Source organism: Nocardia sp. NPDC003482 (assembly GCF_053588115.1).
Genome location: NZ_JBSFPI010000029.1, coordinates 1 through 54867, shown reverse-complemented (window position 1 = coordinate 54867; position 54867 = coordinate 1). Strand labels below are relative to the sequence as shown.

At 69.5% G+C, this 54867-nt stretch carries 58 protein-coding genes and 1 tRNA gene (1 of these 59 only partly in view); 28 read left to right on the top strand and 31 right to left on the bottom strand.

Annotated features, from left to right (window positions below; genetic code table 11):
• The 3 genes from ACWDSJ_RS33130 to ACWDSJ_RS33120 all read left to right on the top strand — a co-directional run.
• Nucleotides 1-489, top strand: partial view of a Ppx/GppA phosphatase family protein gene (locus ACWDSJ_RS33130; protein WP_387363121.1) — the 3' portion only. 459 nt of this gene lie to the left of the window's left edge; the window shows 489 of its 948 coding nt (coding positions 460-948); the start codon falls outside the window, past its left edge; its stop codon occupies nucleotides 487-489.
• 250 nt (nucleotides 490-739) lie between these two features.
• The gene (locus ACWDSJ_RS33125) at nucleotides 740-2206 is read left to right on the top strand and encodes a peptide MFS transporter (protein ID WP_450036631.1); all 1467 of its coding nucleotides are present in this window, start codon (nucleotides 740-742) and stop codon (nucleotides 2204-2206) included.
• Between the two features lie 57 nt (nucleotides 2207-2263).
• Nucleotides 2264-2337 (top strand) — tRNA-Leu (locus tag ACWDSJ_RS33120).
• Between the two features lie 10 nt (nucleotides 2338-2347).
• Here ACWDSJ_RS33120 and ACWDSJ_RS33115 read toward each other — a convergent pair.
• On the bottom strand, nucleotides 2348-2500 hold the full coding sequence (locus ACWDSJ_RS33115; protein ID WP_450036629.1) for a hypothetical protein: 153 nt from the start codon (nucleotides 2498-2500) through the stop codon (nucleotides 2348-2350).
• A 12-nt stretch (nucleotides 2501-2512) separates the two neighbouring features.
• A complete protein-coding gene (locus tag ACWDSJ_RS33110; RefSeq protein ID WP_450036627.1) occupies nucleotides 2513-2923 on the bottom strand; it encodes a hypothetical protein in 411 nt (136 codons plus the stop codon).
• Here ACWDSJ_RS33110 and ACWDSJ_RS33105 point away from each other — a divergent pair.
• A complete protein-coding gene (locus tag ACWDSJ_RS33105; RefSeq protein WP_450036625.1) occupies nucleotides 2916-3572 on the top strand; it encodes a flavodoxin family protein in 657 nt (218 codons plus the stop codon). The two genes, ACWDSJ_RS33110 and ACWDSJ_RS33105, sit on opposite strands and share 8 nt — an antisense overlap.
• Nucleotides 3573-3656: 84 nt before the next feature.
• A complete protein-coding gene (locus ACWDSJ_RS33100) occupies nucleotides 3657-4082 on the top strand; it encodes a hypothetical protein (protein ID WP_450036624.1) in 426 nt (141 codons plus the stop codon).
• A 78-nt stretch (nucleotides 4083-4160) separates the two neighbouring features.
• On the opposite strand, the gene ACWDSJ_RS33095 is transcribed toward ACWDSJ_RS33100, so the two are convergent.
• The 5 genes from ACWDSJ_RS33095 to ACWDSJ_RS33075 all read right to left on the bottom strand — a co-directional run bounded on the left by ACWDSJ_RS33095 (nucleotide 4161) and on the right by ACWDSJ_RS33075 (nucleotide 9862).
• Nucleotides 4161-5393: a cytochrome P450 family protein gene (locus tag ACWDSJ_RS33095; RefSeq protein WP_450036622.1), complete on the bottom strand. Its 1233-nt coding sequence runs from the start codon at nucleotides 5391-5393 to the stop codon at nucleotides 4161-4163.
• 14 nt (nucleotides 5394-5407) lie between these two features.
• On the bottom strand, nucleotides 5408-6691 hold the full coding sequence (locus ACWDSJ_RS33090) for a cytochrome P450 (protein WP_450036620.1): 1284 nt from the start codon (nucleotides 6689-6691) through the stop codon (nucleotides 5408-5410).
• A 269-nt stretch (nucleotides 6692-6960) separates the two neighbouring features.
• Nucleotides 6961-8577: a carboxylesterase/lipase family protein gene (locus ACWDSJ_RS33085; RefSeq protein ID WP_450036618.1), complete on the bottom strand. Its 1617-nt coding sequence runs from the start codon at nucleotides 8575-8577 to the stop codon at nucleotides 6961-6963.
• Nucleotides 8578-8677: 100 nt separating this feature from the next.
• Nucleotides 8678-9148 carry a MarR family winged helix-turn-helix transcriptional regulator gene (locus ACWDSJ_RS33080; protein WP_450036616.1) on the bottom strand — a complete coding sequence of 157 codons (471 nt, stop codon included), beginning with the start codon at nucleotides 9146-9148 and terminating at the stop codon, nucleotides 8678-8680.
• 144 nt (nucleotides 9149-9292) lie between these two features.
• Nucleotides 9293-9862, bottom strand: coding sequence for a TetR/AcrR family transcriptional regulator (locus tag ACWDSJ_RS33075; protein ID WP_450036614.1), 570 nt, complete (start codon nucleotides 9860-9862; stop codon nucleotides 9293-9295).
• Nucleotides 9863-9948: 86 nt separating this feature from the next.
• Here ACWDSJ_RS33075 and ACWDSJ_RS33070 point away from each other — a divergent pair, with 86 nt between their 5' ends.
• On the top strand, nucleotides 9949-10275 hold the full coding sequence (locus ACWDSJ_RS33070; RefSeq protein WP_450036612.1) for a hypothetical protein: 327 nt from the start codon (nucleotides 9949-9951) through the stop codon (nucleotides 10273-10275).
• A gap of 86 nt (nucleotides 10276-10361) precedes the next feature.
• On the top strand, nucleotides 10362-10775 hold the full coding sequence (locus ACWDSJ_RS33065; protein ID WP_387363156.1) for a DUF7144 family membrane protein: 414 nt from the start codon (nucleotides 10362-10364) through the stop codon (nucleotides 10773-10775).
• 99 nt (nucleotides 10776-10874) lie between these two features.
• On the opposite strand, the gene ACWDSJ_RS33060 is transcribed toward ACWDSJ_RS33065, so the two are convergent.
• From ACWDSJ_RS33060 to ACWDSJ_RS33050, 3 genes are all read right to left on the bottom strand, one after another.
• The gene (locus ACWDSJ_RS33060; RefSeq protein WP_450036609.1) at nucleotides 10875-11702 is read right to left on the bottom strand and encodes an SDR family oxidoreductase; all 828 of its coding nucleotides are present in this window, start codon (nucleotides 11700-11702) and stop codon (nucleotides 10875-10877) included.
• A 35-nt stretch (nucleotides 11703-11737) separates the two neighbouring features.
• Complete coding sequence (locus tag ACWDSJ_RS33055; protein ID WP_450036607.1) at nucleotides 11738-13360, bottom strand: bifunctional 3'-5' exonuclease/DNA polymerase; 1623 nt, start codon at nucleotides 13358-13360, stop codon at nucleotides 11738-11740.
• Between the two features lie 336 nt (nucleotides 13361-13696).
• Nucleotides 13697-14257: a TetR/AcrR family transcriptional regulator gene (locus tag ACWDSJ_RS33050; protein WP_450036605.1), complete on the bottom strand. Its 561-nt coding sequence runs from the start codon at nucleotides 14255-14257 to the stop codon at nucleotides 13697-13699.
• An 85-nt stretch (nucleotides 14258-14342) separates the two neighbouring features.
• Between ACWDSJ_RS33050 and ACWDSJ_RS33045 the strand changes: the two genes are divergently transcribed.
• Complete coding sequence (locus ACWDSJ_RS33045) at nucleotides 14343-15869, top strand: MFS transporter (RefSeq protein ID WP_450036603.1); 1527 nt, start codon at nucleotides 14343-14345, stop codon at nucleotides 15867-15869.
• A 246-nt stretch (nucleotides 15870-16115) separates the two neighbouring features.
• On the opposite strand, the gene ACWDSJ_RS33040 is transcribed toward ACWDSJ_RS33045, so the two are convergent.
• From ACWDSJ_RS33040 to ACWDSJ_RS33015, 6 genes are all read right to left on the bottom strand, one after another.
• Complete coding sequence (locus ACWDSJ_RS33040) at nucleotides 16116-17030, bottom strand: anti-sigma factor RsbA family regulatory protein (protein WP_450036601.1); 915 nt, start codon at nucleotides 17028-17030, stop codon at nucleotides 16116-16118.
• Nucleotides 17027-17863 carry an MEDS domain-containing protein gene (locus tag ACWDSJ_RS33035; RefSeq protein ID WP_450036599.1) on the bottom strand — a complete coding sequence of 279 codons (837 nt, stop codon included), beginning with the start codon at nucleotides 17861-17863 and terminating at the stop codon, nucleotides 17027-17029. The genes ACWDSJ_RS33040 and ACWDSJ_RS33035 overlap by 4 nt, the downstream gene beginning before the upstream one ends.
• 32 nt (nucleotides 17864-17895) lie before the next feature.
• Nucleotides 17896-18222, bottom strand: coding sequence for a plasmid stabilization protein (locus tag ACWDSJ_RS33030; protein ID WP_387363175.1), 327 nt, complete (start codon nucleotides 18220-18222; stop codon nucleotides 17896-17898).
• Between the two features lies 1 nt (nucleotide 18223).
• Nucleotides 18224-20416, bottom strand: coding sequence for an amylo-alpha-1,6-glucosidase (locus ACWDSJ_RS33025; protein WP_450036596.1), 2193 nt, complete (start codon nucleotides 20414-20416; stop codon nucleotides 18224-18226).
• A 103-nt stretch (nucleotides 20417-20519) separates the two neighbouring features.
• On the bottom strand, nucleotides 20520-21155 hold the full coding sequence (locus ACWDSJ_RS33020) for a TetR/AcrR family transcriptional regulator (RefSeq protein WP_450036594.1): 636 nt from the start codon (nucleotides 21153-21155) through the stop codon (nucleotides 20520-20522).
• A complete protein-coding gene (locus ACWDSJ_RS33015) occupies nucleotides 21152-22405 on the bottom strand; it encodes a glycosyltransferase 87 family protein (protein WP_450036592.1) in 1254 nt (417 codons plus the stop codon). Before ACWDSJ_RS33015 ends, ACWDSJ_RS33020 begins: the two co-directional genes overlap by 4 nt.
• A gap of 93 nt (nucleotides 22406-22498) precedes the next feature.
• Between ACWDSJ_RS33015 and ACWDSJ_RS33010 the strand changes: the two genes are divergently transcribed.
• Nucleotides 22499-23380 carry an SGNH/GDSL hydrolase family protein gene (locus ACWDSJ_RS33010; protein ID WP_450036591.1) on the top strand — a complete coding sequence of 294 codons (882 nt, stop codon included), beginning with the start codon at nucleotides 22499-22501 and terminating at the stop codon, nucleotides 23378-23380.
• 46 nt (nucleotides 23381-23426) lie between these two features.
• Here the strand turns inward: ACWDSJ_RS33010 and ACWDSJ_RS33005 are convergent, their stop codons facing one another.
• Nucleotides 23427-24368: an SDR family NAD(P)-dependent oxidoreductase gene (locus tag ACWDSJ_RS33005; RefSeq protein WP_450036589.1), complete on the bottom strand. Its 942-nt coding sequence runs from the start codon at nucleotides 24366-24368 to the stop codon at nucleotides 23427-23429.
• 103 nt (nucleotides 24369-24471) lie between these two features.
• Here ACWDSJ_RS33005 and ACWDSJ_RS33000 point away from each other — a divergent pair, with 103 nt between their 5' ends.
• On the top strand, nucleotides 24472-25317 hold the full coding sequence (locus tag ACWDSJ_RS33000; protein WP_450036588.1) for a helix-turn-helix transcriptional regulator: 846 nt from the start codon (nucleotides 24472-24474) through the stop codon (nucleotides 25315-25317).
• Here ACWDSJ_RS33000 and ACWDSJ_RS32995 read toward each other — a convergent pair.
• Nucleotides 25299-25934, bottom strand: coding sequence for a DUF2306 domain-containing protein (locus ACWDSJ_RS32995; protein WP_450036586.1), 636 nt, complete (start codon nucleotides 25932-25934; stop codon nucleotides 25299-25301). The genes ACWDSJ_RS33000 and ACWDSJ_RS32995 overlap by 19 nt on opposite strands.
• A gap of 159 nt (nucleotides 25935-26093) precedes the next feature.
• Between ACWDSJ_RS32995 and ACWDSJ_RS32990 the strand changes: the two genes are divergently transcribed.
• The gene (locus ACWDSJ_RS32990) at nucleotides 26094-26819 is read left to right on the top strand and encodes a TetR/AcrR family transcriptional regulator (RefSeq protein WP_450036584.1); all 726 of its coding nucleotides are present in this window, start codon (nucleotides 26094-26096) and stop codon (nucleotides 26817-26819) included.
• 28 nt (nucleotides 26820-26847) lie between these two features.
• A complete protein-coding gene (locus tag ACWDSJ_RS32985) occupies nucleotides 26848-27669 on the top strand; it encodes an NAD(P)H-binding protein (RefSeq protein ID WP_450036582.1) in 822 nt (273 codons plus the stop codon).
• On the opposite strand, the gene ACWDSJ_RS32980 is transcribed toward ACWDSJ_RS32985, so the two are convergent.
• Complete coding sequence (locus tag ACWDSJ_RS32980) at nucleotides 27663-28067, bottom strand: PPOX class F420-dependent oxidoreductase (protein WP_450036580.1); 405 nt, start codon at nucleotides 28065-28067, stop codon at nucleotides 27663-27665. The two genes, ACWDSJ_RS32985 and ACWDSJ_RS32980, sit on opposite strands and share 7 nt — an antisense overlap.
• Nucleotides 28068-28182: 115 nt before the next feature.
• Nucleotides 28183-29373: an esterase/lipase family protein gene (locus ACWDSJ_RS32975; protein ID WP_450036662.1), complete on the bottom strand. Its 1191-nt coding sequence runs from the start codon at nucleotides 29371-29373 to the stop codon at nucleotides 28183-28185.
• A 272-nt stretch (nucleotides 29374-29645) separates the two neighbouring features.
• On the opposite strand from ACWDSJ_RS32975, the gene ACWDSJ_RS32970 reads away from it, so the two are divergent.
• The 3 genes from ACWDSJ_RS32970 (at nucleotide 29646) to ACWDSJ_RS32960 (ending at nucleotide 33667) form a co-directional block, all read left to right on the top strand.
• Nucleotides 29646-31001: a purine-cytosine permease family protein gene (locus ACWDSJ_RS32970; RefSeq protein WP_450036578.1), complete on the top strand. Its 1356-nt coding sequence runs from the start codon at nucleotides 29646-29648 to the stop codon at nucleotides 30999-31001.
• A gap of 7 nt (nucleotides 31002-31008) precedes the next feature.
• A complete protein-coding gene (locus tag ACWDSJ_RS32965) occupies nucleotides 31009-32064 on the top strand; it encodes a phosphotransferase enzyme family protein (protein ID WP_450036576.1) in 1056 nt (351 codons plus the stop codon).
• 115 nt (nucleotides 32065-32179) lie between these two features.
• Nucleotides 32180-33667, top strand: coding sequence for an amino acid permease (locus ACWDSJ_RS32960; protein WP_450036575.1), 1488 nt, complete (start codon nucleotides 32180-32182; stop codon nucleotides 33665-33667).
• Here ACWDSJ_RS32960 and ACWDSJ_RS32955 read toward each other — a convergent pair.
• Nucleotides 33640-34167, bottom strand: a complete 528-nt coding sequence (locus ACWDSJ_RS32955) for a hypothetical protein (protein ID WP_450036573.1) — start codon at nucleotides 34165-34167, stop codon at nucleotides 33640-33642. The two genes, ACWDSJ_RS32960 and ACWDSJ_RS32955, sit on opposite strands and share 28 nt — an antisense overlap.
• Nucleotides 34168-34342: 175 nt before the next feature.
• Here ACWDSJ_RS32955 and ACWDSJ_RS32950 point away from each other — a divergent pair, with 175 nt between their 5' ends.
• The 4 genes from ACWDSJ_RS32950 (at nucleotide 34343) to ACWDSJ_RS32935 (ending at nucleotide 37540) form a co-directional block, all read left to right on the top strand.
• The gene (locus ACWDSJ_RS32950; RefSeq protein ID WP_387363222.1) at nucleotides 34343-35017 is read left to right on the top strand and encodes a TetR/AcrR family transcriptional regulator; all 675 of its coding nucleotides are present in this window, start codon (nucleotides 34343-34345) and stop codon (nucleotides 35015-35017) included.
• A 51-nt stretch (nucleotides 35018-35068) separates the two neighbouring features.
• Nucleotides 35069-35464, top strand: a complete 396-nt coding sequence (locus ACWDSJ_RS32945) for a MerR family transcriptional regulator (RefSeq protein ID WP_450036571.1) — start codon at nucleotides 35069-35071, stop codon at nucleotides 35462-35464.
• Nucleotides 35461-36321 (top strand): TIGR03619 family F420-dependent LLM class oxidoreductase, encoded by an 861-nt coding sequence (locus ACWDSJ_RS32940; RefSeq protein ID WP_450036569.1) that lies wholly within the window; start codon nucleotides 35461-35463, stop codon nucleotides 36319-36321. The genes ACWDSJ_RS32945 and ACWDSJ_RS32940 overlap by 4 nt, the downstream gene beginning before the upstream one ends.
• Before the next feature lie 76 nt (nucleotides 36322-36397).
• The gene (locus tag ACWDSJ_RS32935; protein ID WP_450036567.1) at nucleotides 36398-37540 is read left to right on the top strand and encodes a hypothetical protein; all 1143 of its coding nucleotides are present in this window, start codon (nucleotides 36398-36400) and stop codon (nucleotides 37538-37540) included.
• Here the strand turns inward: ACWDSJ_RS32935 and ACWDSJ_RS32930 are convergent.
• A complete protein-coding gene (locus ACWDSJ_RS32930; protein ID WP_387363234.1) occupies nucleotides 37525-37860 on the bottom strand; it encodes a cupin domain-containing protein in 336 nt (111 codons plus the stop codon). The two genes, ACWDSJ_RS32935 and ACWDSJ_RS32930, sit on opposite strands and share 16 nt — an antisense overlap.
• Before the next feature lie 71 nt (nucleotides 37861-37931).
• On the opposite strand from ACWDSJ_RS32930, the gene ACWDSJ_RS32925 reads away from it, so the two are divergent.
• Entirely contained in the window at nucleotides 37932-38867 is a 936-nt protein-coding gene (locus tag ACWDSJ_RS32925) for a GlxA family transcriptional regulator (protein ID WP_450036564.1), read from the top strand.
• A gap of 1 nt (nucleotide 38868) precedes the next feature.
• Here ACWDSJ_RS32925 and ACWDSJ_RS32920 read toward each other — a convergent pair whose 3' ends face one another.
• The 3 genes from ACWDSJ_RS32920 to ACWDSJ_RS32910 form a co-directional block, all read right to left on the bottom strand.
• Nucleotides 38869-39804, bottom strand: a complete 936-nt coding sequence (locus tag ACWDSJ_RS32920; RefSeq protein ID WP_450036562.1) for an undecaprenyl-diphosphate phosphatase — start codon at nucleotides 39802-39804, stop codon at nucleotides 38869-38871.
• Nucleotides 39805-39877: 73 nt separating this feature from the next.
• Entirely contained in the window at nucleotides 39878-41053 is a 1176-nt protein-coding gene (locus ACWDSJ_RS32915) for a PucR family transcriptional regulator (RefSeq protein WP_450036560.1), read from the bottom strand.
• A gap of 75 nt (nucleotides 41054-41128) precedes the next feature.
• Nucleotides 41129-41575, bottom strand: a complete 447-nt coding sequence (locus ACWDSJ_RS32910; protein ID WP_450036558.1) for a winged helix-turn-helix transcriptional regulator — start codon at nucleotides 41573-41575, stop codon at nucleotides 41129-41131.
• A gap of 65 nt (nucleotides 41576-41640) precedes the next feature.
• On the opposite strand from ACWDSJ_RS32910, the gene ACWDSJ_RS32905 reads away from it, so the two are divergent.
• The 3 genes from ACWDSJ_RS32905 (at nucleotide 41641) to ACWDSJ_RS32895 (ending at nucleotide 44653) form a co-directional block, all read left to right on the top strand.
• Nucleotides 41641-42543 carry an NADP-dependent oxidoreductase gene (locus ACWDSJ_RS32905; protein WP_450036556.1) on the top strand — a complete coding sequence of 301 codons (903 nt, stop codon included), beginning with the start codon at nucleotides 41641-41643 and terminating at the stop codon, nucleotides 42541-42543.
• Between the two features lie 7 nt (nucleotides 42544-42550).
• Nucleotides 42551-44227, top strand: a complete 1677-nt coding sequence (locus ACWDSJ_RS32900) for a DUF885 domain-containing protein (RefSeq protein WP_450036554.1) — start codon at nucleotides 42551-42553, stop codon at nucleotides 44225-44227.
• A 135-nt stretch (nucleotides 44228-44362) separates the two neighbouring features.
• Entirely contained in the window at nucleotides 44363-44653 is a 291-nt protein-coding gene (locus ACWDSJ_RS32895) for a hypothetical protein (protein ID WP_387364229.1), read from the top strand.
• 41 nt (nucleotides 44654-44694) lie between these two features.
• On the opposite strand, the gene ACWDSJ_RS32890 is transcribed toward ACWDSJ_RS32895, so the two are convergent.
• The 3 genes from ACWDSJ_RS32890 to ACWDSJ_RS32880 are packed head-to-tail and all read right to left on the bottom strand — an operon-like array spanning nucleotide 44695 to nucleotide 46442.
• Nucleotides 44695-45303: a DUF305 domain-containing protein gene (locus tag ACWDSJ_RS32890; protein ID WP_450036552.1), complete on the bottom strand. Its 609-nt coding sequence runs from the start codon at nucleotides 45301-45303 to the stop codon at nucleotides 44695-44697.
• 51 nt (nucleotides 45304-45354) lie between these two features.
• Nucleotides 45355-45828, bottom strand: a complete 474-nt coding sequence (locus tag ACWDSJ_RS32885) for a hypothetical protein (RefSeq protein ID WP_450036550.1) — start codon at nucleotides 45826-45828, stop codon at nucleotides 45355-45357.
• Between the two features lie 44 nt (nucleotides 45829-45872).
• A complete protein-coding gene (locus ACWDSJ_RS32880; protein ID WP_450036548.1) occupies nucleotides 45873-46442 on the bottom strand; it encodes an AMIN-like domain-containing (lipo)protein in 570 nt (189 codons plus the stop codon).
• A 72-nt stretch (nucleotides 46443-46514) separates the two neighbouring features.
• Here ACWDSJ_RS32880 and ACWDSJ_RS32875 point away from each other — a divergent pair, with 72 nt between their 5' ends.
• On the top strand, nucleotides 46515-47654 hold the full coding sequence (locus tag ACWDSJ_RS32875) for a class I SAM-dependent methyltransferase (protein ID WP_450036546.1): 1140 nt from the start codon (nucleotides 46515-46517) through the stop codon (nucleotides 47652-47654).
• Between the two features lie 116 nt (nucleotides 47655-47770).
• Nucleotides 47771-48628 carry a Bax inhibitor-1/YccA family protein gene (locus ACWDSJ_RS32870; protein ID WP_387363267.1) on the top strand — a complete coding sequence of 286 codons (858 nt, stop codon included), beginning with the start codon at nucleotides 47771-47773 and terminating at the stop codon, nucleotides 48626-48628.
• Nucleotides 48629-48696: 68 nt separating this feature from the next.
• Here the strand turns inward: ACWDSJ_RS32870 and ACWDSJ_RS32865 are convergent, their stop codons facing one another.
• From ACWDSJ_RS32865 to ACWDSJ_RS32855, 3 genes are all read right to left on the bottom strand, one after another.
• The gene (locus ACWDSJ_RS32865) at nucleotides 48697-49917 is read right to left on the bottom strand and encodes an acetyl-CoA C-acetyltransferase (RefSeq protein ID WP_387363270.1); all 1221 of its coding nucleotides are present in this window, start codon (nucleotides 49915-49917) and stop codon (nucleotides 48697-48699) included.
• A 35-nt stretch (nucleotides 49918-49952) separates the two neighbouring features.
• Nucleotides 49953-50819: an SGNH/GDSL hydrolase family protein gene (locus ACWDSJ_RS32860; protein WP_450036544.1), complete on the bottom strand. Its 867-nt coding sequence runs from the start codon at nucleotides 50817-50819 to the stop codon at nucleotides 49953-49955.
• 93 nt (nucleotides 50820-50912) lie between these two features.
• A complete protein-coding gene (locus ACWDSJ_RS32855; protein ID WP_387364232.1) occupies nucleotides 50913-51371 on the bottom strand; it encodes a hypothetical protein in 459 nt (152 codons plus the stop codon).
• Between the two features lie 134 nt (nucleotides 51372-51505).
• On the opposite strand from ACWDSJ_RS32855, the gene ACWDSJ_RS32850 reads away from it, so the two are divergent.
• The 3 genes from ACWDSJ_RS32850 to ACWDSJ_RS32840 all read left to right on the top strand — a co-directional run bounded on the left by ACWDSJ_RS32850 (nucleotide 51506) and on the right by ACWDSJ_RS32840 (nucleotide 54818).
• Nucleotides 51506-52882, top strand: a complete 1377-nt coding sequence (locus ACWDSJ_RS32850) for a cystathionine beta-synthase (protein WP_387363276.1) — start codon at nucleotides 51506-51508, stop codon at nucleotides 52880-52882.
• Between the two features lie 108 nt (nucleotides 52883-52990).
• Nucleotides 52991-54148, top strand: a complete 1158-nt coding sequence (locus ACWDSJ_RS32845; protein WP_450036542.1) for an AbrB family transcriptional regulator — start codon at nucleotides 52991-52993, stop codon at nucleotides 54146-54148.
• A 490-nt stretch (nucleotides 54149-54638) separates the two neighbouring features.
• The gene (locus ACWDSJ_RS32840) at nucleotides 54639-54818 is read left to right on the top strand and encodes a hypothetical protein (protein WP_450036540.1); all 180 of its coding nucleotides are present in this window, start codon (nucleotides 54639-54641) and stop codon (nucleotides 54816-54818) included.
• Nucleotides 54819-54867 lie beyond the last annotated feature (49 nt).

The window sequence follows — 54867 nt, the reverse complement described above, 5'->3', positions numbered from 1 at the left end:
GACGCGACCGGCGTGACCGCGGCCTACTCCGCCGACATCGGCTGCGTCCGCATCACCGAGCGCTGCCTGCACGGCAATCCGCCCACCCCCGAGGAGGTCGCCTCGGCGCGGTTCTTCGCCTCGCAGCGGCTGGCGCAGGCGTTCGGCACGGTTCCGGTCGGCCGCGCGCGCACCTGGGTCGGCGTGGCCGGGACCATGACCACCATCGCCGCCGTCGCGCTCGATCTACCCGAATACGATTCGGAGAAGGTGCATCTCACCCGCCTGCCGCTGGACGAGTTGCGCACCGTGTGCCATCGCCTGATCGGCATGAACCACGACGAGCGCGCCGCGCTGGGCCCGATGCATCCCGGCCGCGTCGACGTCATCGGCGGCGGGGCCGTGATCACCGAGGTGCTCGCCGACGAACTCGCCCGGCGCGCGGGCATTTCCGAGTTGATCGTCAGCGAGCACGACATCCTCGACGGGATCGCGCTCTCGACGCTGTAGACACACCTGTTCGAGGACGCGTCCGCGCTCCGGTGCGCGGTAGTGCACGGTGCCAAGGCGGCTCGCCCGCACTTGTGCACATTGTGAGCAAATTGCTCGAGCGTCCAACAATCTGATCGGAATTCGCTTCCTCGACAGACATATCCCGCTACTCTGCTGGCCGCGGCGATCCACACCCGGATCGCCCGGAGTTCAGGCGACCACAACCCCGGTTGCTGAAAGATTGCGATGGCATGGAAAGGTCGAGCGCATGACGGAAGGGGCCCACCTCCAACAGGAGCGCACCGAACGGACGCTGTTCGGGCATCCGATCGGGCTGGTGAACCTGTTCGGCGTCGAGCTGTGGGAGCGGTTCTCCTTCTACGGCATGCTCACGATCCTCGGCTATTACCTGTACTACTCGCTGGCCGAGGGCGGGCTGGGCCTGGAACAGTCCACGGCCACGGGCATTGTCGGCGCGTACGGCGGTCTGGTGTACCTGTCGACGGTGCTGGGCGGCTGGGTCGCCGACCGCCTGCTCGGCATGGAACGCACGGTGTTCTACGGTGGTGTGGTCGTGGTGGCCGGACACGTCGCGCTGGCGATCCTGCCCGGACTCACCGGTGTCGGGGTGGGCCTGGTGCTGGTGGCGCTGGGCAGCGGCGCGCTCAAGGCGAACGCCTCCTCGTTGCTGGGCACGCTGTACGAGAAGGGTGACGCGCGGGCGGACGGCGGTTTCACGCTGTTCTATCTCGGCATCAACCTCGGCGCGTTCGTCGGGCCGCTGATCACCGGTGTGCTGCAACGGGATATCGGATTCCACTGGGGTTTCGGCGCGGCGGCAGTCGGGATGACGCTGGGTCTCGCGCAGTACGTGGTGTTCCGGCGCAACCTCGGCACGCACGGGCGAGAGGTTCCGAACCCGTTGCGGCCCAACGAGATCGGCCGCTCGGTCGGGTTCGTGGTCGTGCTGCTCGTCGTGGTGCCGATCGCGATCGCGACGAGACTGCTCACCCTGGGCAAGCTGTCGTGGGTGACCACCGGCGTCATCGCGGTCGCCTCGATCGCCTACTTCGCGGTCATGCTGACCCATCCGCGGGTGACCCCGCTCGAGCGCACCCGGGTCCGCGCGTTCATTCCGCTGTTCGTCGCCAACGCCGTGTTCTGGTCGCTGTTCCAGCAGATCTTCACCGTGCTCGCGGTCTACTCCGACGAACGCATGAACTGGTCGCTGCTCGGCTGGACCGCCCCTTCGAACTGGATCGGCTCCGAGGAGCCCGTCTGGATCATCGCGCTGTCACCCCTGTTCGCGATGATGTGGACCCGCCTCGGCACCCGCGCCCCCAGCACCCCGCACAAGTTCGCCTACGGCGTGATGGGCATGGGCGCGTCATTCCTGCTGTTCGTCCCGCTCGCGGGTTTCGACGGCAAAACCGTACCCGCCCTGCTGGTCTTCCTGATCCTCGGCGGCTTCGCCGTCTCCGAACTCCTGCTGTCACCCATCGGCCTGGCCGTCACCACCCAACTAGCCCCTCGAGCCTTCCGAGCCCAGATGATGGCCCTCTACTTCTTCTCGGTAGGCCTCGGCACCGCCCTCTCCGGCGTCCTGGCCCGCTTCTACACCCCCGACGCCGAGATCCCCTACTTCGCCCTGACCGGCCTGGTAGCCCTAGCCATCGGCCTCCTGACCCACACCCAGGCCCCTAAGATCACCGCCCTCATGAGAGGAGTCCACTGATCAAGTCCTCAAACAATTCCGAGACGCCCGTACAAATCCGTTAGGCTGACCCGGCACGCCCCCGTAGCCCAATTGGCAGAGGCAGCGGACTTAAAATCCGTACAGTGTGGGTTCGATCCCCACCGGGGGCACGTACTGCATCTACACAACCTGTTCGGCCGGCAGTGTGATGGTGATGGTCACCTGGTCGTCGTGCAGCCGGACGAGCAAAGGCATCGACGACACCTCGCGCAGGCCCTGGCCGACGCAACCGGCCACCCCTGCGACAGCGAGAACCAGCGAGGTGTCCGGCAATCGACCTGCGGCCTACAGCAATTCGGGTGCGAGATAGGTGGCTGCCAGGGTGACGAAAGTCTCGGCCTCCTCCTTCGATACGGCGTATTGGTAGGTGACGCGGCGGGCCACGAAGACTCGTTGCGGGCCGCGGTCGCTGTTCGGATGGGCGGCGATTTCGGTTCGCAGGTCGGCGACGACGGCTTTGGCGAGGTCCACGCTTTCTCGCCGATATTTCCACGCCATGACGCGGAGTTGGCCGTCGTAGGAGTCGAGCCCCTCGAGGAACTGTTTCTCCTGGGCGGTGTACTGCTCGATGCGCGGAATCCGGTCGCCGTAGACGTTGAGGGTCAGGCCCGCGGAGAAGCCGAGGGAAGCGCCGAAGAGGCAGGCCGCCGAGGCGATGAGGAAGAGGCGACGGGTAGCCGGTGAGGCTTTGATCACCTATCGAATTGTATTGCGTAACAGCGGGTGTCGAAGTCGAGTATGTAGCGGCTCCCTGGCGATCGCGGTTCCTGTTCGCCCGGGACAAATCCTTCTCCAGCCTGTGTCACACCTCACCCCCTCGACCTGTCACACCTCCGCCCCGACCGAAGTCTCCATGCCCATGGAAACCACTGAGCAACCACAGACTTCGGCCGTGATCGTGTGCGCGTCGGTGTCCCATGGCAATACCGCGCGGATCGCCGAGGCGATCGGGCAGGAACTCGACGCCGTGATCGTGGCTCCCGAGAAGGTCGATCCGAAGGATTTGGCGGCGGCGACGTTGGTCGGTTTCGGCTCGGGGATTTTCAATCTGGACTTTCATCCCACACTGCGGCGGTTGGTAGCCGCGCTACCGCAAACCAACCACCGCCGCGCATTCGTCTTCGCCACCAGCGGTTTTCCCGAACCGCCGTACCGGCGATATTTCCGGCGCATGTCCACCACATTGGAACGAAAAGGATTCGAGGTGGTCGGTACCTTCGACTGCCGCGGATTCGACACCTGGTTGCCGTTGCGGCTGATCGGGGGGCACCACCGGGGTCGTCCCGGAGCGGCGGACCTCGAGGCGGCTCGCGTCTTCGCCAGGGGGCTGGCACATTTCGCGTGAATCGGGTGTCGCTCGAATTCTCCCATCCGCCCCCACCCCCGCAACGAATAGCCATGGACCATTCACCCAACTGGAAGGACCAAGATGCAACGGCTCGGAAATGTGGTGCCCCGCATGATGGCGGTCGGATCGCTCACCGCGCTCGTGCTCGGCGGGGGTATGGCCGGGGTCGGTGTCGCGAACGCGCGGCCGGATGCGGAGCTGTCGGTCGGGAAGGTCGAGGTCAGCGAGGATTCGGCGAAGGTCGAGGTGAAGTACAGCTGCTCGAAGGACGACAAGGTCGTCTATCTCGCCGCCGGTGTGCTGCAGGCGAATCCGAGTCCGGACGAGGCCTCGGGGGAGAAGGTGCAGGAGGCCGAATGCGACGGAAAGACCAAGATGGTCACCGTCGAGGTCGCGGCGGGACAGGGCAAATTCGACAAATCCAAGCCCGCCCTCGTGGCCGCCGGTCTGCTCGATGAGAAGGGTGAGTCGGTGAAGGCGGCCACGACGCATTACAAGCCCGAGTAATCGCGTCCTGCTGTCCGCGACGATGGACAGGCCCGGGGCGCGGCACGAAAGCTCCCGCGCCCCGGGCCGTTTCCCGTCTCAGCCTTCCAGCAATACCGGCAATCGCCCGTGACCGTTGGAGATGAAACTGGGCACGGTCCCCAAATCGTCGGTGGCCAAACGCATTCCGGGGAATCGCGCGAAGATCGCCGACAGCGCGATATCGGCCTCCAACCGGGCCAGCGCGGCACCGAGGCACAAATGCTTTCCCCACCCGAAGGCCAAGTGGTCCTTCTCCTTTCGGGTGATATCGAACTCCTCGGCCGTCGGCCCGTACACCTTCGGATCCCGGTTGGCCGCCGCGTAGGAGGCAAGAATGGCCTCGCCCGCGGCGATCCGGACGGTCCCGGTCGCGGTCTCGAGATCGATGTCCTCGACCGCGTAGCGCAGCGGCAGATGCGCGACGGGCGCCTCGAACCGCAGCGCCTCCTCCACCAGCTCTCGCCACTCGACCGCGCCCGACTCCAGCGCGGCGCGCTGCTCGGGATGGGTCAGCAGCAGGTAGATCGCCTGGTCGAGCAGGTTGACCGTGGTCTCGTGCCCGGCGCTGATGACCAGCAGCAGGGTGTCGACCAACTCCTGCTCGCTCAGCCGCGAACCGTCCTCCTCGTCGCGATGACCGATCAGGACGCTGGTCATGTCGTCGCCGGGATGCTCCCGCCGATACGCGACCAGTTCACGCAGAATCCGTTGCATCTCCAGGTAATTCGCCCCGGCCTGTTCCGGCGTCAGCGACGTGTCGAAGATGCCGTCCACACAGGTCCGCAGCCCCGGCCCCAAACTCTCGGGCACGCCCATGAGTTCGGAGATGACCCGAATGGGCAGCGGATAGCAGTACCCCTCCCGCAGATCGACCGGCTCCCCGGCCGGTGTCTCGGCCAGCCGGTCGAGCAGATCGGCGGCGATGGCCTCGACCCGCGGCCGCATCGCCTCGGTCCGGCGCGGCGAGAACGCGGGCCGCACCAGTTTCCGTAGCCGAGTGTGGTCGTCCCCGTACGCGGTGAACATGTTGTTGACCGCCACCCAGGTGTAGAGCGGCCAGCTCTGCCCGACCTCCTCCTTGATGAAGGCGGGCCAGTGCTGCCGGGCGTCCTTGGATACCCTCGGGTCGAGGAGCAGACCGCGCAGGATCTGTTGATCGGTGATCGACCAGGCCGGCACGCCCTCGGGTAACAGCACCGGGACGACGGGCCCGCGCTCGCGCAGAGTCGCGGACTCGCCCTGGATGTCGGCGCCCGCGACGTCCAGTGTCAACGCGTCGGTGTGCTCCATGTGTATCTCCTCATCTAGACATGCAACGGTGGAGATTTCGGGAAGGTGACCGGCAGCTCGGTCAGGGCCCGGTGGAACGGCCCTGGGCGCCAGACCAATTCGTCGGTCCGGACCGCCAACTGCATGTCGGGAAGGGCGTCGAGGAGCTGATCGACGGCGTCCTGGGCGATCTGGAGTCCCTCCTTGCGGGCGGGGCAGTGATGCTCGCCCGCCGAGAACGCCAGATGCGAGCGATTGCCGCGCACACTCAGCGCGCGGGCCTCCGGATCGCGGTTGCACGCCGCCATACTGATCACCACCGGTTCGTGTGCGGGTAGCCAGGTGTCGTCGATGACGACGGGCTGCCGCGGATAGGTGACGCAGTAGTTCGCCAGTGGTGGATTGGTGAACAGCACCTCGTCCAGCGCGTCCAGCGTGGACAGGCTGCCATCGAGGAGGTTGCCCGCGAACCGCTCGTCGGTGAGCATGAGCAACAGCGTGTTGCTGATCAGATGCACCTGCGGTTCGCTGCCGCCGCCGTGCAGGGTGACCAGTTGATGCGCGATCTCCTCGTCGGTGAGGTTGTTGCGGTGATCGATGAGCCGCGAGGTGATGTCCTGGCCCGGCGACTCCCGTTTGCGCGCGATGTGTTCGAACAGCGCGCCCATCAGCAGCCGGTTGCCCTCGTCGGCGTCACCGGCGGCGTCGAAGATGGCCGCCATCCCCTCGCCGACCTTCTGCAAGGTGTCGGTCTCGAAGCCCAGCAGATGGCCCAGCACCTGGTACACCAGCGGATAGATGTACTGGCTCAGCAGGTCGACGCGCACCATCGCCTCGCCCTCGACGCCGGTGCAGAAGCCGTTGATCAGATCGATGGCGATGCGTTCGATGGCGCGGTGCATCGCGTGCTTGTCCGCGCCGTCGATCGCGTCGCGGTTCGCCTCACCGTAACGGGCATGTGCCAGACCGGAATTGCGCAGCGCGTTGGGCCGCCACTCCAGCATCGGCAGCAACGGGTGACCGGCGGGCAGGCTGCGCTGCCAGATGCGCGGGTCGGCCGGAAAACGGTCGGGATCGTGCAGGATCCGCACCGCGGTGCGATAGCTCAGCACCAGCGTCGCGGGCACCCCCGGGGCGAGTTCGACGGGCGCGAGGGAACCGTACTTGTCCCGTAGCATCTCGCACGCGCCGTGCGGATCGTCGGCGAATGCCTGGTCGTACATCGGAAAACCCGGTTCGCCGCGATCGAACGGCGATTGCCGGATCACCGTGGTGTCGTCGTTCACCGCGGCGGCGGTCGGCCAATGCGACTCGGTCACAGTTGATCTCCAAACTGTCGACGGATCGCTGCGATGAAACCCGTTGAGCAGCAGCCATTCCGTCGTCGTACTACATCGAATACGTTGCGACTCAGGATGTTTCGGGCAATGCTGCCACACGGTACCGCCCCGCGCGAGCGCGCGCGGCTCCGGTCCACGCAAATCCCCCATTCGGTCCCAACGCTCCGAAAGGAACTTAACCGACACCACCAGCCGATGTGGGGCGAACGGCGGCAAATCCACCCCCGAACCAGTAGGGGTGTACCGATCTACCCGATATGTCCGATCCCCGACCACAGATCGCAGTGATGCTGACCCTCGAAACCGTCGCCGACGAGGACGCGATCGCCGCTCAGTTCGAGGGTGCGGTCGGGTTCGGCGGGCCACGGGGTGAAGGCGGGCGTCTCGGGATCGCCGGTGTGGGCGAATCGGGCCCAGCTCTGCTGGATACGGCGGGAGAGCTGATCGGCTACGGGCGGAAGCGGGTAGGGCAGGCCGACGCCGCCGGAGAAGACGTACAGCACGTCGGCCGCGTGAAAGGCGCCGGGCAGCACCGGGTTCTGGCCCAAGGGCGCGTCGTCGAACTGGTACTGCCAGACCCGCCCGCCGCCGTGGCGCGCGGCCCGGGACACGAACAGGGAGGGGCAGGCGAAGAATCCGTCGGTGATCACCTGTCGCTTGGCCTCGGTGGCGGATGCGAAGGCCGACAGCGGGTATCGGTCGAGGACACGATCGGTGTCGGCGCCGAATTCCGTGCGCAGCCAGGCCAGGTAGTCGCTGTCGGTCGGGACGGCGCCGCGGGTGTAGTCCAGCAGGGCGATGAACGTCGCGCCCTCGTTGGTATTGCTGCCGGTGATCAGGGGAATGTCGCGGGCGGCGCCGTTCGCGAGGGCGGTCTCGGGGTCGGTGGTGAGCACGACGCCGTCGAGAATCGGCGTCCAGGTGACGTTCATCGACATGAGCGAGGTGGTAGGGGAGTCCAGCAGGCGGCCCACCGGCAAGGCACGAAGGCATGCCGAACGGCTTGCGGGATCGGCACATCCGAGCGCGGCGGCGTAATCGGCCGAGCGCTGGTAGGCGACCTCCTTGCTCGGCGGTGCGAGCGGACTACGGGCGCAGGAGCCACTTTGGACGATCGCCTTGGCGTAGAGACCGCGGGCCAGCGGGGAGGCGAGCTGGGTGCACACGCTCATGCCGCCCGCCGACTCCCCGAACAGCGTGACATTGTCCGCGTCGCCGCCGAACGCCGCCGCGTTGTCCCGGATCCAGCGCAGCGCGGCCTGCTGATCGAGGGTGCCGTAGGTGCCGGTCGCGCCGCCGTCGGCGTCGGCGAGTTCGGGCAGCGCCAGGAAGCCGAACGGCCCGACGCGGTAGTTGGGGATGGCGACGATGACCTGCCCGTCGCGCACGAGCCGTGCGGGCGAATCGTATTGGGAGTTCGCGCCGAGGACGAACGCGCCACCGTAGAGCCACACCATCACCGGCAGTTTCGCGTCGGCGGGATGGTCGGGGACGTAGACGTCGATGTTCAGGCAGTCCTCGCTCGACGGCCACAGCGGCGCACCGGTCGGCAGGGTGGGGGCCTGCGGACAGGCCGGGCCGTGCTCGACGGCCGGACGGGTTCCGGTCCAGGCGGGAGCGGGTCGTGGTGGCGCGAAACGGTTTTCGCCCGCGGTCGACGCCCCGAAGGGCACGCCGAGATATTGGACGATACCGTCGGCGCGCCGCCCGCTGATCTCGCCACCGCTCACGGTCGTCACCGGCGCGTCGCCGGGGGCCGCGCCGACGGTCGCGGGCACGGCCGCCGCGAGCAGGCCGAGGATCGCGACGAGGGACCACAGCCAGGCCGAAGACTGCCGACGCGCTGCCGGAATGGAGACGCCCATGTCCCGCTCCTGCTTCTTTTGATGCAAAAGTATTAGGGCGAAAGGGTAGCGGCACACCGGCGTTCGAGCCATGGGTATCGGGTGACGAATTCGAGCGATGTCACTTTTCGGCCAGCGCGGCCAGCAGGCGTCGCAGGGCGGGCAGGGCGTCCTCGATGGCTCGCCGGTCCGCGGCGGGCAGGTCGCCGAGGATCTCGCGCAGCATGGCCGAACTGGCCCGGTCGTAGCGCGCGAGGAGGTCGCGGGCCCGCGGCGAGGCGACGAGCAGCGCTCCCCGACCATCCGACGGCAGGGGACGCCGCTCGATCAGTCCCGCGGTGGTCATGGCCCGCACGAGATTGCTGATCGTCGACTGCGCCACCTTCAATTCGCTGGACGCGCGGCCCGGCGGCAGGCCGTCGGTGGCGACGAGCAGCCGCAGCAATTCGATCTGCGCCTCCGGCAGATCCGGCAGATCCGCGGCGGCCCGGGTCTGTCGGAGCACCGCCCGGCGCAGCGGGCCGAGCAGCGCGCTGAGCTGGGCCTCGGGCGAGGTCGCCCGGGATGGGACCGGATCGGCTGGCGCGTTCACGCTCCCATTCTGCCCGCGTCGATGCGTGGAATCCGTCGCCGCCCGGCTTGACGGCCTCGTCGGCGAGGATGGTCGGCCGCTGGCCCGCGATATCGACAATGGCCCTCCACCGCAACGATTTTCGCCTCGCGGCCGGAGGTTCGGTCAGGCATCGTCGGAACGTATTGAGCCGTAAGCGATTTCGTGGAACGCCCCGCGCAGCAACGCGGTCACCCGTTCCGGTTCGGCTTCGGCCACTCCGTCCAGGCGCAGCAGGTGGCGGGCGATGACCGCGCCGATGGTGACCGCGCCGAGGAGTCCGGCGCGCAGGTCCGCGTCGTCGGGCGCGAGGTGGGCCGCGGCCTGGCGCTGCCGGGCGACCATGCCGGAGCGGACCTCGCTCAGGGCGTCGGGGTGGGTGAACATGGAGCGCAACGCCGCGAGCGCCTCGGTGGGTTCGTCGGCGAGTTTGTGTTCGAGGGCGGTCAGCAGTTGTTCGGCCGCCTGCTCGGGGGTTCCGGTCACGTGGTCGTCGTCGCCGAACGCCGCCGCGCGGGCGAACAGGTCGTCCTTGGAACCGAAGTAGCGCATGACGAGCCCCGGGTCGGCGTCGGCCTCGGCGGCGATCGCGCGGATGGTCGCTCGGTCGTAGCCGAGTTCGGCGAACAGCTTCCGGGCTGCGGTCAGAATGCGGGCCTCGGTGCGATTGCGTTGTTCGGCGCGACGGGAACTCATCCGGTCAGTCTACGTGCGTTGACTGGGCGGGCGGCGAGGTGTTAGCTTCGGTCTACGCTTGTTGACCGAGAGTGAGGGTGATCGCCGTGTGGCATACGATCCTGCTGTCCGCCCTGGCCGGGCTCATGGGGGCCAATGCCGTCCCGCATTTCGTGAAAGGCATGGTGGGCGAGCCGTTTCCGAATGTCTGGGGCAATGATCCGCTGCGCAATGCGGTCGCGGGGGTCCTCGGGCTCGCGCTCGCCGCCGGGTTCGGGGTGTGGGCCGGGCTGTCGGATCATCCGGTCGCGGGGAGCGTGAGCGGTCTGGCGGGGGCCTTGCTCATGGCCGTGTTCCACGGGCGGCGGGGTGCGTTCCGGCTGAACTCCCGGCTCGGACTGCCCACTCCGCCGGGTCCGGAGCCGATCGCCTGATTGCGGACCGATCGGTCGCCTCGCGTGCCATGATGTGAGATAGCTGATCGTTCGCCTGATCGGGTACTCGCGAAGGAGTCTCGCTCATGACACACGCATCACGACCCGGAGCACGAAACGCGGTCGCGGCCGGGGTCTCGCTCGGCGCGGCGGTTCTGCTCATCACCGTCGGGGTCCTGTCCATTCTGGAGGGCATCTCCGCGGTGGCCTCCGACCAGTTGTTCGTGGCCGGCGCCGACTACCTGTACGAACTCGACGTCACCGGCTGGGGCTGGATCCACATCGTCCTCGGCATCCTGCTCATCGTCGCCGCCATCGGCCTCGCCACCGGCACCACCTGGGGCCGCGTCGCCGCCATGACCCTGGCCGCCCTGTCCATCGTCGGCAACTTCCTCTGGCTCCCCTACTACCCCTGGTGGTCCATCCTCGTCATAGCCCTCGACATAGTCGTCATCTGGGCCATCGCCACCTGGAACCCCGACAAGACCCCCACCCCCTAACGCAACCCAGCCGCACCCCTTATTCGGATCCGCACCCCTTTCAGAGCTATGGAAGGGGTGCGGATTCGAATAAAGGGTGCGGCTGAGTTGGAGGACCTTTCAAGGGGTGCGCCATTTGTGGGTGTCGAGGGTGCTGCTGGCTTGGGGGCCCATGAGGAGCATGCCGCCGTCGACGACGTAGGAGGCGCCGGTGATGTAGCTGGCGGCGGGGGTGGTGAGGAAGGCTACGACGGCGGCGACCTCCTTGGCGTGGCCGGGGCGGCCGAGGGGGATGCCGGGACGGGATTCGGTGCGTGGGTCGGTGTCCTCTTGGCTGGTCATGGGGGTCGAGATCTCGCCTGGCGCAACGGAATTCACGGTGATGTCGTGTTCGGCCAGTTCCAGGGCGAGCACCTTGGTGAGGGCGCCGAGACCGGCCTTGGCCGCGCAGTAGGGGGCGGAACCCACGCGGGGCGCGTGCTCGTGGACGCTGGTGATATTGACGATCCGGCCGCCCCGCCCGGCGTCGATCATGCGCCGGGCCGCGCGCTGCGAACAGAGGAACGCGCCGTCCAGATCGACCGACAGCACCTGCCGCCAGGTGTCGAAATCCATATCCATCGCCTTCTGCGCCGAGCCGGTGCCCGCGCAGTTGACCAGGACATCGATGCCCCCGAGCTCGTCGGCCAGCTCGTCGACGACGCCCGCGGCGGTGGGCGGATCGGTGAGATCGAGGTGCCGGACCGCCGCGCGGACGCCCTGTTCGCGCACCTGATCCGCGGTGCGCTGGGCGCCGGTCTCGTCCTGGTGGAAGGTGATTCCGACGTCGACGCCGCCGCCCGCGAGGGCCACCGCGATCGCCGCGCCGATACCGGAATCGGATCCGGTCACCACGGCCCGCATCGGCGCGCCGGTCCGGTCTTGCGGGAGAGGAGCGGAAGCAACCATGCTCGACGGCTACCCGGCGCAGCCGGCGACACACATCACTTGGCGTCCCAATAGCATTCGACCACCGCCGTCGTGAACGGGAACCGCACCGGCGTCGGTCCGAACGTGAGCCGCCCCGCCGCCTCCGCCGCGGTCGTGACGACCGCCGCGACGGTCTCGGCCTCCTCGGCCGGGCAGTGCACGATCACCTCGTCGTGCTGGAAGAACACCAGTTCCGCCCGCGATCCCGCCCGAAAGATCAACTGCCGCAATGTCGCCAGCAACGACAGCGCCCAATCGGCCGCACTGCCCTGGACCACGAAGTTGCGGGTGAACCGCCCCCGAGCCCGCGCCGCGGCGGCGGTGAGCTCCCCGTCCACCGGCGGACAGGTGCGCCCCAGCCAGGTGCGGACGAGACGGCCCTCCTCGCCCGCGCGGGCCGCGTCGTCGACGTAGGCCACCGCGGCCGGATAGCGGCGGCGCAGTTCGGCGAGGTGTTTCAGCGCGTCGCCGGAGGTCTGTCCGTACATCGCGCCCAGCATCGCGATCTTGGCCTGATCGCGGTCGCCGTCGAAGTCGCGCGCCGCCAGGTCGGCGTACAGATCCTCCCCGCGCCCGGCCACCTCCATCAGACCGCGATCGCGTGAGATCGCCGCCAGCACACGGGGTTCCATCTGGTCGGCGTCGGCGACCACCAGTCGCCACCCGGGATCGGCGCGCACCGCCTGCCGGATGATCTTCGGAATTTGCAGCGCCCCACCGCCATTGGTGGTCCAGCGGCCCGAAACCGTTCCGCCGGGCAGATATTCGGGTCGGAAGCGGCCGTCGTGCACCCACTGGTCCAGCCAGGACCAGCCGTGCGCGGTGTAGAGCCGATACAACGTCTTGTAGGCCAGCAGCGGTTCCACCGCCGGATGCTCGACCCGTTGCAGCTCCCATTTGCGGGTGGAGGACAACAGGATTCCCGCCCGTCCGAACGCCTTGATGATCTCCTGGGACAGATCCGGCCGCACCCGCGCGCCGAAGGCCCGCGACACCTCCTCGGCCAGCTCCGCCATCCGCCGCGGTTCCATTCCGCCCGGAAAGCGTTCGCCCAGTAGGGAATCCAGCAGCTCGCGATGGATGTCGGCGCGCCACGGGATGCCGGTGCGCGACATCTCGGTCGCGACCAGCATTCCCGCCGATTCGGCCGCCAGCAGCAGCCGCATCCGCTCCGGATGTTCGGTCCGCGCGGTCCGCGCCAGCTGCCCGGCGTAGACCTCGAGCAGCGCGTCCAGTTCGTCGGTGCCCGTGGGCAGTGGCACCGGGCCGGATTCGAACAGGGACGGCTGGGTCTGCGCCGCGCGGGCGGGACCGTCGGCCGGGACCGGAAGTCCGTGCAGCCGAGCCCAACTCGCCGCCAGCGACCGCGCCTGGCCCGACTGCCCCTCCTCGTGCCCGATCAGCAGCGCCTCCGCGGCCTCCACGTCGTAGCAGCGCTCGACCCGCACCCCCGCGGCCAGCAGCCGCCGATAGATCGCACTGGTCGACCGCCACACCCACCGCTCGACCTCCGGCCGCGCCCGCACCGCCTCGACGAGCGAGGGCTCGACCACCACCGGCCCCGCGGCTCGCCCGTCGGCGTCGACCGGGCACAGCCGCGCCCCGCCGTCGCCGGTCTCGGCCAGTGCCCATCGCATGGGCACGAGTCTGGCATCGACCACCGACAACCAGCGCCGACCCGCCGCCGGTGGTCTTCCCGTGGCACACCGCGGCGTCGCTATGTCTCGTCGCGGGGGGTAAGTCCGCGCTGAGGCTCCACACGCGGCCATCGGGTCGCCGTGGCCGGGCGGTCGGTCATCACGTCCAGCGCTGAGGTTCCGCAACGCCGCCATCAGGTCCCCGTGGCCGGGACGGTCGGTCATCACGTCCAGCGCTGAGGTTCCGCAACGCGGCCATCGGGTCACCGACCCCGCGGTCGGGACGATCGGTCATAACGTCCAGCTCGGCCGAGATGTCGCGCCGCGCCGAACGCCTCACACCTGACGCAGAAAGTCCTCGGCCAGCGTGCGCGCGTCGAGCCCCGCGGGGTCACGGCCGCTCAACACCCAGTAGAAGGCAGGCCCGATCAGCAACGCCGTGGCCCGCTCGATCGGCACCCGCGAATCCGGAAGGGCCCGTTCGACGACCACGCGCGCGCTGTCGCCGAGAATGTCCTTGCCCGCGAGCAATTCCGCGACCGCCGGATCGTGCTGGGCCTCCCCGAGCAGCGCCCGGTACGCGGCCCCCGCCGGGGACCGCCACAGGAAGCGCACCAGTGCCTCCAGGTAGGCGGTGAGGTCGTCGAGGGGCGATCCCGCCGGTTCGATCGCCAACTCCTGCTCGGCGTCGGCCGCACCGGCCTCGAACAGGATCTCCGCCTTGGTCGACCACCAGCGGTACACCGTCTGCCGTCCGACCCCGGCCCGCTCGGCGATGCCCTTCATCGTCATTGCCGCGTAACCGATCTCGACCAGCAGGTCGTCGACCGCCTGCAACACCGCCACCCGCGCCTGTTCGCTGCGAGGGCGGCCCACTCGACCGCGCGCGTCGTCCACGTCACAACTATAGCGAGACACCGTGACTCGTTATATGCTCTCGTTTCGAGACACTATGACTCGTATTTCTAAGGAGGTCACACCGATGCGTGTATTCGAAAACCGTCTATCGGCGAGATCGCGGCGGGACCGTACGCCGATGGGTGAGCCGGTGGGGTCCCCGCCGCGCTCCGGATCGGTTCTCGCGTGCGTGTGTGCGTGTACGGCCCTGGTCGTGGGTTTGGTGGCGGCGATCAATCTGGCGGTGCCGATGGTCGCGGCGAGCGGGTTGCGGCCGAGCGGGGCGCAGCTGTTGTGGATCGTGGACGCCTATATCGTCGTCTTCGCGTGTCTGGTGATTCCGGGTGGCGCGGCGGGGGACCGGTTCGGGCGCAAGGGCGCGCTGCTGGCCGGTCTGCTGACTTTCGCTGGGGGAGCGGCCGTTTCGGCCCTCGCACCGAATGTCGCGCTCCTGCTGGCGGGGCGGGCGATCACCGGTGTGGGAGCGGCGCTGGTGCTGCCGAACGCCCTGGGTGTGCTCGTGCACGCGACCGCGCCCGAGGGTCGGGGCCGCGCGCTGGCGGTCTGGGCCGCGATGACCGGTATCGGCGGACTGCTCGGAAACATCGGTGGCGCAACGGTTCTCACCGCCGGGTCGTGGCGGGGGCTGTTCGCGGCGATCGTCCCGGTCGCCCTGGGTTGCGCGCTGTGGGTGGGGCTGGTCGCGCCGCGCAGTGCCCGGCATTACCGCCGACTCGATCCGGTGGGCACGGTGCTGTTTGTGGCGGCCACGGTGGCGCTGCTGGTCGGCATCATCGAGGGTCCCGAAGGGGGCTGGGGCAGCGGTGTCGTGCTCGGTGCGTTCGCGTGCTGCGGTGTGCTCGGGGCACTGTGGGTGGCGGTCGAAATCCGTTCGCCCGCACCGTTGCTCGATCCGCGGCTGTTCCGGATCCCACTGCTCGCCAGCGCGTGCCTGGGCATGCTGGTAACGTTCTTCGGCAGCTTCGGCCTGTTCTATCTCAATGCCTCGCTGTTGCAGTACGGCCGCGGCTACCCGGTCCTGCTGACCGGGCTCGGGGTGCTTCCGCTGTCGTTGCCGCTGCTGGCCGGGTCGCGCTACGTTCCGGGACTGGTGCGGCGGATCGGGGTCCCGGCGACGCTGGGCGCGGCCTTCCTGGCCACCGGCCTGGGCCTGTTCGGCCTGTCCACGTCCGCGCACCAACCCTACCCCGCCTACGCGGCCTGGCTGGTGGTGATCGGCATCGGCATCACGCTGGCGCTGCCCTGCCTGACCGCCGAACTCACCGCGGCCCTGCCGGTCGAGCGGGCCGGGGTGGCGGGCGGATTGCAGTCGGCCACAAGGGAATTGGGCAGCGCGTTGGGCGTCGCCGTCGTGGGCACCGTGCTGACCGCGACGTTCACCCGGCGACTGCCGATGATCTCGGGCCACACTCCGCGCACGGTCGCGCAGGCGCTCACGGTGGCCCCGGACCGCGGGGCCGCGATCGTCGACGCCTTCACCGACGGGGCGGTCTCCGCGTTGCGGGTGGCGGCGTTGGTCACGGTGACGGCGGGCGCTGTGGTCGTGGCCGTGGTGGTGCGGAAGGACCCCTCGTCCGGGGGACCCCGCTAGCCTCCGGGCGTCGGCGCCGCCGCGGGCGCTGATGCGGCGGCGCCGACTATCCGAGATCGCCCCAGGCTGAATTGGGGCGAGTACGAGCCGAAGGGACGGCCCGTGTGTTAGCACGGTAGTCCAAAAGCGGGCCGAGAATGTTGTGATACGCCCCAATTGGGGGGTGATGATTGTTACTCGGGGTAACAGGGCTGGTGAGGGCGGTGTGGCGGCGGAACCCGACCGGGAGTCGGTTGTCGCCCCGCGTCAGTCCGCGAGGCGGAGCAGGGCGTAGTGGGTGGTGCCCTCGGGGCTCGAGTAGGTGCGGAACAGATCGGCTAGCCGATGGACCAGGAGCAGGCCGCGCCCGCCGAACTGGCCGGGCTGCGGTGGGTGGCGGCCGGCGAGGGGGTCGGTGATGTGGCCCGGGTCGCGGGTCTCGCAGACCAGGTAGTCGCCCTCGCGGCGCAGGCGGAGTTCGCAGTGGCCGTCGGTGTGCTCGAGGCTGTTGGTCGCCAGTTCGGTGACGATGAGTTCGAGATCGGGTACGCGGCGCGGCGACAGGCCCAGTCCCAGGGCGCGGTCCGCCGCCGTGTGCCGGGCGCGGGCCACGTCGGCCGGGGCGGCCACGACCAGATCCGGCAGGTCGTCGAAGGCGAACAGTCGCTGGTTGTACCGGTCGACGACGGCGTCGGGCTCGTAGTCCGGGCTGTCGTAGCGCCGCCCGGCCGCCCAGATCTCGGGATGGGTCCGGCGGGCGTCGGCGACCGCGACGTCGTCGAGAGTCGTTGTGTCGTAAGGGCATACGATCGTCACGTCGCGTTCCACGAAGGCGAAGTTGATCAGCGCCTCGTGCTGCGCGCACGCCGGATACTCCCATTCGTCGCGCCCGGCCCAGATCGGCTCGCCCACGATCCGTACGTGCCGATCGGGGTGGGCGTCGGCGAATTCGCGCAGCACCCCGGCGATGATCCGCCCCGGATTGCGTCCGGCCTCGCGCATATCGATCAGGGTGATGTCGTCGGCGGCCTTGCCCAGCGCCGAGCGCAGCAGCCGGAGTCGATCGCCCGGCACCGCCGCGGCGGCGGGCCCGTCGCCCTCGGTCAGGAACGGCACGAGCCCGTCCAGGTACTCCTCGTCCGACCCGTAGAAGAGTGCGGGATGCACGAATGTCGGGGTCATGCCACTTCCTCCACCTGCACGTCCATCTCCAACACGTCCACCAGCCGCGCCGCGCCCGGCCAGCCGGTCCGCAACACCAGGCGGGCGTCCCGCGCGGCGGCGTACTCGGCGAGCCGGAGCAGGCTGTGGTGGTCGAGGAACCGCAGGTTCGTCGCGTCGATCGTCAACCGGCCGTCCTCGGGTGCGGGCGCGGCCTGCCGCAGCACGGTGGGGAACAGCGCGCGGCTGAGCGTATCCAGTTCGCCGCCGAGCGCGGCGGAATGCCCGGCGGCGCCGAACAAGCGAAATCCGAAGGCCGCGTTGGCATTCGGATGCTGACAGGCGAGCTGGATCAGGGTCGACTCGGGCAGCTCCGCGCTGTGGTAGGCGCACATCGCCGAGAACGGCCGGGTCGCCATGTAGCGATCCACCAGCCACTCGTACCGCGCGAACGCCGCGAGCTGCGCGGGCGTGCGCACCAGCGAGGTGGCGTCCGCGGCGATCCGCAATCCGGTGTACCCGGCGGCCAGCGCGGCCTCGGTCGCCTCGGCGTAGACGCGCACCTGGGCCTCGGGATCGACCGAATGTCCGGCGGAATAGACCTCCTCGACCGAGACCACGCGGGCCCGGCCGTCGCGCAGCGCGTCGGCCCATCCGTCGAGTTCGCCGAGATGCCCGGCCAATTCGGCCGCGCCGCCCGCGGCCACGTACCAGACCCGGGCGCCGAGCCGCAGCCCGTCGGCGAGGAATTCGCGGGCCCGGAGCCGGAACTCGTCGGGCCGGTCGAAACTCCAGCAGACGTGATCGTGTGACCCCAACCCCCGCGCATGGTGGACCAGCCCGGACCTTCGCACGAGGCCGAGTGTAGCCCGCCCGGTTTCGTGGCCTACTTACCCAGGGCTTTTTGCAGCTGGCCCTTGGTCATCCGGGACCGGCCCTTGATGCCGCGCTGGCGCGCCTCGTTGTAGAGCTGGTCGCGCGTCGGGCCCTTGGGCCGATTGGTGCCCGAGCGCTGGCCGCCGCGGCTCTGCGGGGACTTGTCCTGCGTGGACGAGCGGCTGGCGGTGCGGGACTGACCGGACTGGGCGCGGTTCTTGTTGACCGTGCGGGCCGCGATCTCCTTCGCCCGGCCGCTGCTCGCCCCGCGGTCGCGGGCCGAATCCTTCACGTGCTCGTACTGACGCTCCTGCTTCGCCGTCCATTCCTTCGGCATGTCACACCTCCTGTGCGCGACATACCCCTTCACGCTCGGCCGAATCCATCGGTGCGACGCTGACCGGATGCCGCCCGGTCCAATCGGTGAGCGTCCAGTCGGCGGGCAGGCCGTGCACGCGACCGTCGGTGCCCTCGGCCTCGATGGTCACCGAGACCGGGCCGAGGCGCAGATCGGCCAGCACCAGGTTGCCCCAGCGCTCGGGAAGGCAAGGGGCCAAGGCGATTTCGCGGCCGGGGACGTTCGGTTCGAGGCCCAGGAACGACCGGACCAGCAGCAGCGGCGTGGCCGACGCCCACGCCTGGGGGGAGCAGGACGTGGGATAGGGCACGGGCGTGCGGAACTGGTCGCGCGGGAAACCGCAGAACAACTCGGGCAGCCGCCCGTCGAAGGCGAGCGCCGCGTCGATCAATCCCTCGGCCAGCCGTTCGGCCAGTTCGATCGCGCCGGGCAGATGCCGGTAGCGCAGCAGCCCGGCGACGCCGATCGCGGTGTCGTGCGGCCAGATCGAACCGTTGTGGTAGCTCATCGGGTTGTAGGCGCCCATGTTCGCGGCGAGGGTGCGCAGGCCGAAGCCGTCGCTCATGGCGGGGGAGGACAGTTGCTCGATGAGTTGCGCGGCGCGATCGTCGGGCACGATGCCCGTCCACAGACAGTGCGCCACATTGCTGGTGAGCGAGTCGACGCGGCGCTTGCGGTGATCGAGAGCCATTGCGTACCAACCGGATTCGGGGATCCAGAACGCCTCGTCGAACTGCTTGCGCAACTGCTGGGCCTGGTCGCGCAGCCGGTCGGCGGTGTCGGTGTCGCCGCGCGCCTCGGCCATCGCGGCCCGCGCCATCCGCGCGGCGTAGACGTAGCCCTGCACCTCGCACAGCGCGATCGGCGCCTCGGCCAGATGACCGGACACGTCGTTGATCGCGTCGAAGCTGTCCTTCCAGCCCTGGTTGGCCAGCCCGCGATCGGTTTTGCGCTGGTACTCGACGAACCCGTCGCCGTCGCAGTCGCCGAAGTGGTCGATCCACGACAGCGCGGCGTCGGCGGCGGGCAGCAGTTCCTCGACGGCGCCGTCCGCGCCCCAGCGGCGGCACTGGTCGAGCAGCATCACGAAAAGCGGTGTGGCGTCGACGGTTCCGTAGTAGACGCTGCCGCCGAGCACCCGGTCCCCGGCCGGGCCGCGGCGCATCTCGTGCATGATGCGGCCCGGTTCCTCCTCGGTGAGCGGATCGACGGTGCGGCCCTGCAATTCGGCCAGCTGCCGCAACGTGCCGACGGCCAGATCGCTGTCCAGCAGCAGCGCCATCCACGAGGTGAGCAGGCTGTCGCGGCCGAACAGGGTCATGAACCAGGGCGCGCCCGCGGCCACGTACGCCGGTGGACCGTCGCCGTCCTCGTCGCCGCGCGGCGTGCCCTCGATGCGCAGCGCGCCCAGATCGCTCTCGGTGTGCCGCAGCACGTGGGTGAATCCGGCGTCGGAGGCGGTCAGATTGGTCGACGAGGCCCGCCACGCCTTCATCCGCCGCGCCGGGTTGTCCTCCTCGGTGATCGACATGCGGACCGGATGATGGTTGACGACGGGCTGGGCCAGCAGCGTGGTCTTCCACTCGCCGTGCGCGGGGACCAGGGCCCGCCAGGTGATCGCGCCCGGCAGCACCTGCGGCTGTCCGGTCGCGGTGAGCAGCAGGCCGCGGCCGTTGTCGTTGTGATCGGACAGCCGCAACTGCTCGCCGACCACCACGGCGTCGGCGCTGCCCAGATGCGTGCGCCCCTCCTTCACCGCGAACAGGTCGGCGAAGTCGGCGTCGGCGTGCACGGTGATGGTGAGCGCGGTGTCCTCGTTGCCGAGGTTGTGCACGGTGAGGATCTCGGTGAGACCCTCGCCGATGAGTCGGCGCCGCTCGATCATGACGGTGCTGTCGGCGAGTCCGGCCCGCGGCGGCTTGCGCAGCACGAACCGCACCTTGAACGCCTCGGCCGCCTGCACGGTCAACGGTTCCAGCGGATGCCCGTCCACCCGCACCTCCCATCGCGAGAGCACCCGGGTATCCCGGTAGTACAGCCCCTGCGGTCCGCCCGGCCGAATGTCCCCCAACTGATCGGACAGACAGAACGTACTGGCCTCGACCAGCGTGATGGTCGGCTGCCCGCCCACCCCGATGGGCGGTCCGGCGTTGAAGATCCGCGGCGCGGTCATGACGCCCACCGCCTCGTCCGGCCACCACCGTGGGACAAGGTACTGCTCATCGCATTTCCTCCTGCCGAACGCGTGCGGGAAACCGATAGCAAATTGATCTTACTTATAGTCCATGATGGGGGCGGGTCTGTCGAGGAGCCGGGCGCAGGAGTTCGTCCACCCCGCGGCGGAGCAGCCGGACGCTGGTTCGGTCGTCCAGGCGCAGGGCGATGTTCGTGGCGTTGAGCATGCTGTCGAGCTGGACGGCGGCCAGCTCGGGGTCGATGCCGTCGAGTTCGCCTGCGGCGGTGGCCTTTTCGAGGTGGTAGCGGAGCAGGGTCAGCCATTGGTCGCGCTGGTGGACCAGGGCGTCGCGGACCGGGCCGGGGTGGGAGTCGAATTCGGCGAGGGTGGCGGTCCAGAAGCAGCCGCCGGGGAAGACCGGGCGTTCGGCGTAGCCGAGCCAGTTCTCGATGAGGGCGCGCAGGTGGGCCAGGCCGGGCGGGAGGTCGTGGGCGGGGGTGACGACCTCGTCGAGGAAGACGGCGCGGGCGGTCTCGATGGTCGCCAGTTGCAGTTGTTCCTTGGTGCGGAACAGGGTCTGGATGCCTGCCTTGCTGATGCCGAGATCGTCGGCGAGGCGGCCGAAGCTCACGCCGTCGAGTCCGTCCACCGACGCGATCTCGGCCGCGCGGCGGGTGATCGCCAGGCGGGAGCGGGCCCCGCGCAGGAGGCGGCGATCGGCGGTCCCGTCGCTCACGTGCGGGCTGGGTCCGGTTCCGGTGCGGCGGCGGCGCGGCGCGTGCCGAAGACGAACAGGGCCACCAGCAGCACGCTCAACCAGACGTAGGTGTCACCGACGAGGTGTTGCCATGGCGTCCAATCGAATTCGCGGTTGTTGTCGCCGGGCTCCCAGTTCTGCGGGCCGATGACGAAGACGGTCGCGGTCGCGGTCAGGACCGCGAACCACGGCAGCGCCGACCGCGGCGGACGCCGCGCGGCCACGCCGACACCGGCCAGCAGCGCCGGGGCGATCCACACCCAGTGATGCGACCACGAGATCGGCGAGACCAGCAGCGTGAAGATCGCGTTGAACGCCAGCATCAGCGCCGGCTCGTCGTGGGCGCGGCGCATGGCCGTCACGACCAGCGCCAGCACGATCGCCGACAACAGCAGCCACAGCGCGGTGAACGCGGGTTCGGGCACCCGGAAACGCGACAGCACGCCCTGGATCGACTGGTTGGTGTGGAAGGCCGAACCGCTCAGCCCGGAGACATTGCCCATGCCGCCGAACCAGTACCGCGCGGATTCGTGCGGCATGACCGCGAAGGCCAGCAGCGTCGCGGCGGCCCCGGTGAGCGCGGCGGTGAGCGCGGCCCGGTAGTCCTTGCGGACCAGGAAGTAGATGACGAACGCGGCCGGGGTCAGTTTGATCGCGGCCGCGATGCCGATGAGCATGCCGCGCCGCCACTTCGGGCGCGGCGCCAGGCAGTCGGCGGCCACCAGGACCATGAGCAGCAGGTTGACCTGGCCGAAGTCGAGCGTGGAGTGTACGGGTTCGAGCAGCATTCCCAACGGGATCGCGCAGGCCGTCGCCCACAGCACGAGTTCGGTGTTGCCCTGCCACATCCGCCGGGCGACCAGATAGAGCGTCACCGCGAGGGCCAGCGTCGAGACCACGAAGAACGCGATGTTCGCCGGATGCCAGGCCAGCATCGCGAACGGGCCCAGGGCCAGTGCGGCGAACGGGGGATAGATGAACGGCAGGCTGATGCCGATGGTCGTCTTGGGCAGCGAGCCGTACATGTCACCGCCGTGCCACCACGCCTGCACCCCGAGGCGATAGACCTGGAGATCGATGAATTCGCGGCTGATGGCGGTCAGCGGATAGCTGGGATGGGTCAACCAGTAGACCGCGACCACGACCAGCAGCGGCGGAATCAGCCACAGCGGACGGCGCAGAGAGCGGGCCGGGGACTTCGTCGGAGCGGGGGCGGACACACTAACCATCCAGGACGAGACTACCGGTCATCGGTACGCCGGGTATGCTCGGGCCGCAAGGCGGTCCGGTTTCGTGCGATTTTCCGGGGGAGGAGTTCGTCGGTGTTCAAGACCCGGCTGCTGTCGTCGGTCGCCGCGGCGGCGGCCGTGGTGAGCGTGCTCGCGGGTCCGGCGCACGCCGAGGGAGCGTTCGAAGAGTATGTGGCCCTCGGTGATTCGTGGGCCGCGGATTTCACGCTGAGCCAGGGCACCGCCGAGTACGCCCCGCTCGGATGCGGTCAGAGCCGCCACAACTACCCGAAGCAGATCGCGGCGACATTGCGCGTGGCGCGCTTCCAGGACGCCTCGTGCGAGGGTGCGACGACGAACGAGCTCACCGCGGCGCAGACCACGCGTGACGGCACCAACGCGCCCCAGTTCGATCGGCTCACTCCCGCAACGGATCTGGTGACCCTCGAGATCGGCGGCGACGACGCGCACCTGGCCTCGACCGTCGAGCGCTGCCTCACCGTGAATCCGCGCGCGACGCCCTGCCAGGACGCGCTCGTGGTCGACGGCGTCGATCGGATGTCGGCGAATATCGCCGCGGCCGAACCCAAGGTCGTCGACGCGATCGCCGGAATCAGGGCGCGTTCGCCGCGCGCCCGCATCCTCCTGATCGACTACTTCCGCGGCGCCCCGACCGAGGGCGGCTGTTTCCCGGTCATCCCGATCTCCGACAGCGACGCGGCCTGGCTGGGCCGCAAGCTCATCGAACTGGATCGGATGCTGGCGCGGGTCGCCTCGAGTACGGGAGTCGATTTCGTCGACACCTACTCCGGCAGCTTCGGTCACGACGCCTGCCAGCCGCCCGGAGTGCGCTGGGTGGAGGGCCTGATCCCGCTGTCCATCGACCCGCCCGGCCTCGCGGTCCCCTTCCACCCCAACCAACTCGGGGCGGACCACCAGGCCCGCACGGTGCTCGGGTACCTGTCGGGGGCGTGACCGCGGCACCCCGCGGTGCTCGAACCCGCACGAGGGAGGTGGTGCCCTACGGGGAGCTGGGGGAGTGAGACCGATTGCGCAGCAGTTCGGCGGTCGCCTCCCACAGGCGGCGTTCGCGTTCGCGGTCGGTGGCGATCGGATGTGGTTCGGCGACAACGGATTTCACGACGAAGGCGCCGTCGCGTAGGTGGGCCCAGCGGTCGTCGAGGGCGAGGGCGGCGAGGAGGGGACCCGAGCGTCGCGGGGTGGAGACGCCGGGGACGCGGGCCAGCGCGCGGCCGATCAGCTGGGCGGGCTTCGGGGTGCCGCGGCTCAGGGCGGTGCCGGGCATCCAACCCGGTTCGAAGACGGTCACATTCACGCCGTCGGGGGCGTGGCGCTGGAGTTCGTGGGCGTAGTAGAGGACGGCCAGCTTGGCGTTGGAGTAGGCGGTGCCGGAGGCGGTCGCGCTCGGGGCGGTGGTGGCCGGGCGGGCGAGGTCGACGGGGTCGGCCCAGGCGGCCGGGGGGACGTGCAGGAGTTTGCGCCAGACGTTGGCGTGGTAGGTGTTCGAGCCGAGCAGCACGATGCGGGCGGGGGCGGTGAATTCGCCGAGCAGGTCGGCGATCAGCTGGGCGTGCGCGAGATAGTTGACGGCGAAGGTCGTCTCGTAGCCGTCGGGGGTGGCCCGGCGGGTGTCGGTGGAGATGATGCCCGCGTTGGCGATCAGGGCGTGCAGCGGTCGGACGGCGCCGGTGCCGAGCAGGTCGCGGGCGGTGGCCGCGGCGGCGCGGACGTCGGCGAGATTCGCCAGATCGCAGGGGATCTCGCGGACCGTCGCGCCGCGGGCTCGGGCCTCGGCGGCGACCGCGGTCAGATCGGGTCCGGCGCGGCCGACGAGCAGCAGGTCGGGGCGTCGGTCGCGGGGACGGTCGGCCATGGCGAGGACGGTGTGGCGGCCGAGGTTGCGAGTGGGGCCGGTGATGAGGACGGTTCCGGGATCGGTCATGGAATCAGCGTGCGGCCGTGCTCGATCCGTGGGGAGTCGTCCGGTTTTCGTAGGACCGGCAGGGCCAGGACAGTCGCGGTGGGGCGTGGGCACACTGGGGGTCATGGAAGCGTGGGAGTTCGGCCGGACGCTGCGCCGGTTGCGCGACCGGGTGCCGCCCGAGGCCGTGGGGGTTCCGGTGGGTCCGCGCCGCCGCGCCAGCGGATTGCGCCGTGAGGAACTCGCCGGGCTCGCGGGCATCTCCGCCGACTATCTGACCCGGCTCGAACAGGGACGCGCGACCGCGCCGTCCGCCCAGGTGGTGCAGTCGCTGGCCCGGGCGCTGCGGGTGCCGGACGGCGATCGCGATCTGCTGTACCGGCTGGCGGGTTTGGCCGCGCCCGGCCCGGATGTGGTGCCGTCGCGGATCACCCCGAGCGTGCAGCGGCTGCTGGATCGGCTGTCGCACACGCCCGTGGTCGTGTACGACGCCGGGTGGACGCTGGTGCTGGCCAACGCGCCGTACGACGCGCTCATGGGCGATACCACGAGCTGGCGGGGGATGGAACGAAATGCCGTGTGGCGCAATGTGACTCGGATGCCGTCCCGGGTGGTGCACACGGCTCGGGAGCAGGCCGAGCACGAGGCCCGGCTCGTCGCGGATCTGCGATTGACGGCGGCGCGCTACCCCGCCGATCGGTCGTTGCGCCGATCGATCGCCGAGATGTCCTCGGGCAGTGCGCGATTCGCCGAACTGTGGGAGGCCGAGAATCCGACGCCGCCGGGTGATCCGGCGCGGCGCAAGACCATCGATCATCCGGCGGTCGGGCGGATCACCCTCGATTGCGACACGTTGATCGTCACCCAGGACGATCTGCGCGTCACCGTCTACACCGCCGAGCCCGGCACCGAGGACGCCGAGCGGCTGGAGCTCGCCATCGTCCTGGGGACTCAGGCGCTGACGCGCTGAGTGCGCAGGCCGCGTTCGATCCACCATTCGGCGATCAGGAGGCAGGTGGTCCAGCCGAGCCAGGTGCCGATTCCGGCGACGGTCTGGGTCATCAGTTTCTCGTCGCCGTGGAAGGTCGTCTCCAGTTGGGGATCGAAGATCACCACGAGGACGGCGGCCAGGACGCGATTGAGCATGATCGACAGGGTCAGGGCGAAGCTGCGGATCATCCAGCGCCTGTGTTCGGCGAAGCGGCGACGACGAGCCATGCGCCATCCCGTCGCGGTGATGGTCAGCCACAGGGCGGCGAGCATGACATTGCTGACGCGGGCCACCGGCCCGAATGGGCTGGTCGCGCCGATGACCAAACCCGCGAGTCCGGCGGGGAGGACGCCCGCGAACACGTACCAGCGGCCCAACCGCCGATGCAGTGCGGGATACCTGCGGCGAAACCACGGCCAGACCTGGAAACCGCAGCTGAGAATGGCGATCGATCCGCACACGACGTGCAGGACGAGCAGCGGGTAGTGCGGGGCGAAACCCGGATCGGGGATGCGGGAGCGCGTCCGGTCCAGGGTCAGATAGGGCGGCAGGGAGAACGCGACGAACGCGACGGTGAGGACCAACAGCGGTCCCACCCAGGGGCGTTGCCACCAGCGTCGGGTATTCGTCTGGGGCGCAGGGGGATTCGGGATTCTGGTCGGTGTCGCCATGGGTGCCATCCAGGTTCGTGGGATTCTTCTGCGTATTGCATACGCATAGGCGTATGTTATACGCAATAGCGGTGAGGAGCGAACATGAGCGATGAACTCCCTCGGGTCGCACGGCTGCTGTGGACCGGCAAGCAGCCCTCCGGTCGAGGTCCCCGGCCCGGACTGAGCCTGGAGCGCATCGTGGACGCGGCCGTCGAGATCGCGGACGGGGAGGGGATCGGCGCGCTATCGATGCAGCGGGTGGCGAGCGAGTTGGGTGCGGCGACGATGTCGCTGTATCGGCATGTGCCGGGCAAGGACGATCTCGTCGCGTTGATGCTCGACTCGACCATGTCCGTTCCGTTGAACCTGCCCTCCGGGGATTGGCGTGCGGCACTGGACCTTTGGGCCCGGAGGACGCGGGAGCTGTATCGCGATCATCCGTGGGTGCTCGGGATCGGCTCGAGCAATCGGTGGATGGGGCCGAACGAGGCGGCGTGGGCAGAGGCGCCGATGGCGGTTCTCCTGGCGTCCGGATCGCCGCCCGGCGTCGCGATCGAGGCCGTCATGTCGGTGAACGCGTTCGTCGGCGGCGTGGCGCGGCTGGAGATCGATCCGGCGCTCGGGCGGGACGTGGGCGGGCATGTGGGTCCGGTGCTCGATCCGGAGATGATCCGCCGGTCCGGGCGGGTGGAGCGGTACCCCGCCATGCTGGCCATGCTGAGCGACGCGCCGCAGGAGCCGAACGATTCGCGGTCGACGGCGGAGGCGGTTTTCGAGTTCGGGTTGGGAACGCTGCTGGACGGTATCGCCGGGCGGTTGGACGGCTGAATCGCCGGTGTCCTGGGAGGATCGACGCATGATTCTGGTTACGGGAGCGACCGGCAACGTCGGTGCGGAAGTGGTACGGGCCTTGTCCGGGGAACCGGTGCGGGCGGTGGTACGGAACCCGGAACACGCCGCGCTGCCCGCGGGCGTGGAAGTCGTTGCGGGAGACCTGAATTCACCCGACTCCCTGGATTTCTCGGGTGTCCGAGCGGCCTTCCTGCTCCCCGGATACCCCGGCGTCGCCCGCGCGGCGGCCGCCGCCGGCGTGGAACACATCGTGCTGCTCTCCGGCGTCTCCGCCGGAACCGGCGACACCTCCAACACCGTCACCCGCTACATGATGGCCTCCGAACAGGAGGTCACCGAAACCGCCACGGCCTGGACCATCCTGCGCCCCTGCGCTTTCGCGTCGAACGCCCTGCGCTGGCTACCGCAGTTGCGGGCGGGCGACGTCGTGCGAGCGCCGTTCCCGGCGGTACGCACGGCGGTGCTGGATCCCGAGGATCTCGGCGAGGTGGCGGCGACGGTCCTGCGCAACGGCGACCATCGAGGCGAAATCCTCTGGCCCACAGGCCCGCAGGCCCTCACCCCCGCCGAACAGGTCGCCGTTCTGGCAAAGGTCACCGACCGCCCCTTGGTCTGCGAGGGCCTCAGCGACGACGTGGCTCGCACGGAGATGCTGCGAGACACTCCCGTCGAATACGTCGACGCGTTCTTCGACTTCTATGTCAACGGCGCGATCGACGAGTCCATCGTGCGCCCCACCGTGACAACGATTCTGGGCCGCCCCCCGCGCACCTTCGAACAGTGGGCCGAGGCCCACGCGGACGCCTTCCGCGCCCCGCACTACTGAACGCTGGTCCCCGTCGGCGTCACGACGAGCACGACCCGATCCGGAGCATCGGCCGGTGCCTCGGTGATCGACATCTCGTAGCGCCGAGCCAGGAACAGGAAGAACTCCCCCGTGGGGTCGGGTTCGACCGCGGTGACCTCGCCGCGGACCTCGAGGTAGCGGTAGGGCTGGTCGGGGTCGTTGATGGAGAGGGAGACGCGGGGGTCGGCCTCGACATTGCGGAACTTGCGGCGGTTGCGGGTGGTGGTGAACCGAAGATGCGTCCCATCCCAGGCGAACCACATCGGATTCGTCTGCGGCGAACCATCTTTGCGAAGTGTGGAGAGATGGGCGAACAGGGGTCGGGTGAGGAGGTCCCGGTGGCTGGCGGGGATTTCGGTCGGGGTGATCTCGGGCATCGCGTCATCCTGTTCGTCGTGGTTCGGACGCCGAGGGTAACGGACGTGGGAAGACGTCGGTGAGGGCATGCCGAACCGCCGGGCCGTTGGCACGGCCCGGCGGCAGGGGTTCACGTCACGGGTGGCCGCCGCCTCCGATCAGCCAGGGGTTGGGGGAGCATTTCAGGTTGGGGAACTTGGCCGGGTCCAAAGCGTTGAGGGCGATGGAGAGGGCTCGGGGGGAGTACATCATGGTCAGGTGGTCGGAGAGGTCTATGCCGCAGTCGTCCTGGAGGGTGATGTTGTGGACCGTCGCGCCGGGGCCCGCGGTGAGGAAGGTGGAGTCGTAGGGGGTGGTGATCTCGTCGTAGCGGGTGCCTACGACGGTGTAGTTGATGCCGGAGACGGTGTCGCCGTTGGCATTCAGCTTGTTGATGAAATCCGAGCCGACGGTCTGCTGGATTCCGGAGACTCCGACGACGAGGGAAATGGGGCCGAGAACGTCGATGCCGAAATTGTTGATGGCTCGGCCGAGAGCGCCGATTCCGTCGAGCGTGGTGCCGTGATGGGTGGCGCCGTAGGTGATGAGGTTTTTGACCTTCGTGCCGCCGCCTTCGTATTTCGTGTAATAGTTCGTCATCGAACCGCCCTGCGACCAGCCGATGATGTCGACCTGCGGGGCGCCCGTGGCGGACAGGACGCGGTCGACGAAGGTCGCCAATTGCTTGGCCGAGGTCGGGATGTCGCCGGTGCCGTACGCGCCGGGCAGCAGCGAACCGGCGCCGCCCCCGTTGAGCAGGTCGGAACGGCCGTAGTTGAAGGCGAATTCGCAGAAACCCGCGTCCTTGATCGGCTTGCTCATGTACGCGAACGTGTCGTAGGCGTTGGCCCACGTGCCGTGCACCAGAACGACCGGCCGCGGATGCGCCGAGCTGGGCTTACAGCTCCAATCGTTGACCCCGGGCGGGGCGACGTCGGGATTGAGCAGCGAGTACCCGAACGCCGCCAGGAACGCCGACATCTCGGGCCCGGACCCCTTGGTGTCCGACGCCGAACTTCCCCCCGTATCGGCGACCGGCTGCTTCGACTTGTCCTTCAGCCCGCTCGCGATCTTGTCGATGAGCTGCTGTTTCTGTGCGCTGAGTGAGGACGTGCCCGCGTCCGCCGCGGGTGCGGCCGCGGCGGGCGGGGCGGCCGTGGTCGTCGTGGTCGAGCTCGGCGCGGCCGGTTCGGCGCCGGCCAGCGCGCCGGACGCGCCGACGGTGAGCGCGAATGTGCTGGCGAAGATCGCCAGACGCAGTAATTTCCGATTCTGGGTTCGCTTCATCATGCTGCCTCTTTGCAGAATTAATGATCACGGTGAAATGGTTCTCCGGCGTCTGAACGTCGAAGTGGATAAACGGTAACTCCGACCATTTCCTGTATTCGCCGAGGTGCTGAACAAGCTGAAAAATCTCACAATTCGACCCGATTGCGAGAGTGATATAACACATTGTGAATCAGACGTATATTCGATCTCGGCAATCGGTATTTCCACCAGTTCACCACGCCGGGCCACGTCCGCGACGGAACCGCCCGTGACCTAGCATGGGGTGGGTTATGGCCGATACTCGCGAGCAGCGGCGGGCTCGAAACGCCGAGGCGCCCCTCACGCTCACCACCGAACCCCCACGCAGCCTCTCCTTCGCCGATCAGACGGCGTTCTGGGTGAATCTCGGGGTCAGTCTCATCGGATTCACCGGGGCGCTGTTCGTCCTGCGGCCGGGGGACTCCCCGCAGTTGCCGGTGCTCGCCGCGATCCTGGCGACCGTGCTGGGGACGGTGATCGGGACCGCGATGGTCGCGGCCGCGGGCGCGGTGGGCGCGCGCACGGGGGCGCCCGCGATGGCGAACTTCCGGGGGCTGTTCGGAACTCGCCTGTCGTACGTGCCCACGGTCGCCAATATCGTGCAGTGCGTCGGCTGGGGCGTGTACGAGCTGACCGTCATCTCCGGTGGGGTGCGGGCATTGACGCACGGCGCGCTGCCGCGGGTCGCGGTGATCGTGGCGGCCGGGGTGCTGTGCACCGCGATGGCGGTGTGGCCGTTGTCGGTGCTGCACATCCTGCGCAAGTACGTGACCGTCGCGGTGGCGATCTCGATGCTGTATTTCACCGTGCAGTTGCTGCGGCATCCGCTGCCCCCGAGCCCGGACACCTCGTGGAGCGGATTCTTCCCGGCCGTGGATACCGCTCTGGCCGTTGCGGTTTCGTTCGTGCCGCTGGCCGCGGACTACACCCGGCACGCGCGCTCGGCGGCCGCGGCGTCGGGCGCGACGCTGCTCGGCTATTCGGTGGGCCAGATCTGGTGCTATCTGCTGGGCATCGTCGCGTTGCTCCAGGTCGGCGGCGATCCGGAGCGGATCTTCGACACCTTCCTCGGGGTGGCGGCGGGCTGGGTGTTCTTCGCCGTGCTGGTGCTGCGGGAGTCGGATCAGTCGTTCGCGAACGTCTATTCGACGGCCATGTCGTTGCAGAATCTGCTGCCGCGCGTGGATCGGCGGATCCTCGCCGGGGCGGTCGGGGCGCTGGCGACCGTGCTGGCCCTGGGGGTGCACGACTTCACCGGATTCTCCAACTTCCTGTTGCTGATCGGGTCGGTGTTCGTGCCGTTGTGCGCGGTGCTGGTGGTGGACTACTTCCTCGGCCGCGGGCGGCGGGGGTGGGATCTGTCGGAGCACGCGCCCGCGCGTCCGCTCATGGTGCTGCCGTGGGTGCTGGGTTTCGCGGTGTATCAGCTGTTCAATCCGGGATCGGTGACGTGGTGGGCCCGGTTCTGGGTGCGGGTGCAGGACGCGGTGGGGGTGCGGCCGGGCGGCTGGTCGTCGGCGTCGTTGTTCTCGTTCCTCGTCGCCGGGGCGGTCACCGGTCTCCTGGTGATGGTGGAGCGCCGGCGCGCCGGAACGCCGGGACGGTAGGGCCGGGGTGGGCCGGGACGGCGAATGGGTCTGGGGCATGGGCGCCGACCCGGTGGCCGAACCCGATTACCCGCCACTGACTCTCGACGAGATCGACGGCGCCGTCGAGATCGAGTGGCGCAGTCCCCGACCCCTGTCGACCACGGCCCGGGTACGGATGGGGAACGGGTCTCGGGTGGTGGTCAAGCGCGTGCCGGTGGCGCTGCGCGACGGCGCGGCGCTCGCGGAGGAGCACCGGTTCATGGATCATCTTCGGCGGCAAGGCATTCCGGTGCCCGAGGTGCGGTCTTGGACTCGGGACGGCTTCTCCTACGAGATGCAGACGCGCGGGGCGGGGTCGGATCCGTACCGCGGGGTGTTCTCCTGGACGCCCTATCTTTCCGTGGCGCACGCCGCCGCGTCGGGGCGGATGCTGGGCCGAATGCACACCGCCGCAGCCGGTTACGACACACCCGCCCGTCCCGTACGCCCCCTGACCCCCGCGATCTGCACCGACCCGATCGCCACGACCCGGACCTACGCCGCCGCCCGCCCGGCGCTCGCCGCGTTCCTGGCGAACAGACCCTGGCGAACCGAATTGGCTTGGCCGCCAATAGAACTCGGTGACCTGGAACCCCTCTGGACGCACAACGACTGGCACCCCACCAACCTGCTGTGGTCCGGCGACGAGATCACCGCGGTCTTCGATTTCGGCCTCGCCAACCGCACCACCGCCGTCTTCGACCTCGCCGTCGCCGTGGAACGCTTCGCCGTCGACTGGCTCGCGCTGTCCGCGGGCGGCCCCGCGCGCGTGCGCGCCGACCAGCTCGCGGCCTTCCTCGCCGCCTACCGCGAAACGCGTCCGCTCACCCCCGCCGAACGCGACGCCCTGCCGAAACTGTTCCCGCTCTGCCACGTCGCCTACGAACTCTCCGAGATCGACTACTTCCTCTCGGTCCTCCCGCACCCCAACCACGAGAACGCCGAAATCGCCTACCGCCGACACCTTTCCGACCGCCTGCGCTGGGCGGCCTCGTCCGACGGACGCGCGTTCACCCGGCGCATCGGACGACTGACCCGATGACGGCCGAATTCCGCTGACAGTTTTTGCCGACCTGGTGCATCTCGGCGGGCGAACCGGGCAATACTATGTCGCAGGCGGGTCGAGCGGGGGGCAGCTACAACGGAGGAGTAAGAGGTTGGCCAGCGCGTTGTTCCGCACCAAATCCGTAGAGCAGTCGATCAGCGACACCGACGACCCGGACTCGAGACTGCGGCGGGATCTGACCGCGGTCGACCTCACCGTCTTCGGCGTGGCCGTGGTCGTCGGCGCCGGTATCTTCACGCTCACCGCGCGCACCGCGGGAACCGTCGCCGGTCCCTCGGTCTCGCTCGCCTTCGTCTTCGCCGCCGTCGCCTGCGGGCTGGCCGCGCTGTGCTACGCCGAGTTCGCCTCGACCGTGCCGGTCGCGGGCAGCGCCTACACCTTCTCCTACGCGACCTTCGGTGAACTCGCCGCCTGGATCATCGGCTGGGACCTCATCCTCGAATTCGCCCTCTCCGCCGCGGTCGTCGCCAAGGGCTGGTCGCAGTACCTCGGCGAGGTGATGGGGTCGCGCACGCCGATCGTCCACTTCGGGTCGGTCAGCTTCGACTGGGGCGCGGTGCTGTTGCTGGCCGTGCTCGGCGTGCTGCTGGCCGTCGGCACCAAGGTGTCCTCGCGGGTCTCGGCGATCGCGGTCGCCATCAAACTCGCGGTGATCGCGCTGGTGCTCGTGGTCGGGCTGACCTACTTCAAGTCCGAGAACCTCTCGCCGTTCATCCCGCCGTCCAAGCCGGGCGAGGGCGGGTCCGGCGTGCATCAGTCGTTGTTCTCGTGGCTGACCGGCGCGGGCAACAGCACCTTCGGCTGGTACGGGCTGCTGGCCGCGGCGAGCCTGGTGTTCTTCGCGTTCATCGGCTTCGACGTCGTCGCCACCACCGCCGAGGAGACCAAGAACCCGCAGCGCAATGTGCCGCGCGGCATCATCGGCTCGCTGCTCATCGTGACCGTGCTGTACGTGGCGGTCTCGCTGGTGCTCACCGGGATGGTGCCCTACACCGAATTGTCCAGTGGCGACGCCACTCTCGCGACCGCCTTCGCGATCCACGGGGTGGACTGGGCCAAGAACATCATCTCGATCGGCGCGCTGGCCGGTCTCACCACCGTCGTCATGGTGATGTACCTCGGGCAGACCCGGGTGCTGTTCGCGATGTCGCGCGACGGGCTGTTGCCGCGCGGGCTGGCGCGCACCGGCCGCAAGGACACGCCCGTGCGTATCACCGTCATCGTCGGCGTGGTGTGCGCGGTGCTGGCGGGCTTCGTCGAATTCGGCACGCTCGAGGAGATGGTCAACATCGGCACGCTGTTCGCCTTCGTGCTGGTCTCGATCGGCGTGCTGATCCTGCGGCGGACGCGGCCGGACCTGCCGCGCGGATTCCGGGTGCCGCTGGTGCCGTTGGTGCCGATCCTGGCCGTGATCGCCTGTGTGTGGCTGATGCTGAACCTGTCGGTGGAAACCTGGCTGCGGTTCCTCGTGTGGATGGTCGTGGGGCTGGCGCTGTATTTCACCTACGGCGTACGCCATTCGGTGTTGCGCAAGCGGGAGCGGGCGGCCGGTCAGTCCGGCGCGGTCGAAACACCCTGAGGCGCGGTCTCACCCGCCGCGTGGGCGGACCGCGCCAGCGCCCGGGCGCGGTCGAGCTGTTCGAGAATCGTTTCCCACTGGGCGTATTCGCCGTCGGGCCGTCCTGCGGCGCCGTCGAGATGTAGGCGCAGCAGCGCCCGGGTGACCTCCGCCGTATAGGCCGCCGCGGCCAGCGGCGGGGGCACCCGATCGACGGCGTCGTAGACCTGGGCGACGCGGTCGGTGAGCCAGTACGCCTCGAAATGCGCTTGGGCGGCGGGATTCTCGTCGCGCAGCGCGACGCCGCTCGGTCCCGCGGCGCCCGCGCGGTCGGACAGGCCGCCCAGATCCGGCGCCTCGCTGAGCGCGCGGCGGAGTTCCGCGCCGAGCGTGCGGTACAGCAGACCCGCGAGCATGGCATGTTCGACACCCGCGGTGTCGGTGCCCGCCAGCTCTCGGCCCCACACCTGCTCGGCAACCTCGTCGACCTCGGCGCCCAGGATCGCCAGTGCCGCCCTCAACTGCCCTATCGTCGCCATAGGTGCTCGTTTCTCTGCCGTGGTGTGACAGGTGGACAGGACGGACGACCGTCTTGTCGATTGATAGGCTACCTTCTGGCAAACGTTTTTGCCCGCCGAACGTGCACGGTGTCGTGCCCGTCCTGCTGAACCGGTCGACTGTCCATATCCTGGCGGTATGAGCGTGCGGACCGACGAGACGGCCGGCCGCCTGCCGCGCGGCAGGCATCGGCTCAGTCGCGCGGAGGTGGAGTCGTCGCAGCATCGGCGATTGTGCGGGGCGGCACTGGACGTGGTGGGGGAGTTCGGCTACGCGGCCACCACCGTCGGCGATATCGTCGCGCGGGCCCGGGTGGCCCGGCGGACGTTCTACGCCATGTTCGCCGGTAAGGACGAATGTTTCGCCGCCGCATACGATTTCGGCGTCGAGCGAGCGCTGGATCGGGTGACGGCGGCGATCGGCCGCTGGCACGACAGCGATTTCGGCGTCCGGGTGCGGATCTCCTTCGAGACCTATCTCGACGTGCTGGCCGCCGCACCCGCCGTCACCCGGGCGTTGTACGTGGAGGCGCTGGTGGCCGGCGGGCCGTTGGTCGAGCATCGGGCGCGGGTGCATCGGCTGTTCGCCGACTACCTCACCGAGGTCGCCGGGGCGGCCGTGCGGCACGGGGAACTGGCCGCGCTGCCCGATCCCCGGATGGTCGACATGCTGCTGGGCGGTATCGATGACCGCATCCGCGCGTGCCTGAATCATGAAGGGGCGCAGGCGTTGCCGAGTCTGGCCCCGTTGTTCACCGACGCGGCCCTCAGGCTGTGCGACGCGACGGTGCGGGGCCGCGACGGCTTGCTCTGACATCGATGACAAGGTTTAGCGTCGGCGGGGTCGGTGTGGTGAGGAGGTCGCATGTTGATCGGGGAGTTGGCGGATCGGGCCGGGATCAGTGCTCGGATGTTGCGGTATTACGAGCGGCAGGGGTTGGTGCGGGCGGGGCGGTCGGCCAATGGGTATCGGGTGTACGACGAGGGGGAGGTGGTGGTCGTGCGCAAGATTCGGGAACTGTTGGCGCTGGGGTTCGATCTGGCGGACGCGGGGGCGTTCGTGACCTGCCTGCGGGCGGGAAATCGGTCGGGGGACGAGTGCCCGGATTCGGTGGAGAGTCTGCGCCGCCGGCTGGCCGAGGTGGAGGGGGCGATCGCCGAGCTCACCGATGTTCGGGAACGTTTGCGCGGGCAGCTCGCGGCGGCGGATGACGCGCCGAGATGCGAACTGTCACAATATCTTTCGGAGGAGAATCGGTGAAGTTCGCCGTCAGTTACAGCACGCCGTTCAACGGGACCGATCCGGATCGGCTCGTCGCGTTCGCGCGCCACGCCGAGGAATGCGGGTTCGAGGGACTGTACGTACAGGACCACATCGCGTTGTACCCGGGGGCGAACTACGGGGGCGGGGAGATGCCGCCGACGCTGGCGTACTTCGATCCGCTGGACTGCCTGAGTTTCGTCGCGGCGGCGACGGATCGGTTGTTGCTCGGGACGGGTGTGCTGCTGTTGCCGTATCGGCATCCGGTCGTGCTCGCCAAGCGGCTGGCCACCCTCGACGTGCTGTCCAAGGGGCGGATGCGGCTGCTCACGATCGGTCTCGGCGCGCTGCCCGGCGAGGCCGAGGCGGTCGGCGTCGACTTCCGCAGCCGGGGCCGCCGCGCGGACGAGGCGATCGACGTGTTGCGGCTGCTGTGGGCGGGCGGGCCGGAGGGCGTCGATCATCGCGGCGAGTTCTTCGCCTTCGACAAGCTGTGCAGTTATCCGAAACCGCTTGCGGGAGCGAACCTTCCGATCCACGTCGGCGGCTCCAGCCGGGCCGCCGCCCGCCGCGCCGGTCGCCGGGGCGAGGGCTACTTCGCGGGCGGCATGCTCGACGAGGCCGAACGCGATCGGCAACTCGACCTCGCCCGCGAGGCCGCGGCCGAGGCCGGGCGCGATCCGGCCGCGCTGGAGTACACCCGGTGGGGCTCGGCGAATCTGGCCCCCGAGCGGGTCGCCGAACTCGCCGAGCACGGCGTGACCCGCGTCGTGGTCAACCTCACCACCGAGTCCGCCGCCGAACAGCACGACCAGATGTCGGACTTCGCCGCGCGTTTCGGGTTGACGGCGTCCTAGCCGATCCGGCGCGATCGCACCGCGGTTCGAGGTTCGGGGGCTTCCCGGCGAACCGGGGATGCGGTTGGATGACGGCGTGGACACTGTCGAATTCGCCCGTGTGGTCCAGGAATTCGGGCCCGGCGCCGCGCTGCTGGTCGAGCCCGGGTCCGCGGCCGCCGCTCACGTTCCGGCGCGCTGGGCGGGGATCGCGGGCAGCGAGGTCGCGTGGGACCGGTGCGCCGCCGCGCTGGCGCTGTGGCCGCGCGAGGTCGTCGATCTGCTGCCGAGGTTCGCGTCGGTGCTCGCGCGCTGCCTGGAGGATGTGCGGGTGTGCCTGCTGCGCGGGGACTGGGTGTTGCTCTACGGGATACGAAACCGGTTCCGGGAGCACGAGTTCCGGATCGGCTGGGATCCCGCCACCTTCGGCGCCGCCGTCCCGGCGCACTGGGGCGCGCTGCCCGAGGCGCTGCGCGAATTCCTCACCTCGGTGCACGCGGGCTTCACCGATCTGGACCGCGTCTCCTTCGGGCCCGTCCGGCCGCGCGACATGCTGACCTACGCGGAGCTGGGGCTGCTGCCGGTGCGCAATTGGCAAGCGGGCGAGGATATTCCGGTGGATCGGGCCATGCTCGTCACGCGGGGGCTGGGCGGCACGTACTACTTCGTGTCGCCGGATCTGCCCGCGGGGACCATCGGCTGGGAGGCGGGCGGGAACCTGGACCGGCCCCTGGCATTCGGCGCGACCCTCGACGACATGATGAGCCGCGGCTTCCCGCCCGCGACCGCTCCCGAACCCGTCGCCGAACCGGGGCCGCCGCCGCGGGTGGCGCGCGCGGTGGTGTGGAACGCGAAGCTCACCGAGGACACCGCGCGGGCGCGCATCCACGAACTCGTCGGCGAACTGTCGACGGCGCTCGGCGGTCAGCTGCGCGTGGAACCGCTGGACGAGACGATGCTGCCCTGCGACGACGACGCGGGCGGGGTGTCGGAGTTCGAGCGGCTCGACGCCCGGTTCCGGCTCGAACCGCCGCCGCCCGATCGCGCGCGCGGCTATCTGCCGGTGCTCGTGCGGATCTGGGAACAGCGCGGCTGGAAGGTCGACGCGTCGGTCGAGGCGGACGGCGTCGTCGCGCGCACCCGGACGGCGGACTGGTTCGAACTCGTGCTCTCCTGTCGCGACGACGTGCTGCGGCTGACCGTCGCCTCGCCGGGAATGGTCCGTCAGCCCTCGGGATAGAACAGGAACAGGGTGCAGCCGGTGGTGGTCGCGGGGATGTGCCAGGAACCGGCCGGGGCGTGCAGGAACGTGCCGGGGCCGTAGTCGCGGGCGCCGTCGTGGAAGGTGCCCGCGACGACGTAGACCTCCTCGGGGCCCGGTTCGTGCACGTCGCGGCGGGGCCATCCGGAGCCGGGGTCCATCTCGAGGAGGTGGGCGTGCGCGCCGTTCGGTCCGGTCCAGAGGGTGCGCAGCCGGACGCCTGGGAAGAGTTCGCGGACCGGGGCGTCGGCGGCGGTGTTCGAGGTGTAGCCGTCCTGGGCGAGGATCTCGGGGTGCATGACTCCTACCGTGCTCCGTGCGGTGGGGTCCGGACAGTGTCCGATAAGACGTCATAGGGTACTTTTTTGCCATGCATCGTGTGGTGGCCCTCGTGCGGCCGGTGCAATCGACCTTCGAACTGGGTTGTGGCGCAGAGGTGTTCGGCACGCCCCGGGCCGGGGTGCCGCAGTACTACGAGTTCGAGGTGTGCGCCGAGCGGCCCGGACCGGTGCCGACGACCGCGGGGTACGCGCTGAACGTCACCCGCGACCTGTCGGCGCTCGACACCGCCGACACCGTGCTCATCCCCGGCTGGCTGCCGGTGGAGACGCCGTTGCCGCCCGCCGTGCGTCGGGCGCTGCTGCGGGCGCACGCGCGCGGGGCGCGGCTGGTGACGATCTGTTCGGGGGTGTTCGCGCTGGCTCGCACGGGTCTGCTGGACGGCCGGTCGGCGACCACCCATTGGGCGCGCGCGGCACAGCTCGAATGGGAGTTCCCCGCGATCCGGGTCGAGCCCGACGTGCTCTACGTCGATCACGGCGACGTGGCCACCAGCGCCGGTGCGGGCGCGGGCATCGATCTGTGCCTGCACCTGGTCCGCAAGGATCACGGCGCCGCGCACGCCGCGCTGCTCGCCCGGCACATGGTGCTGCCCCCGCACCGCGAGGGCGGCCAGATCCAATTCGCCCCGCCGCCACCGCCTTCCGACGCCCTGGACGGGTTGCTCGAATGGGTGGAGGCGCGCCTGGACAAGCCGCTCACGGTCGAGGACATGGCCGCGCATCTGCGCGTCTCCCCGCGCACGCTGGCCCGCCGCTTCGCCGACCAACTGGGCACCAGCCCCGGCGCGTGGCTGCTCGCCCGCCGCGTGGCCGAGGCCCGAAACCTGTTGGAGCAGACGGATCTCCCCATCGACGCCATCGCCGTCCGCGTCGGCCTCACCTCGGCGGTCAACCTGCGCCGCCGCTTCCGCGACCGGGTGGGAACGACGCCGGGCGCGTACCGGCGGGCGTTCCGGACGCCGTGATTCAGCCGAAGTGCAGGATCGACAGGCCGCCCGCGACGAGGCAGTAGGTGGCGAACGGGAGCAGGGTGCGGGTGCGGAAGTAGCGTTCGAGGTAGCGCACCGCGAGCCAGGAACAGACGCCGGAGACGAGCGCGCCCACCAGGATCGGGCCGCGGGCGGGGGCGATGCGGGGGTTGAACAGTTCGGGGAGTTCGACCAGGCCCGCGCCGAGGATGGTGGGCGTCGCCAGGAGGAAGGCGAATTTGGCGGCGTGCTCGTTCTCCAGGCCGCGCCACAGGCCGCCGACCATGCTGAGCCCGGCGCGGCTGAAACCGCTGAGCAGCGCGCCGGTTTGGGCGAAGCCGATGGCGATCGCCTCCCACCAGCTCAAAGCCGCCAGGGGACGGTCGGATTGGCGCGGGGTCGCCGGGTCGAGGAGCGCGACACCGCCGTGCGCCCGGCGGCGGGCGAAGCGGCGGCCGTACTCCGCGAGCGACGGCTCGTTGCGGCGGCGCAGCCCCTCGCCCACGATCAGCACCGCGCCGTTGGCGGTGAGCACGACGCTCGTCTCCAGCGGGGTGACCGACAGGGCGTGCAGTTCGTGATCCAGCAGCGGTCCGAGCACGCCCACGGGGACGGTGGCGAGGATGATCAGCCAGGCGAGCCGTTGCGGCACGGTCTCCGCGCGCCCGGTGCGCACCGACGCCACGAAACCGCCCGCGATGGCGAGCCAATCGCGCCGATAGTGTCCGAGCAGGGCCACCGCCGTCGCCACGTGCATCGCGACCACGACCGCGAGATACGCTGTGCCCCTGCCGGATCGGCCCTGGCTCGCCTGCCGCCAACTGCCGCCGACCCAGTCCGCGACCAGCACCGAGTGTCCGAGACTGGAGATCGGGAAGAGTTCGGTGACACCCTGCACCGCCCCGATCACGGCGGCCTGTGAGTAGGTGATCATCGAGCACGAGTCTCGCACAGCCCCGGGGCCGGATCATGATCACCCCACAGGTGGGCACAATGCCCGAAATGCCCTATCCCTCAGCATGATTGCGGTAGGTGCGCGCCACCAGCGCGGCGCGCAGATACCACAGTCCGCTCGGCTCGGTCGGGTCCAGACCGGTGAGCTGGCCGACGCGCTTGAGGCGGTAGTCGACGGTGTTGGTGTGCACCTGGAGCTGTCGCGCGGTGCGCTGCCGGGACAGGCCCGTGGCGAGGTGACTGCGCAGGGTCTCGAGCAGATCCGGGTGGTCGTCGAGCGGATCGAGCAGGGTGCCGAGCCGGTCCAGGCCCGGCCCGGGGCGGGTGAGCTGGTACTCCATCGCCAGATCGGCGAAGCGGTAGAGCGCGGGCGGGCTGCCCAGCCGCAGCACGGTGTCGAGGAGTTCGTGGGCGCGGTCCGCGCAGCCGGGGATCTCGGCGGTGGCGGCGGTGACGACCGTGGCGGTGATCGGCACCTGGGCGGCCTCGGCGAGCCGGGCGACGAGCGGATCCAGTTCCTCGTCGGCGATCGCGTCCGCGGGCACGAGCACGGTGCCGCCGTCGACGCTGAGCAGCGACAGCACCCGCCCGTCACCGGAGCGGGCCAGCTCGGCCTGCAATCGCCGAAGTTTGCGGCGCGCAACGACTTTGCCGTCCACGCCCGGCCGGTCCTCGTCGCGATGGCGGGGCAGGCTCATCGCCAGCACGGCGTACTCCGGCGCGATCTCCACGCCGCTCTCCCGGGCCATGGTCGAGGTCGGATGCCCCGACAGCAGCGCCGACACCAGGGTGTGCACGGCCGTGTGGTGTTCGCTGACCGCCGCCTGGTGTTCGCGCACGTACGCCAGCGAGACCGCCGGGGTGATCGTGTCCAGGACCTGCAGGAGCAGCTGGGCCGGATTCTCCGGCCGCTCGTGCGGTTCGGTCTGGGTGAGCAGCAGATCGAACGCCACCCGGAAGCCCTCGTGCACGGCGTGGTGCACGGTATCGATCGGGATGCCCTCGCGCGCCCAGCCCGCGGCGGCCTGCCGCAGGAATTCGACCTTGTCGTCGGGGCATCGGCCCTCGAGGACGTCGATGGTCAGTTCCAGGCAGACGCGGGTGACGGCGGTGATGTCGCCGCGTAACGCGTCACCGGGCAGGGTCGCGCACGGTGCCACATGCCTGGCGAAATGGCCGACCAGTTGTCGCGAGAGATTCCGGACATCGTGTCGGGCGCGTCCGTTCATGGAGACTCCGCAATCGCGTCTTCGAGGAACACGAACGTTCCCAGTAGCGGCCGACTCTATCGAGCGTGCCGGTCGCTACGCAACCGTCCGGGATGCGACCGGTAGGGGTTCCGGCGGTGTGAGATCGGCCTCACGCTCGTCGAATCGCGCTCGGGCGGTGGCCAGTTCGCCCTGGTGGGCGACGACCCACGAACCCATGGCATGGGTCAACCGGCCCAGGTCCTCGCCCAGTTCGGTGAGGGAGTACTCCACCCGCGGCGGCACGGTCGGGTATACCGCGCGGCGGACCAGGCCCTCGCGTTCCAGGGTGCGCAGGGTCTGGGTGAGCATCTTCTGGGTGATGCCGTCGAGGCGGCGGCGCAACGCGTTGAACCGCACGGGTTTCCCGTCCACGCGCAGCGCGCCGAGCACCAGCAGTACCCATTTGTCGGCGAGCACCGACAGCAGTTCGCGGGCGGGGCAGCGGTTCAGGTAGCTGTCGACCAGATCATCGGAGCCGATCCAGGAGTCCACGGTATCCATCGGGTACCTCGGTATGGAAATAGTGCCTACTTTCCCGCGGATACTACAGCGCCCAGAATCGGAGTATGCGAGCGATCAGTCAGAACAGCTTCGGTGGCCCGGATGTGTTGCGCACCATCGAGATTCCCCGTCCCGAGCCCGGACCGGGCGAGGTGCTCGTCCGGGTGGCGGCCACATCGGTGAATCCGGCGGATTGGAAGGTGCGCGCGGGGCACGTCCTGCTGGGCGACCCGCCGTTCACGCTCGGATTCGACGTCTCGGGCACGGTCGCCGCGCTCGGATCGGGCGTGACCGGGTTCGCGGTGGGGGAGGAGGTGTTCGGGATGGTGTTCGGCAGGTTCGGCGCGTACGCGGAATACGTTGTGGCGCAGTCGGAGTCGCTGGTGCGCAAGCCGGAGGCGCTGGATCACGTCCACGCCGCCGCGCTGCCCAGTGCGGCGACGACCGCGTGGCAGGCGCTCGCGGGGCTGCGGGCCGGGGAACGGGTGCTGATCCACGCGGCGGCCGGCGGCGTCGGGCATCTGGCCGTGCAGATCGCCGTCGCGCGGGGCGCGGAGGTGCTGGGGACGGCGCGCGCGGACAATCACGAATTCCTGCTGGGGCTCGGCGCGAGCGAGCTGATCGATTACCGCGCAACGGATTTCAGCACGGTCGTGCGCGATGTCGACATGGTGTTGGATCTTGTCGGCGGCTCCTACGGCAAGCGCTCGCTGCGGGTGTTGCGGCCGGAGGGGCGGTATGTGGACGCGCTGGGCTCCGACGCCGAGGGCGATCCGCGGTACGTCCGGTTCTACGTCGAGCCGTCCGGGGCGGATCTGCGCGAGATCGTGGCGTTGATCGACGCGGGGCGGTTGCGGGTGGAGGTGGCGCGGGTGATGTCGCTGGCGGAGGTGGCCGAGGCGCACCGGATCAGCGAATCCGGCCGGGTGCGCGGGAAGATCGTGCTGGTGCCGTGGGGCGCGGCATGATGGGGTGATGGACGCGCACGCCGAACTCGTCGATCTGGCCGAGAAGTACTGGGACACCGTGCTCGAGGCGGCGCCCGGTGCCGCGACCCTGCTGGGGGATCGCCGCTTCGACGACCGGATCGAGGATCTCTCCGAGGCGGCCGAACAGCGGTTGACCGGCGTGTATCAGGGCCTGCTGCAACGGGTTTCGGCCCTCGACGCGGCGGCGTTGACCGACCGGGACCGGATCACCCGGGCGTTGCTGATCCAGGAGCTGGCCTCGGCCGTCGACCAGCTGGAGTGGCGGCCGGTGGAGATGGCGTGCGATCAGATGGACGGCGTGCACGCGGCGACCTTGACCCTGGCGCCGCAGACCAATGCCCCCGCGCCGGAGAACGCACTGGCCCTGGTGCACCGGTTCCGGCAGTTCGACACCCTGTTCGCGCAGGCCGCGGAGCGGTTCCGGGCGGGGCTGGCGGCCGGGCGCGCGCCCGCGCGGGTCGTGGTCGAGCGGTCGCTGAACCAACTCGACGGATACCTCGCCTCGAATCCGGCGGACGATCCGTTCGTCACCTTCCCCGGCCCGGCCGACTGGGACGGTGAATCCGCTTGGCGCGCAACGCTGTCCGAGGTGGCGAGCGAGGTGATCCGCCCGGCCCTGCGCGAGTACCGGACGGTGCTGGCCGAAGAACTGCTGCCCGCGGCGCGACCCGACGACAAGGCCGGGCTGTGCTGGCTCGGATCCGACGGCGAGGACATCTACCGGCGGCTACTGCGCAGGCACACGACGCTCGACGATCTGGGGGCCGAGGAGATCCACGCGCTGGGTCTGGCCGAGTTGGAACGGCTGCGCGAGGAGTACGCGCGGGTGGGCGGCGCGCTGTTCGGGCTGCGGGATCAGGCCGAGATCTTCGAGCGCCTGCGCGCGGATCCGGCGCTGCGCTACCGCGACGGGGCGGAGATCCTGGCCGACGCGCGCGCCGCGCTGGCCGACGCCGACGCGGCCATGCCCGACTGGTTCGGGCGGCTGCCCGAGGAGTCGTGCGCCATCGTGCCGGTGCCGGAGTTCCTCGCGGCGGATGTGGCCGGGGCGTACTACTTTCCGCCCGCCGCCGACGGCTCGCGGCCGGGGACCTACTTCGTGAACTTGTACGACCCGTCCGATCAGCCCCGCTACCAGACCCGGGCCATCGCCTACCACGAGGCCATTCCCGGTCATCACCTGCAACTCACGATCGCGAACGAGCTGACCGGGGTGCCGCGCTTCCAGCGGCAGTCCTTCGCCAACACCGCGTTCGTGGAGGGCTGGGCGCTCTACACCGAACGCCTCGCCGACGAGATGGGGCTGTATCCGGACGATCTCGCCCGGATCGGCATGCTGGCGGCCGATTCGTTCCGCTCGGCGCGGCTCGTGGTCGACACCGGTCTGCACGCGCGGGGCTGGAGCAGGCAGCGCGCGATCGACTTCATGGTCGCGCACGTCCCGATCGGGCGCACCGAACTCGAGACCGAGGTCGATCGGTATATCGCCATACCGGGGCAAGCGGTCGGTTACAAGGTCGGACAGCTGGAGATCGCGCGGCAGCGGGCGCGGGTCGCCGAGCGGCTCGGGGAGCGCTTCGACATCAAGACCTTTCACGACACCGTGCTGGGCTCCGGGTCGGTGAGCCTACCGGTGCTGCGGGAGCTCGCCGCGACGCTCTGAGGCCCGGCCCGTCAGCGGCCGAAACGGTGTGTCCGCCTGCGGCAAACAACCGGCGTGCTGTTCAATGGACTGGTACGACGAGTTCTTCCAGCATGCTCCGCCCTCGCAGCATCCGAAAGGACAACTACCGTGAGCATGGTTCTCGCCGCAGCACACGACATGTACACGACGGTGGTCGCCCAGGTCGGCAATCCGACCCCGGAAACGCCCCCGGCCGCGGACAAGATCATGAAGATGGTCCGCTACTTCACCTGGTTCGTCCTGCTCTCCGGCGTCAGCGCCATCACCTACGGCGGCGGGCGCTTCGCCTGGGAGAAGTGGAGCGGCGGCGCCCTCGAATCCCCGAAGATGGTCGCGGGAGCCATGATCGGCGGCGCCACGGCCACCAGCGCGGGCACGATCATGAACGCCGTCATCGGCAGCTGATGCCGGGATGACGTCGCGCGTCATCCCGGCGTCGGCGGTGCTCAGGACTGGGTGAGCAGGGTGTGCATCCGGTCGATCTCCGCCTGCTGGGCGGTGACGATGGCCTGGGCCAGGGCCTTGGTTCGGGCGTCTCGGCCGTCGGTGAGTTCGGTGTTGCTCATGGTGACCGCGCCCTGATGGTGCGCGATCATCATCCGCAGCCACTCCCGGTCGAAGTCCGCGCCCGAAAGTCCTTGCAGCGCGGCCATTTCGTCGTGCGTCATCATGCCGGGCATATCGTGGCCCATATCGGCGGAGGGCGCGGGCCTGCCCGCCGCGCGCAGCAGATCGGTGATCTGCTGCATCTCGGGGGCCTGGGCCTTCTCGATCTCCCCGGCCAGGGCGATCACCTGGGGGTTCTGTGAGCGGCCGGGGACCAGTTTCGCCATATCGAGGGCCTGGGCGTGATGCGGATACATCATCTGCAGGAAAGTGATGTCGGCATCGGCGAAACCCGCGTCGGCGGTGGTCGTGCCGCCGCCGTGGTTCATACCGGACATGGTCGTGGTGGCCGGGGACGCGGTGTCATCGCCGTTGCTGCAGCCGGCCATGAGCAGGGCCACGGCGATGCCGGTGCCCGCGAGCGTGGTTCGGGTACGGGGGCCGAACATGATTGTCCTCCTGAGGGATTCGTCTGGGTGAAGGGCGCGCGCGAGCGCCCATCAGATCCGCAGGATCGACAGCTCCGGTAGGGACGGCACGGTCCACGGGGGTGGGCGTGGCTGCCGGGACAGCCGGGCGCGCGCGGCGGCGGCCGCGGCATCGGCCCGATCCGCGCCGACCCACGCCACCAGCGCGAGCCCCAGGACGAGGGCGAGCGCGGACAGGACGAAGACGCACGCGTGCATTCCGGCGTGCGCGGGGCTCGGATCGGCGGTGGCCGCCTGTTCGTGCGCCCGCGCCGCGGCGGGTTGGGCCGTGGCTTGCGTGGCGTGGTCGGTGGCGGGTTGGGCCGCGGCGTGCCTGTCGTGTTCGGTGATGGGTTGGGCCGCGGCGTGCGTGGCGGGTTCGGTGGTTGGGTGGGCCGACGCGTGCCCACCCGCGAAGACGACCGAATGCATGATCGCGATCCCGGCGACCAGCACGAACAGCCCGAGCGGCCGCGAGCGGCGGGGCGTTCGGCGGGAAGCGATCACGCCGCCAGTCTAGGTCGGCGCGCCGCGGCCGAACCAGGCCGGACTCAGGGGGTCGCGATATCGATCACCAGGCGGGCCGGATTGTCCAGTGCCGCAACGGAAAACGTGGGCCGGTCCGCGTCGATGCCGATGAACGACCGGGTGGCGCCCTCGTAGACGTGCGAGCCGTAGACCCCGATGATCCCCGGCACCGCCGGATCGGTGACCGGATCCGGACCCTCGTATTCGGCGACGCCGCTGTCCCAGGGATAGGCCGAGCCGAGGATCTGTACCTCCAGGATGGACCGCCCGGCCACCGCCACGGCCGTCCCGCTCCCGTCCTGGACGGCCCGGTCGGTGTAGCGCACCCGCCACCCCGGCCGTCCGGTGCCGCCGAGTTCGTAGACCACGCGATCGAAGCCGGGGTGGTGGCCGAGGCGCACGCCCGTGACCGTCAGGCGCGCGCCCGGCGAGGGATCGCCCTGTTCCGGGTCCACGCTCGTGGGCGGCGCCGGGGCAGCCGAGGTGGTCGCCACGTGCTCGGCGGGGTGCGCGGCAGGCTGGGACGAGTCGGTCGAGCAACTCGTCAGCAGCGTCAACCCCGCGATCGCGGTGAATACCAGCCTGTTACGCATGGGGCAGATGGTATGCCGGGTAACCATTGGGGTGGTGGCGACGACACGGCAACGATCTAGCACACTAGAGGGGTGTTGGTCGACGACGTATTGAGCCGATTGCGGCGGTATCCGGATGTGGAGGCGGTGAACCTCTATGCCGTCGACGCCGCCGATCGCCTGATCCTCGACGTCGCGGCCGAATCGCTCGAGAAGGCGGGCAGCGGACACGTGGCCGTCCTCGACGACGGCTACGGCGCGCTCACCCTCGGCGCGATCGCGGCCCACGATCTGCGCGAGGTGCGGGTGCATCAAGATCTCTTGACGGGAGAACAGGCCCTCGCCCACAACGCCCGCGCGCTCGGGCTGGCCGATCGCTATGTCGCGCATCCGCTCGGGCGCGGGTTGCTCGCCGATGTCAAGGTGGTGCTGCTGCGGCTGCCCCGCGCGCTGTCGGGCCTGTCCGAGATCGCCGACGCCATCGCGCGCTACGCCGATCCGGATGTGCGGATCTTCGCGGGGGCGCGGGACAAGTACCTGACCCCGGCCATGAACGAGGTACTGGCCGAATCGTTTTCGTCGGTGCGGGCCAGCCGGGGCCGGCAGAAGTCGCGCATCCTCCTGGCGGAGGGCCCGAAACCGTTGGGGGAGCCGCCCTTTCCGGTGCGCAAGCGGATCGATGAGCTGGGGCTCGAGGTGGTGGCGCACGGCGCGGCGTTCTCCGGGCCGCGGCTCGATATCGGCACCCGCTTCCTGCTCGAGCATCTGCGCCGGATGAAGCCCGACGCGCGCGACGCCATCGATCTGGGTTGCGGCACCGGCATTCTCGCGGTGGCCCTCGCCAAGGCCCGCCCGCACCTCGCGGTGACCGGCACCGATCAGTCCGCCGCGGCGGTCGCCTCCGCCCGCGCCACCGCGGCGGCCAACGACGTCGCCGACCGCGTGCAGGTGCTGCGCGACGACGCCATGTCCGAACTCGCCGATCACAGTGCGGATCTCGTGGTCTGCAATCCGCCCTTCCACATCGGCGCGGCGGTGCACACGGGGTCGGCCATCAAGATGTTCGCCGAGACCGGGCGGGTGCTGCGGCCGGGCGGGGAGCTGTGGACGGTCTACAACTCGCACCTGAACTATCGGGGCGTGATGGAACGCATGGTGGGCCATACGGATGTGGTGGGCCGCAGTCGCAAGTTCACCGTTACGCGCTCGGTACGCGGGTTGCGTACGCGGTAGAGTCCTGAATGTCCGATTTCTGTCCGGTTCGGGAACTTGCTTCCGGCACCGGGCGTTGGACAATCAGAACGGTCACGATCGACGTTGGCCGCGAACCTCGGAAAGGCGACGAGACGGTGCGCACCACTAGCAACCCGATCTTCAAGCAGTTACCGCAACAGCAGGGCGGTGGATACGCGGGATTCGGTTCGGCGGCTGCGGGCGCCGGGCAGTTCGGGCAGTACGGCCAGCAGCCGTACGGCTACGAACAGCAGCAGCAGCCGTATCAGGCGGCCCCGGCCGCGCGGCCGATGACCATCGACGACGTCGTCACCAAGACCGGCATCACGCTGGGCGTGGTGACCGTGGCGGCCGTGCTGTCCTACGGGCTCACCGCGGCGAATCACGCGCTGGCACCGCTGTTCGTCATCGTCGGCGGCCTGGTCGGCTTCGTGCTGGTGATGGTCGCGACGTTCGGGCGCAAGCAGGACAACCCGGCGATCGTGCTGAGCTACGCGGCGGCCGAGGGGCTGTTCCTGGGCGCGCTGTCGTTCATGTTCACCAATGTCGCCTTCGGCGGCGTCGGCGGTTCGGGGCTGATCGCCCAGGCGGTGCTCGGCACCTTCGGCGTGTTCTTCGGCATGCTGGTCGTCTACAAGACCGGCGCGATCCGGGTCACGCCGCGGTTCACCCGAATGATGTTCGGCGCCATGATCGGTGTGCTGGTGCTCATGCTCGGCAACCTGATCGCGGCGTTCTTCACCCCGGGCGGTTTCGGCCTGCGCGACGGCGGCCCGATCTCGATCATCTTCAGCCTCGTCGTGATCGCCATCGCGGCCTTCAGCTTCCTGCTCGACTTCGACGCCGCCGATCAGCTCATCCGGGCGCAGGCGCCGGAGAAGGCGGCCTGGGGCGTGGCGCTGGGCCTGACCGTCACCCTGGTCTGGCTGTACCTGGAGATCCTGCGACTGCTGAGCTACCTGCAGAGCGACTAGTCACGACGTATCCGAAAACCACTGGCCCTCGGGAAATCCCGAGGGCCAGTGGCCTTTTCAGCGGAGGATCAGCTGAGGCGTTCGATGATCATCGCCATGCCCTGGCCGCCGCCCACGCACATGGTCTCCAGGCCGAACTGCTTGTCGTGGGTCTGGAGGTTGTTGATGAGGGTGGCGGTGATGCGGGCGCCGGTCATGCCGAACGGGTGGCCCAGGGCGATGGCGCCGCCGGAGACGTTCAGCTTGTCCAGATCCATGCCGAGCTCGCGGGCCGAGCCGAGCACCTGCACCGCGAACGCCTCGTTGATCTCGTAGAGGTCGATATCGCCGATGCCCATGCCCGCGAGCTTCAGCGCGCGACGGCTGGCCTCGATCGGGCCCAGGCCCATGATCTCCGGCGACAACCCGGACACGCCCGTGGACACGATGCGGGCCAACGGGGTCAGGCCCAGATCGCGCGCCTTGGTGTCGCTCATGATGACCAGCGCCGCGGCGCCGTCGTTGAGCGGGCAGGCATTGCCCGCGGTGACCGTGCCGTCGGGGCGGAAGACCGGCTTGAGCTGCGAGATCTTCTCGTAGGTGGTGCCGGGCCGGGGGCCGTCGTCGGTGCTCACGACGCTGCCGTCGGGCAGGGTGACCGGGGTGATCTCGCGCTCGAAGAAGCCCGCCTTGATGGCCTCCTCGGCGCGGTTCTGCGAACGCACGCCCCAGTGGTCCTGCTCCTCGCGGGAGATGCCGGTGAACTGGGCGACGTTCTCGGCGGTCTGACCCATGGCGATGTAGATGTCGGGCAGCAGATCGTTCTCGCGCGGGTCCTGCCAGCCGTCGGTGCCGCCCTGGGCGCGTTCGACCGTGCGGGACTCGGCCTCGGCGAACTTGATGTTGTGGGTGTCGGGCCAGCCGTCGGAGGTGCCCTTCGGGAACCGCGACACCGTCTCGACGCCCGCGGAGACGAACACCTCGCCCTCGCCCGCCTTGATCGCGTGAAAGGCCATGCGCGAGGTCTGCAACGACGAGGAGCAGTAGCGGTTGACCGTGGTGCCGGGCAGGTAGTCGTAGCCGAGCTGGGTGGCGACCACCTTGGCCATGTTGAAGCCGCCCTCGCCGCCGGGCTGACCGCAGCCCAGCATCAGGTCGTCGATGTCGGAGGCCGCGAGCGCGGGCACCTTGTCGAGCGCGGCGCGCACCATCTGGGTGGCCAGATCGTCCGGGCGCATGCTCACCAGGGAGCCCTTGGCGGCCCGGCCGATGGGCGAACGGGCGTAGGACACGATGACGGCCTCGGGCATGAGGACTCCTTCTGTCGTCGGATGCTCCTCCGAATTTACGTCGCGGGCATCGGGTCCGGAACACCCGGTATGCCCCTGTCGCTCGCGCGCAGTTCGCGCAGCAGGGCCGGGAGCAGATGCTTGGCGGCCAGCTCGTAGCCCGCCGCGGAGGGATGGAAGCCGTCTGTGGAGAACAGGATCTCCGGGGTGGTGCGGAATTCGCGGCCGAGCAGATTGCCCATCGCGACCGGACTCGCGCCCGCGGCCAGCGTCGCCGCGGTCTGGGCGCGGGCCAGCCGCCGACACCAGCCGTGCACGACCGTGCGCAGCGGTTGCGGAATCGCCGACACCGTACCGAGATCCGGGCACGTGCCGACCACGACGACGCTGCCCGCCGCGCGCAGCCGGCCCACGGCCTGCCGCAGCCGCTGCGCCGAGCGCAGCACCGAATGCTTCTTGGTGACGTCGTTCGCGCCGATGAGGATGACCGCGGCGTCCGGCGGCGGTCCGGCGACGAACATCGCGTCCACTTGTCCCGCAAGACCTTTCGAGGTGGCGCCCGATATCGCCTTGGTGCTCAACCGGATTCGCAGCCCGGTCGCCTCGGCCAGGCCGCGCGCGATGCGCACGCCCGGCACGTCCTCGGGGTCGACGCAGCCGACGCCCGCCGCGGTGGAGTCGCCGAAGATCATCAGATGCAGATCGAACGGCACCCCGGTGCGCCAGCGCCGCGGCGCGAGGCAGCCCGCGGTGTACACGCCGTCCGCCTCCGGCGGCTTGGCCGTATCGCGCCCGATCACGGTGCGCGCGGCCTGCGCCTGCGACATCAGCAACTTGTAGGTCGCCCAATACCCGGCGGTGGCACCCGAACCGGCCACCACGGTCGCGGCTCCCGTCACCGCGAATGTCCGCCACGTCCTCACGAAACCCTCCGCTACAGCCTCTCCCGCCTCGACATCGACTTGCATACATCGTGCCGGATCGCTCGGCTGTGAGCACGGACCCCGAGCGAACGGTTACTGACCCGGTGGCGGACCGGCGACCTCGAAGGAGCCGTGCGCGGGCGCGTGCAGGGCGTTGGTGGTGACGATGACCTCGATGTGGCCCGGCCCGGTGTCCTGGAACATCGCGTACAGGATGCTGCCGTAGATGCCGGTGACCACGTTCAGGCGGTACTCGCCCGCGGCCCCGGTGTTCATATTGCGCCAGGACACCGTGGTCTCCACATTGCACAGCGGAGCGAACGGGTACTGGCCGGGCCCGACGCCCTGGATGGGCAGCGCCTGCACATTGACGACCGCGCGGCCTGGGTAGTCGGGGCTGGTGTCGGCCCAGGTCCGAATGTTGCCCCAGCAGAACCCGCCGTAGTACATGCTCGGCGTCTGCGGGAATTCGGTGGTCTGGGCGGCGGCGGGCGCGACGAGCGCGATGGTCCCGAGGGACCCGAGCACGGCAGCGCGGACGGTCTTCGGCATCCTCACGCGGGCGATGATAGGGCGAATACGGTTCCCGGTCGCGCTTTGTGGTAAACGCCGCGCCGGAAATCGGACGCGCCGATCGATCCGCACCCGGTCCGAGCCCCCGCGCGGGTTCTGGAACGATGGGTGCCATGCGCATCGCGAACCACGTCGTCGACCTGATCGGCAACACCCCGCTCGTTCGGCTGAACGCCGTGGTGGGGCCGAACTCCGGCCTGGTGGCGGCGAAGATCGAATACCTCAACCCGGGCGGCAGCTCCAAGGATCGGATCGCGGTCAAGATGATCGACGCGGCCGAGGAGCAGGGCCTGCTGAAGCCGGGCGGCACGATCGTCGAGCCGACCTCCGGCAACACCGGGGTGGGCCTGGCGCTGGTCGCGCAGCAACGCGGGTACAAGTGCGTATTCGTCTGCCCCGACAAGGTCGGCGAGGACAAGCGAAATGTGTTGCGCGCCTATGGCGCCGAGGTCGTGGTGTGCCCGACCGCCGTGCCGCCGGAGCATCCGGACAGCTACTACAGCGTCTCCGACCGTCTCGTCCGCGAGATCGACGGCGCCTGGAAGCCCGATCAGTACTCCAACCCCGGCGGCCCGGCCAGCCACTACGAGACCACCGGCCCGGAGATCTGGCGCGACACCGAGGGCCGGGTCACCCATTTCGTCGCCGGGGTCGGCACGGGCGGCACGATCACCGGCGCGGGCCGCTACCTCAAGGAGGTCTCCGACGGGAAGGTGAAGGTCATCGGCGCCGACCCCGAGGGTTCGGTGTACTCCGGCGGCACCGGCCGGCCGTATCTGGTCGAGGGCGTCGGCGAGGACTTCTGGCCGACCGCCTACGACCCGAGCATTCCCGACGAGATCATCGCGGTCTCCGACGCCGACTCCTTCGAGATGACCCGCCGCCTGGCCCGCGAGGAGGGCCTGCTGGTCGGCGGCTCGTGCGGAATGGCCGTGGTCGCGGCCCTGCGGGTGGCCGAGCGCGATCCGGACGCGGTGGTCGTGGTGCTGCTGCCCGACGGCGGCCGCGGCTATCTGTCGAAGATCTTCAACGACCGCTGGATGAGCTCCTACGGCTTCCTCAGCACGCGCCTGGACGGCCGCAGCGAACCGCTGGTCGGCGAGGTGCTGCGCGGCAAGTCCGGCGCGCTGCCCGATCTCGTGCACACCCATCCGTCGGAGACGCTGCGCGACGCCATCGAGATCCTGCGCGAGTACGGGGTCTCGCAGATGCCGGTGGTCGGCGCGGAACCGCCCGTGATGGCCGGTGAGGTCGCGGGCAGCGTCAGCGAGCGCGATCTGCTCTCGGCCGTGTTCGAGGGTCGCGCGCACCTGACCGATCCGGTCTCCAAGCACATGAGCGAGTCGTTCCCGCTGATCGGTTCCGGCGAGCCGGTGTCGAGCGCGACCAAGGCCCTGGAGACCACCGACGCGCTCATGGTCGTCGAGGACGGCAAGCCCATCGGCGTGATCACCCGGCACGATTTGCTGGGCTTTCTCAGCAGCTACTGACACCCGTTCGATACCGCTTCGATCGGCTCCTTTCCGTTAGGTAACTTCCGGACGGGAATAACTGGACTGTTACCGGAAGTTCACGGGCGCCGACGAGGATGGGGTCGTATGACGCGGGGACAGGCGTGTGTGCTGGTGTTGCTGGGTATCACGGTGCTCGCCGCCGCGGAGCTGCTCGAACGCGTCGGATTCCCCGCGGCGGCAATGATCGTCTCGCTCGTGGTCGGCGCCGCGCTGGCGCTGAGCGGTCGCCTGCCCGCCGCGTTGCCGCGGCCGGTGAGCGTGGGCGTGCAGGCGATGTTGGGCGTGCTCATGGGCAGCTACCTCGAGGTGGCGCTGTTGCGCTCGATCGGATGGGATCTCGTCCCGGTGCTGCTGGTCACGATCGCCACGCTGGTGATCAGCGTGCTGGTGGCGCTCGTCTTCGCCCGGGTGGCCGGAATGAGCCTGCCGACGGCGACGCTCGGCATGATGGCCGGGGGTTCGGCGGCCGTGGTCGCGTGCGCCGACGAGTTGGGGGCCGATCCGCGGCGGGTGGCGTTCATGCAGTACCTGCGGGTGGGGTTCGTGGCGCTCAGCGCGCCGGTGGTGGCGACGCTGCTCGGGGAGGGCGACGGGTCCGCCGCCGAGGTCGCCGGACGGGTCACGAATCCGGATCTGCCCGCCTGGATGATCGTCGGACGCGGCGATCAGGTGGCCGGGCTGTCGATCGCTATCGTGTTGTGCCTGTTGGGAATTCGCGTCGGCCGGTGGCTGCGGCTGCCCAACGCCGCGCTGCTCGGTCCGATGCTGCTGGCCATGCTGCTCACAGCCGCCGGGGTGAGCCACGGGTACGCGCCGACGCATCTGTTCAAGCAGTTGCTGTTCGTGTGCGTCGGTTTCGAGGTGGGCGGCAGGTTCACCCGTTCGGTCGTGGTCGAGATGGCCCGCCTGATCCCGGCCGTGACCGCCGCGGTGGTGACGCTGTCGGGGTTGGTGGGCGCGGTCGCGGTGAGCCTCGGGCTGGTCGTGGATCTGCGGCCCACCGATCTGTACCTGGCCACCACGCCGGGCGGCATCAACGCCGTACTGGCCACGGCCGAGACGATGAATGTGCACACGCCGCTGATCACGTGCGTGCAGAGCATCCGGTTGATCGTGACGGTGTTGTTGCTGCCCGTCGTTACCCGGGTGTTGCGGACGTCGGTCGCGCCGCGGATCGACCCGGGTGGGGAGACGCCCCCGATGGTCGCGCGGGCAGCGGTATCGGCAGGTGGCGGGGGCTGACGTACGGCGTCACCGGGTCGTGACCTTCCGTTACCGGACGTTGTCCAAGAGCGGACAAACGGCCCTCGTCCAGCGCGACACGGTAACTTTCTTGGTGATCCGGGTCACTATAAGGTTTATCTAAAACCGCAGTTCAGAGGGTTATAGCGAGACCGAACTGTCCAACTTACGGTCGCGTAGCACCTACTGTTAACCTTCGGTTAGGTTTACGGCAACCTGCCGCAATCATCCTGTGACCTCGTTCGAAAACAGACCTCAGGTCTGCACAGCACGAGGAGTAGTCAACACCAACGCGGAAACACGACCGCCGCCGGACCATCCGGCCATCACCGAGATTCGGGTCGTGTCAGTTGGGGAGCCAGTCTCTCCCCGGTCCAAGCACAAAAGCATTCAGCGCGAAGGCGAGCCCGCGAGCGACGGGTCCTCGTCCTGGTATCGCGCTGCCCGCTGCAGGCCACCGGCCGATACAGAGTAGGAAACCCACCTCGAAATGACGACGAAGTCCTTCATCGCGAACAACAGAACCAAGGCGATCGCGCGCACCGCGGGCTCGGCGACCCTCGCCCTGGCCGCCGTCGCCGCCATCGCGGGCGCCGCCGGACAGCACTCCGACGCGGTCGAGCCCACCACGCTGGCGTCCACGATCGCCGCCTCCAATGCCCCGCAGTGAAGCCGGTACGGCGTCGCCATTCCAGATCCCCCCGAGCCCGGCAAGACTC

Bases quoted from the DNA above. Each gene is read 5' to 3' on its own strand.
- ACWDSJ_RS32900 (WP_450036554.1), top strand. From the start codon at position 42,551: ATGGACGCGCACGCCGAACTCGTCGATCTGGCCGAGAAGTACTGGGAC.
- ACWDSJ_RS32930 (WP_387363234.1), bottom strand. From the start codon at position 37,860: ATGCACCCCGAGATCCTCGCCCAGGACGGCTACACCTCGAACACCGCC.
- ACWDSJ_RS33075 (WP_450036614.1), bottom strand. From the start codon at position 9,862: ATGAGTTCCCGTCGCGCCGAACAACGCAATCGCACCGAGGCCCGCATT.
- ACWDSJ_RS33045 (WP_450036603.1), top strand. From the start codon at position 14,343: ATGCGTGTATTCGAAAACCGTCTATCGGCGAGATCGCGGCGGGACCGT.
- ACWDSJ_RS32910 (WP_450036558.1), bottom strand. From the start codon at position 41,575: ATGGATACCGTGGACTCCTGGATCGGCTCCGATGATCTGGTCGACAGC.
- ACWDSJ_RS32925 (WP_450036564.1), top strand. From the start codon at position 37,932: ATGCATCGTGTGGTGGCCCTCGTGCGGCCGGTGCAATCGACCTTCGAA.
- ACWDSJ_RS33055 (WP_450036607.1), bottom strand. From the start codon at position 13,360: ATGCGATGGGCACTGGCCGAGACCGGCGACGGCGGGGCGCGGCTGTGC.
- ACWDSJ_RS32845 (WP_450036542.1), top strand. From the start codon at position 52,991: ATGACGCGGGGACAGGCGTGTGTGCTGGTGTTGCTGGGTATCACGGTG.
- ACWDSJ_RS32915 (WP_450036560.1), bottom strand. From the start codon at position 41,053: ATGAACGGACGCGCCCGACACGATGTCCGGAATCTCTCGCGACAACTG.
- ACWDSJ_RS33030 (WP_387363175.1), bottom strand. From the start codon at position 18,222: ATGCCGAAGGAATGGACGGCGAAGCAGGAGCGTCAGTACGAGCACGTG.
- ACWDSJ_RS32905 (WP_450036556.1), top strand. From the start codon at position 41,641: ATGCGAGCGATCAGTCAGAACAGCTTCGGTGGCCCGGATGTGTTGCGC.
- ACWDSJ_RS33100 (WP_450036624.1), top strand. From the start codon at position 3,657: ATGCAACGGCTCGGAAATGTGGTGCCCCGCATGATGGCGGTCGGATCG.
- ACWDSJ_RS33060 (WP_450036609.1), bottom strand. From the start codon at position 11,702: ATGGTTGCTTCCGCTCCTCTCCCGCAAGACCGGACCGGCGCGCCGATG.
- ACWDSJ_RS32855 (WP_387364232.1), bottom strand. From the start codon at position 51,371: ATGCCGAAGACCGTCCGCGCTGCCGTGCTCGGGTCCCTCGGGACCATC.
- ACWDSJ_RS32890 (WP_450036552.1), bottom strand. From the start codon at position 45,303: ATGTTCGGCCCCCGTACCCGAACCACGCTCGCGGGCACCGGCATCGCC.
- ACWDSJ_RS32990 (WP_450036584.1), top strand. From the start codon at position 26,094: ATGAGCGATGAACTCCCTCGGGTCGCACGGCTGCTGTGGACCGGCAAG.
- ACWDSJ_RS32980 (WP_450036580.1), bottom strand. From the start codon at position 28,067: ATGCCCGAGATCACCCCGACCGAAATCCCCGCCAGCCACCGGGACCTC.
- ACWDSJ_RS32880 (WP_450036548.1), bottom strand. From the start codon at position 46,442: ATGCGTAACAGGCTGGTATTCACCGCGATCGCGGGGTTGACGCTGCTG.
- ACWDSJ_RS32920 (WP_450036562.1), bottom strand. From the start codon at position 39,804: ATGATCACCTACTCACAGGCCGCCGTGATCGGGGCGGTGCAGGGTGTC.
- ACWDSJ_RS33040 (WP_450036601.1), bottom strand. From the start codon at position 17,030: ATGACCCCGACATTCGTGCATCCCGCACTCTTCTACGGGTCGGACGAG.
- ACWDSJ_RS32985 (WP_450036582.1), top strand. From the start codon at position 26,848: ATGATTCTGGTTACGGGAGCGACCGGCAACGTCGGTGCGGAAGTGGTA.
- ACWDSJ_RS32975 (WP_450036662.1), bottom strand. From the start codon at position 29,373: ATGAAGCGAACCCAGAATCGGAAATTACTGCGTCTGGCGATCTTCGCC.
- ACWDSJ_RS33000 (WP_450036588.1), top strand. From the start codon at position 24,472: ATGGAAGCGTGGGAGTTCGGCCGGACGCTGCGCCGGTTGCGCGACCGG.
- ACWDSJ_RS33005 (WP_450036589.1), bottom strand. From the start codon at position 24,368: ATGACCGATCCCGGAACCGTCCTCATCACCGGCCCCACTCGCAACCTC.
- ACWDSJ_RS33095 (WP_450036622.1), bottom strand. From the start codon at position 5,393: ATGGAGCACACCGACGCGTTGACACTGGACGTCGCGGGCGCCGACATC.
- ACWDSJ_RS32895 (WP_387364229.1), top strand. From the start codon at position 44,363: ATGGTTCTCGCCGCAGCACACGACATGTACACGACGGTGGTCGCCCAG.
- ACWDSJ_RS33125 (WP_450036631.1), top strand. From the start codon at position 740: ATGACGGAAGGGGCCCACCTCCAACAGGAGCGCACCGAACGGACGCTG.
- ACWDSJ_RS33085 (WP_450036618.1), bottom strand. From the start codon at position 8,577: ATGGGCGTCTCCATTCCGGCAGCGCGTCGGCAGTCTTCGGCCTGGCTG.
- ACWDSJ_RS32865 (WP_387363270.1), bottom strand. From the start codon at position 49,917: ATGCCCGAGGCCGTCATCGTGTCCTACGCCCGTTCGCCCATCGGCCGG.
- ACWDSJ_RS32945 (WP_450036571.1), top strand. From the start codon at position 35,069: ATGTTGATCGGGGAGTTGGCGGATCGGGCCGGGATCAGTGCTCGGATG.
- ACWDSJ_RS33025 (WP_450036596.1), bottom strand. From the start codon at position 20,416: ATGACCGCGCCGCGGATCTTCAACGCCGGACCGCCCATCGGGGTGGGC.
- ACWDSJ_RS33065 (WP_387363156.1), top strand. From the start codon at position 10,362: ATGACACACGCATCACGACCCGGAGCACGAAACGCGGTCGCGGCCGGG.
- ACWDSJ_RS33015 (WP_450036592.1), bottom strand. From the start codon at position 22,405: ATGGTTAGTGTGTCCGCCCCCGCTCCGACGAAGTCCCCGGCCCGCTCT.
- ACWDSJ_RS32950 (WP_387363222.1), top strand. From the start codon at position 34,343: ATGAGCGTGCGGACCGACGAGACGGCCGGCCGCCTGCCGCGCGGCAGG.
- ACWDSJ_RS32840 (WP_450036540.1), top strand. From the start codon at position 54,639: ATGACGACGAAGTCCTTCATCGCGAACAACAGAACCAAGGCGATCGCG.
- ACWDSJ_RS32970 (WP_450036578.1), top strand. From the start codon at position 29,646: ATGGCCGATACTCGCGAGCAGCGGCGGGCTCGAAACGCCGAGGCGCCC.
- ACWDSJ_RS32850 (WP_387363276.1), top strand. From the start codon at position 51,506: ATGCGCATCGCGAACCACGTCGTCGACCTGATCGGCAACACCCCGCTC.